Source organism: Mycobacterium sp. NPDC048908, assembly GCF_043197955.1.
Lineage (GTDB): Bacteria > Actinomycetota > Actinomycetes > Mycobacteriales > Mycobacteriaceae > Mycobacterium.
This window is the reverse complement of the sequence record NZ_JBICUE010000005.1, coordinates 227608-285278: the sequence shown is the minus strand read 5'-3', so window position 1 is coordinate 285278 and position 57671 is coordinate 227608. Positions and strand designations below refer to the sequence as shown.

Sequence of the window (57671 nt, the reverse complement as noted above, 5' to 3'; positions counted from 1 at the left end):
TTCCGCCGTTCTCACGTTGGTCATCGGTGCAGTCGGCCTGATCGCCACGTTGATCCTCAACGCGTTCGTCCTCGACGACTACGACGCGTACGGCGAGGTGCCGATCCCTGGATCGAGCAGCCTGCAGTTGCCTTCCGGTGAGGTGACCGTCAGCTTCCACACCAAGGTCGCCGGCAGCCCGTCGAGCGGATTCCCGATACCCGACCTGAAGTTCTCGATCAATCCACCTCAGGGTGTCGAGAAGCCGCAGGTAATCGAAAGTGTCGGTGGCACAACCACGGTCAACAGCGACACGCACGTCCAGGTGTGGCTGATACAGATCCCTCAACAAGGTATTTACGACGTCGTCACCGACGGCAATGTCAATGGTTACATCAGCCCGCGGCTTGCCTTCGGCCACGGCACGTCCTACGGCTGGCTGTCGTGGGTGTTCGGCGGGCTGCTTGCGCTTGGCATCGTCGAACTCGTCGCTGCGCTGTTGTGGTCGACCCGCTCGGCGAAAAAGGCGCGGCCGCTGATTCAGGAGGAGTCGATCCGCCTCGACGAGCCGGCGCCTGCCAGCGGGCCTGGCACAGCGTCGAGTTATGCGCCCAGTGACCGGGGCGTGCGCCTCGAGCAGCTCAGACAGCTTGCCGCCCTGCGCGACTCCGGGGCGTTGACCCAGGACGAGTTCGAAACCGAGAAGCGCCGCATCCTCGACTCCTGACCGCCGCGGCCGTTCGCCAGATAGCCGTTCACCGCACCCGAAGTGCTGGTTCAGTGTTGATTCCGCTGTGCCGACAGGTTGCCAGCAGTACCATCGGCCTCACCGAGAACTCACCTCATGAAGGTGGTCACCATGGCTTGCGCTTCGACGATCATGACTGCGGCGACAGCGCTGGCGGCCTTCGCGGTCGGGACTGCCGCATCCGCCTCGGCGGGCGTGGACGAATACTTGAACTTGCGGGACTTCTATCCGACGCTCAGTGCCGAGCAGTTGCTCAACGAAGGTCAGCGGGTCTGTTCGGTAGCGAAGCAGGGCGTTCCGTCGCCGCAAGCCGTCATCATGGTGACCAATGACCTCGGCATCTCGACAACCGCCGCCTTGGATGTGGTCAGTTCGGCGATCATGAATCTCCAGTGCTGACGCGTTCTGCCTCAGTGGCCGCGGGCCACCCATTCGTCGTAGTGCACGATCTCGTCGCCGATGGTGGTCGAGTCGCCATGGCCGGTATAGACAACGGTGTCGCCGGGTAGCTTGCCGAGTCGCTCCGAAATCGACGACAGGATGGTCGGGAAATCCGAGTAGGACCGGCCCGTCGCACCGGGGCCGCCCTGGAACAGGGTGTCGCCGGAGAACACCGCGTTCAGTTCGGGTGCATGCCAGCAGACCGACCCCGGCGAATGCCCTGGAGTGTGGATCGCGCGCAATTCGTGGCCTGCGACCCGCAGCGTGTCGCCGTCGGCGACGGTCCGAAAGTTCTTGTCCGGATGCGTCATTCGCCACAGCACGTCGTCGGCGGGGTGCAGCAGCACCGGAGCGTCGAGCGCCTCGCCCAGTTCGGGCGCGACGGTCACGTGGTCGTTGTGGCCGTGCGTGCACACCACCGCGACCACGTGCCTGCCGCCGACAGCCCCAACGATCGGGCCCGCGTCGTGGGCGGCGTCGAACACGACCACCTCGTCGTCGTCGCCGACGAGCCAGATGTTGTTGTCGACTTCCCAACTGCCGCCGTCGAGTTCGAACGTGCCGTGGGTGACCACGCGTCCGATGGGTCCGCCGTTCATTTCATCACCACCACGCTGCGCAGCACCTCGCCCGCATGCATCTTGTGAAACGCGTCCTCGACACCGTCGATGCCGATGCGCTCGGAGACGAACCTCTCCAGCGGCAATCTGCCCTGCAGGTACAGCGAGATCAAGGTGGGGAAGTCACGCTCGGGCAGGCAGTCGCCGTACCACGACGACTTCAGCGAACCGCCGCGGGAGAAGAAGTCGATCAGCGGCATCTGCAGCGTCATGTCGGGCGTCGGAACACCTACCAGCACAACGGTTCCCGCGAGATCACGGGCGTAGAACGCCTGCTTCCAGGTCTCCGGCCTGCCGACCGCGTCGATCACCACATCGGCGCCGTAGCCGTCGGTGAGGTCCTGGATCGTGTCGACCGGGTCGAGCTCGCGGGCGTTGATGGTGTGCGTGGCACCGAAGTCGCGGGCCCAGTCCAGCTTGGTGTTGTCGGTGTCCACCGCGATGATCCGCTTGGCGCCTACCAGCGCTGCGCCCGCGATCGCCGCGTCACCCACGCCGCCGCAGCCGATCACCGCCACCGTGTCGTCGCGGCTGACCGCGCCGGTGTTGACCGCCGCGCCGAGCCCGGCCATCACCCCGCAACCCAGCAGGCCCGCGACCGCCGGATCGGCTTCGGGGTCGACCTTGGTGCATTGCAACTCGTGCACGAGCGTCTTGTCGGCGAACGCGCCGATGCCAAGGGCGGCAGTCAGTTCGGTGCCGTCGGTCAGCGTCATCGGTCGGCTGGCGTTGAAGGTGTTGAAGCAGTACCACGGCCTGCCCCGCCTGCAGGCTCGACATTGGCCGCACACCGCGCGCCAGTTCAGGATGACGAAATCGCCCGGCTCGACATGGGTCACCCCTTCGCCGACCGACTCAACGGTGCCCGCCGCCTCGTGCCCGAGAAGGAACGGAAACTCGTCGTTGATGCCGCCCTCGCGATACGTCAGGTCGGTATGGCACACCCCGCAGGCCAGGATGTCGACCACCACATCGCGTGGACCGGGGTCGGGGATCACCACATCCACCAACTCGACCGGATCGCCCTTCTTACGTGAGATCACCCCGCGTACCGTCTGAGTCATGCGTACAACCTAATCCCAACAGTGCAAGGCTGAGAGGGTGACGGTCCTATATCTGTCCCATGGCGCGCCCCCACTCGTCGACGACCAGTTGTGGGTCTCACAGCTGAAACAGTGGGCGACGAAGCTACCGACGCCGACCGCGGTCCTCGTCGTCTCGGCCCACTGGGAGGCGGCGCCGCTCACCATCGGCTCGACCACCACCGAGACCCCGTTGACGTATGACTTCTGGGGCTTCCCCGAGCGTTACTACCAAGTCACCTACGACGCGCCCGGCGCACCCGAACTCGCCGCGCGTGTCGAGGCGCTGATACCTGACGGCGAACCCGTCGCACACGACCCCAACCGCAGGCTCGACCACGGCGCGTACGTGCCGTTGACGGTGATGTACCCCGACGCGACGATCCCTGTGCTGCAGATCTCCATGCCCACCCTTGACCCCGAGCGGCTGTTGCGCCTCGGCGAACGCCTGCGACCGCTGCGCGACGAAGGCGTGCTGATCATCGGCTCCGGCTTCACCACGCACGGCCTGCCGTTTCTGGACGACACGTCGCCCGGCGCCGTCCCGCCGGACTGGTCGACCGAATTCGACGCGTGGGCTCGAGAGCGCTTCGCCGACGGCGACGTCGATGCACTGATCGACTTCCGGCATCGCGCGCCCGGCATGCCGTATGCGCATCCGACCATCGAGCACTTCTCGCCGTTGTTCGTCGCACTTGGGGCGTCAAGCGACCCGGGGCAGGCGCCGAAACAGGTCATCGACGGTTATTGGATGGGCTTGGCGAAACGGTCCATTGAACTTTGTTGACGGTGGCGTGGGCGCGTGCCAAAAACTTGCTGTAGCAAGGTTCTGCACGGTTTTGATCACACCGCGACCCGCAATCTACTCATTTTCGCCGATACCGCGGGCTGCCCAAAGCGCCTAGCGTTTCTGCCATGACGACTGTGAACGAGAACCTCAACGAAACCACCGAGGAATTCGCCGGACGCATGGTCGGGGCGATCGACAGCGCCAGCCTTGCGATCCTGCTGTCGATCGGACACCAGACCAAACTGTTCGACACCCTCGGGGAACTGCCGCCCGCGACCAGCGCGCAGATCGCCGATGCCGCCGGGCTCAACGAACGCTATGTGCGCGAGTGGCTTGGCGGTGTGGCCACCTGCCATGTGGTCGATTACGACCCCGTGGCGCAGACCTACTCCCTTCCGCGTCATCGTGCGGCGGTGTTGACCCGCGCGGCGGGTCCGGACAACCTGTCGCGGGTCGCGCAGTTCATCTCGATGCTCGGCGAGGTCGAGCAGAAGGTCATCGACTGTTTCCACGGCGGCGGTGGGCTGTCGTACAGCGAGTATCCGCGGTTCCACAAGGTGATGGCCGAACAGAGTGGTGAGGTGTTCGACGCGGCGCTCGTCGATGTCATCCTGCCGATGGCCGACGGACTGCCCGAGCGGCTTCGCGAGGGCGTCGATGTGGCCGACATCGGCTGCGGTAGCGGCCACGCCATCAACGTGATGGCGAAGGCATTTCCAGCCAGCCGTTTCACCGGCATCGACTTCTCCGAGGAGGGGATCGCCAACGCTGCCGCGGAGGCCAAGGCGCAAGGGTTGGCCAACGCGTCCTTCCTGCAAGCGGATGTCGCGAAACTCGACGCTACCGAAGCTTACGACGTGATAACCGTTTTCGACGCGATCCACGATCAAGCCGAGCCCGCCAAGGTGCTTGCCAACATCCACCGCGCGTTGCGGCCGGGCGGGGTGCTGCTGATGGTCGACATCAAGGCGTCGAGTCGGCTGGAGGACAACATCGGGGTTCCGCTCCGGGCGTATATGTACACCGTCTCGACGATGCACTGCATGAGCGTGTCGCTCGGCCTCGACGGTGCCGGATTGGGCACCTGCTGGGGCCGCCAACTCGCCACGTCGATGCTTTCCGACGCCGGGTTCGGCGACGTTGCGGTCAACGAGATCGACACCGACCCGATCAACTATTACTACGTTGCGCGGAAGTGACGCGATGCTGCCGCAACTCGGTGGCGGCGGGCTGTTCGTCACCGACGGCGGGCTCGAGACCGACCTGATCTTCCATCACGGCGTCGACCTGCCGCACTTCGCGGCCTTCCCGTTGCTGGACGAACCACGAACTCGAGACCTCCTGCGCCGCTACTACGACGGGTATCTCGCGATCGCGCGGGAGCACGGTGCGGGCTTCATCATCGAAACACCAACGTGGCGCGCCAATCCCGACTGGGCCGCGCTGCTTGACCATTCGGTGGAGGAGTTGGACGCCGTGAACCGCGCCGCGGTTGCCCTCGGCGAAGAGGTGCGGGCAGCCGCGACGGCCGACGGCGTCACGGCGGTGGTGAGCGGGTGCGTCGGGCCGCGTGGCGACGGATACGACCCCGGCACGGCGATGACACCGGAGATGGCCGAGCGTTATCACGCCGCCCAGATCGGGACGTTCGCGGACACCACCGCCGACCAAGTCACCGCGATGACGATCACCAACGCCGATGAGGCGATCGGCATCGTGCGCGCCGCCTCTGCCGCCAACATTCCCGCGGTCATCTCGTTCACCGTCGAGACCGACGGTCGGCTGCCGAGCGGGCAGCCGTTGAACGAGGCGATCGAGCGAGTTGATGCCGAAACCGACTCTGGCGCCGCGTATTTCATGGTCAACTGCGCGCATCCGAGCCACTTCGCCCACGCGCTGGCAGCCGACGGCGCATGGCGGCAACGGCTGGTGGGACTGAGGGCGAACGCATCGGCGAGAAGCCATGCCGAACTCGACGAGGCGACCGCACTCGACGAGGGTGACCCTCTTGACCTCGGCGCACGGCACGCCGCCCTGCGTGAGCGGCTGCCGGGCGTGACCGTCCTCGGCGGCTGCTGCGGCACCGACGCGCGGCACGTGGCAGAGATCGTGTCCGCCTGGCGCGCCAACTAGGCTGCTGCGGGTGTCTGCGCTCGACGCCTTAGCCGACTGGCCGGTCAACGCCGCCGCTGCTGCGGTCATCACCCCGGCCGGGGTCGCGGCCGAACACGGCGACACCGGACGGCGCTTCGCGCTGGCTTCGGTGACCAAACTGCTGGTGGCCCGCGCGGCGCAGATCGCGGTCGAAGAGGGTGTGGTCGACCTCGACGACGATGCCGGGCCGCCGGGGTCCACGGTCCGCCACCTTCTCGCGCATGCGACGGGCTACGCGATGAACTCCGCGGAACTGATCGCCAAGCCGGGCCAGCGCCGGGTCTACTCGAACTACGGGTTTCAAGTGCTCGCCGAGACGATCGCGCAGGCGTCGGGCATCGATTTCGCCGTCTACCTCACGGAGGCGGTGTTCGAACCGCTCGACATGGCGTCCTCCGTGCTGGACGGCGGCGCGCAGGCGGCGGGGTACGGGGTCACGTCCACGGTTGCCGACCTGGCGGCGTTCGCTGCCGATCTGCTACGGCCCAAAACGGTGTCTCCGCAGATGCACGCGGCGGCCACCGAGGTGCAGTTCCCGGGGTTGGCCGGGGTGCTGCCGGGGTTCGGGTCACAACGGCCCAACGACTGGGGACTGGGCTTCGAGATCAGGGACGGCAAGTCGCCGCATTGGACCGGATCGTCGAACTCGAGCAGAACGTACGGGCATTTCGGCCAGTCAGGAACGTTTTTGTGGGTTGATCCTGATGCGGATCTGGCGCTTGTGGTGCTGACAGACCGCGAATTCGGGGACTGGACGTACCCGCTCTGGCCAGCAATCTCTGACGAAGTCCTGAGAGAATTCCGCGCAGACTAGCGCAACAGACGCCTCACAAGGCACAATAGACACGCATGACACAGCTGTAATTCGGATCCGTCAGGTCGTTGGGGAAGACGTCCCTCGTGGAACCGAAGGAGCAGCTGATGCGTGCAGCGAACCAATTCGCCGACGCGGCGACGGGTGTGGTGTACATCCATGCCTCACCCGCGGCGGTATGCCCGCATGTCGAGTGGGCGCTTTCGTCGACCCTTCAGGCAAGGGCGAATCTGAAGTGGACGCCGCAACCGGCCATGCCGGGACAGCTGCGCGCGGTGACCAACTGGATCGGGCCGGTCGGCACCGGCGCGCAGTTGGCCAACGCATTGCGTTCGTGGTCGGTGCTGCGGTTTGAGGTGACAGAAGACCCGAGCGCCGGTGTCGACGGGCACCGCTGGTGCCACACCCCGCAGCTCGGATTGTGGAGTGGCGCGATGAGCGCCAACGGCGACGTGATGGTCGGCGAGATGCGGTTGCGCACGCTGATGGCTTCGGGTGCCGACGTGCTCGCGGCGGAACTGGACACGGTGCTCGGCACCGCATGGGACGAGGCGCTCGAGCCGTACCGCGATGGTGGGGATGCCGCTGAGGTCAGCTGGCTGAGCCGCGGAGTGGGGTAGTGCCTTCGGCGAGCGAGCGGAAGCGGGCACCGTATGCGGCGCTCAGCGCCTAGCGCGCCCGCATCGCCAGACAACCGCAATCGAAGATCACGACGCTCCCGACCTCCCAGCGAATCCAGCCGTGGCGGGCGAAATCGGCGAGTGCTTCGTTGACCGTCTCGCGTGATGCGCCGACCATCTGCGCGATCTCTTCCTGCGTGAGGTTATGCGTCACGCGTACCGCGCCGCCTTCCTGCGTACCGAAGCGCTGCCCCAATTGCAGCAGTTGCTTGGCGACCCGTCCGGGCGCGTCGGTGAAGATCAGGTCGGCGAGGTAGTTGTTGGTGCGGCGCAGTCGGCGCGCCAGGACTCGCAGCCACTGCTCGGCGATCTCGGGTCGGTCGGCGATCCAGGCGCGCAGCGCGTCGCGGCTCATCGACACCGCCCGCATCTCCGTGATGGTGGTGGCGCTCGATGTGCGCGGGCCCGGGTCGAAGATCGACAGTTCACCGAACATGTCGGACGGGCCCTCGATGGTGAGCATGTTCTCGCGGCCGCTCGGGGACCGGCGGCTGATCTTGACCTTGCCCGAGATGATGATGAACAGTCGATCGCCCGGGTCTCCTTCCGCGAACACCGTGTGCCCGCAGGGGAAGTCGACGGGCTGCAGTTGCGTTGTCAGCGCGCGTACTGCGTTGGGCTCGAGCCTGTGGAAAATTCCGGCCCGTGCCAGGATCTTGTCGACGAGGCGTCGGTCGGCATGCGGTTCGGCCCGCTCCCGCCGCGGGTGATACCAAACATCGTCGGATTCACGACGCGGCATGTGATCCATGTTGATTGCTTTCGGGTCAGCAGTCATTCGAGTTCTCCGAATCGTGTGGTCAAGGGTGGTGACACGCTCGTCGGCTACGACGTCGCACCAGCCACAATTGCGGGCCGACGTCCCAGTTGCGTCATCGCTGGCGCCCATCCACGCCTCCGGCTACCTAGAACTTCGGCAGTGGCGGCAGCCGGACCCGTCAGCGGCTCCACTATGCCAAGAAAGTCCAAAAGCCCTGCTAGGTAGTTATTTTCGCGGTAGTCCAATGAGAACTTTTTCAATCTTCATGGTCTCGTTGAGCAGCAGGCCGCCGGTGTCGAGACATTCGCATGCGCGAGTATCGGTGCCAAGCAATGTGTTTCGATGTGGCCGTATAGGTGCCGGATCAGATGGCGGCGGCGTTGAGGATTAGCTCGACTACCTCGGTCGGTCTGGTGGCGAATGAAGCGTGACTAGTGTCGAGCTCGATGATTTCGCGGGCGTGGATACGCTGCGCCATCATCCGCTGGGTCTGCGGTGGGATCATCCGGTCTTGGGCCGATACCTGGTACCAGCTTGGTTTGGTGTTCCACGCCGGCTCCTGGGTGAGATCCCGAAAGCAGCGACGTGCGAGCGGCCTCTGGGTTGTTGCCATGATCAGCGACTCCGTGTTGTCGAGGTCCTGGCAGAAGGCGTCATGAAACGTGTCTTGGCGGTGCCACAGGAATTCCTCGTCGAAGGCGGCGCTGATACTTGCTGAGCCGGGCGCGGGGTCGCTACAGGAAAGAATGCTGGTCAAGCTTTCGCCCTGGGCAGGGGCGAAGGCAGCGAGGTAGACCAGTCCCACAACGTTGGGTGCTCGACCTGCGCCGGTGATCACCGCCCCGCCGTAGGAGTGGCCTACCAGCAGGGTGGAACCTCCCATCCATTCGGCCAGTTTTCGGGTGTTCGCAATGTCGTCGTCCAGCGACGTGAGCGGATTCTGCGCCGCCATCACTCGATGCCCCGCTTCGTACAGCCCCGGGATTATGTGCCGCCAGTGCGAACCGTCGGCGAACGCACCGTGCACGAGAACGATGTTGAGCTTGTCCGTCATGATGCACTTCCTCGAATGAGTACGGAATGCCTCCGAATGGAGATGACCCGTGCTGACCATTGTGCCGCTAGCGGGCCCACGACCCAGCGACGTACGCTTCCAGTCCCTGATAACGCTTTTGCGCCAACGCGTCTTTCGTCGGTCGGCAGGAAGTTTTGGCGATCAAGCTTCCAGGGGCCTCCGCGGTCCGCATTTGAGTGATTCCTGGCCAGAGAAAGGCGGCGCGGAACCGATGGTGGCCGCCAGCATGGATGTCAGACAGCCCAACCGCCACAAGCAGAAAGCGAGTAGTCATGTCAGAAATCATTGCGAGCGTTGAGGTTCCCGAGACAGCGGCGGTCGCAGAATCCACTCGTTTGGTCCAGGAGACGATGAGTCCTCTGCTTTACCACCACTCCCGCCGGGTTTTCTTCTTCGCCCAGATTCACGCTGAACGGCTCGGCGTGGAACCAAATCCCGAGCTGCTGTATCTGGCCGCCATGTTCCACGACACCGGTCTGGTGCGGCCTTTTTCCGATGGCGAACAGCGTTTCGAGGTCGACGGGGCCGATCACGGCCGCAGGTTTTTGCTCGAACGCGGTTTCTCCACCGCGGCCGCCGACACCGTGTGGACGGCGATCGCGCTGCACACCACACCGGGCATTCCGGGGCGAATGGGCCCGGAGATCGCCGCCATCCATTTGGGTGTGATGACCGACGTCCTCGGTCTGGGCCTTGACGATCTCAACGCCGACGAGGTGAACGAAATCCTCGCCGTTCACCCCCGGGGTGATTTCAAGAACGATTTTCTCCGGGCCTACTTCGACGGGTTCAAAAACCGCCCTGAGACGACCGAAGGAACCGTCAACTCCGACGTCGTTGAGCACTTCATCCCCGGCTATCGGCGCATCACCACCGTCGAGCGCATGCTCGGCGCGCCTTGGCCGAGCTGACCACGGAAAGGCATCGGCGACATCGCAATGACCATCGCAATGCACGATGTAGGTAGCTTCACAGCGAGGCGTCGGCTCCGACAGGCTGCCTCATGCCGGGATAGATTCCCGAATGCCGATCGCGTGATTGTCACCACGACTGCGATCGTGCTGACCGCCGCGTCATTGATATGGGCCGCGCCGGCTGCGGCGATAACGCCCCGCGGCACTGGTGGTCCCGGTGATCACATTGCGACAAGCCATATCCGGGAGGGCGAACGCGTTGGCGGCTCGTCACAACGGTGGTGGCATGGCGGCGTGGAGATGGGGCCAGTAGCGACCGATCGCTCTGTCGGCGAGCTCGGAACCGCCGCAGGGCACCGCAATGCCAACCTCGACGCGTGGCTTCCTGGCCGTGATAAGTGCAAGAGGCGCAGGGGGCTTCGAATGCTGCCCCTGTGGTGCACCGACCTTGCCGCCGGCTGGATTGGCAGTACTACCTATCGGACGCAGAATGATCCAGGTAATCGAAGCGGCATCTCGACACCAGCAGCTACCATGCTGCCTCGCGGTGCAATCCGGTACGCACGGCCGCGGCCGTGAAATAACCACTGAGACCGCGAGATTCCGGGCAAGCGAGCTGGAACGTCTTGTTCTGAATGAGTACCCGGCCTGCGGAGCGGCCGGCGACGGTTGGTTGGCTCCCGGGCAGCGGGCATTCGGCCGTGATTTCTCAGTATCCCTTCATCCAAGGCGGCGACCATGACCACTGGGGCGCACCCACCACGGCGAACGCAGAGTTCGGTCGCCGGACTGGACATCCACCTGGATCGCCCCGGCGGCAGGGTGCGCGACGGCGTCATGGAAGCCATTCGTACCGCGATACGTTCCGGGCGACTGCTACCAGGCACTCGGTTGCCCTCAAGCCGCGCACTGGCTGCCGACCTCGGAGTCGCGAGAAACACTGTCGCGCGCGCGTACGCGGAACTCATCGCCGAGGGCTGGTTGACATCACAACATGGCTCGAGCACGTTCGTTTCTTTCCGTGCGGCCGAATTCGTGGGCGCGTTGGCAGCACCCCCTAGGAGACAGGCACCGCGCCGGTTGAACCACGACCTACGGCCCGGCCATCCGGACCTGTCGTCCTTTCCACGGGCTGAGTGGAGTCGAGCGGTCAAGCGCGCGTTGACATCGGCACCGTTCGAGGCGTTCGGCTACGCCGACCCGCATGGCCGACCGGAGCTTCGCCGCGCCCTTGCCCAATATCTCGCTCGCACCCGCGGGGTACGGGCTCGACCGTGCAACATCGTGGTGACCAGCGGGGCCGCCGAAGGCCTGAGTCTCATCGCCGGTGCGTTGGCAGATGCCGGGGTTGCCGCCGTTGGCGTCGAGGAGTTCGGCCTACCCTCGCAGCGGGAGTCGCTGACGAGGGCGGGATTACGTTGCCCACCAATGGCAGTGGACGCCCATGGTGCTGAGGTAGGGGCTCTGGATGACATGACGGAGGTGGGAGGTGTGTTGCTCACGCCTGCCCACCAGTTCCCCCTCGGCGTGTCCTTGCATTCCGACCGCCGCGCAGCGGTCATCGATTGGGCCCGACGAACCAACAGCGTGATCATTGAAGACGACTACGACGGGGAATTCCGCTATGACAAAAGCCCCGTCGGGGCGCTGCACGGTGACGGTCCCGAGCATGTCATTTACATGGGTACCGCGAGCAAGTCACTGGCGCCGGGCCTTCGCATCGGCTGGCTGGTCGTGCCAGAAACACTCGTCGAGGCCGTGGTGCGGCAGAAGGGCGAAACCGAGGCGACATGCGGCTTCGTCGACCAGTTGGCCATGGCCGAATTCATCACCTCAGGCTCCTATGACAGACACATTCGCACCATGCGCGCCAAGTATCGACGCCGACGCGATGAACTTGTTGCCGCGGTTGCCCAATCATCGCCGAGAACCACCCTGAGAGGAACCGCCGCAGGTCTCCATGTGGTGCTTGAGCCTGCCGATGGTGACGAGAGTGCGCTGTTTCGACAGCGTCCATGGCGACGGTTGGGAGTGGAGGCTCTCGACTACTATCGTCACTCCGAAATCAAGTCCGTGCGTGAAGGTTTCGTGATTGGCTACGCTTCACCCTCCCCAAGTGCATGGTCAGCGGCATTGGCAGCTTTGATAGAGGTGTTGCCCTGACCCGTCCGGCAACTGGCCCAACCTGGTCGCGGTCGAATGGCCCACTATGTGAGCGTTACCGCCGTTAGCGTTGAATCATGTTGATCGCAGAGAACCCCAAGATCACCGATCCTTCAGTCACATTGCCCGCAATTCCTGGTGACGAGTTCTTCGACGAAGAACTCGTGGGGAATGCGCTGGAGCTTTTTGGATTCGGTTTGTGCAGGCAGCTTGCAATCTTCCGCCTGCTGCTTGGGCTGGGGATCAGTGCCCACTACCGCATCACCACCTCGCTGCTGGTGGGTGCGATGTTCGTGGTTTGGGGTGCGTGAACCACTGGCCGATAGGAATGCAGATCCACGGGCTCCACTGAGCCAATTGGCCGTTGATCATCGAAGACCGACGCATTGACTCGCTTAGACATCGGGTGGCGAGTCAGCCATCGAACCGATTGAGTATGGCGACGATCGTCGGTCACGTCATGAAGTAAGCAATGCCATCAGGAGAATACATGTTGCCCCTTACGATTCGCCCCTCGGATTCCACGATGCGCCAGTACCGCGACGCTGGGGTGTGGCGTGATTACGGGTCGATCAGCTATCTGCGCCGGTGGCGCGACGAGACGCCGCAGGCCTTGGCAGTCACCGCATTCGGGGCCTCCGATGCACCGGCACGGATCAGCTATGACTCTTATGCGCATCTCGTCGAGCGCTTTGCGGGCGCACTGTACGAACTGGGCGTGCGTCGGGGCCAGGTGGTTGCGATCCAGCTGCCGAACTGGTGGCAGGCGCTGGTGTTGTTCCAGGCCATCGCTCGGCTGGGTGCAGTGCAAGCGCCGTGTATGACCACGATGCGACCCCGTGAGATGGAGCGAATGCTCCAACGGGTGGACGCCAGCGTCTGCATCACCGTGGACCGGTGGGCGGGTTTCGAGCATGCTAAGGCGTTGCGGGAGATGGCTTCCCGACTGCCGACGTTGCGTCACCGGGTTGTCCTCGGGAAGGCCACCAAGGGAGATATCGAGTTCACCTCGTTCTTCGAGGAGACTCCGTGGGAGCAGCGCCACCCAGTGGCACTGGACGATGTCAGCGAGGATACGGACGCTGTCTCAGCAGTGTTTTTCACTTCGGGAACTTCAGGCGAGCCCAAAGCGGCGCTGCACACCGAGAACACGCTGTTTACCACCACCGTCGCCGTCTGCGAGATAATGGGCATCGAGTCTTCGGACGTGTTGTTCAGCCCGCATGCCCTCATGCACATGGCGGCGCAGATGTCGGCCAGATCAGCGATGCAGACCGGCGCCTCGATCGTCCTGCTCGACTCCTGGTCGGGGCCAAGGGGGTTGGAGGTGATGGCCGAGAGCGCCACCACGCGACTGGCGGTTGTCGCACCGGTCTTCATCAATGACTTGATAGCAGCACTGGGGGAGCGGACGGGTTCGCAAGTTCTTCCGGCCTTGCGCACGGTCGCCACCGGCGCCACGACTATCCCGGCACCACTGGCCGCAGCAGTCACAAACACGTTCGGCCTACCGCTGCAGACCACTTGGGCGATGACAGAGATCGGTGTGGCGACGATGACCCGGAGCGACGACCCGCCGGACTGGGCCGCCCACAGCGATGGTAGACCGGTGCTGTCAGTGGAACTGGAACTGCGATCCGACGGCGAGATCAGCCGCGAGCGGCCCGGTGAACTGTTCGTGCGAAGTGGCGGCGTGTGTGTGGCCACGGTAGGACGTGACACGGGCACGGTGGTGGTCATCTCCGAGCATGACGACGGCTGGTATGCCACAGGCGACTTGGCGGTGCCCGACGGGCGCGGAGGTATTCGGTTGATGGGCCGCGCTGGCGACAGGATTGGCGGGGTGTTCATGATACCGGTGGCCGACGTCGAATCTGAGTTGCTACACCATCCCGGCGTTCGAGACGTGGCCCTGGTCGGCTATCCGGACGCGCAGGGAGGTGAGTTGGCCTGTGCCGTCGTCGTTCCCACCGGGATGCCCCGGGTCACCTTGGACGAACTTCGTCGGCATCTCGACGGCCTAGGCATGACGGATTGGTATCTGCCCAGCCGACTCGAGTGTGTCGACGCTCTGCCTCGCAACAGCACCGGGAAGGTCCGCAAGGAGTTGCTGCGGCGCTGGCTGAGGGGCGAAGCCGACCTCAGCGACTAACAGCAACCCGTTTCGCTTTGGGATGACGGTGGTGGAGAGCGAACAGAACACCGTCGCGGGCCCATGCACCGACATGGCACTGGATCGAGATGCCAAGTGACCCTGCACGATTCCCGACAACTGACCCTCGCACATGAGGATCTGAGACCAATAATTGGGTGACAGCCGAGTCAAGAAAGGGGTGTTCAGTCAGCCTATCTGGAGCTCAACAAATTACGGAGATAGCAGTGAACTCCTAACCGATCGACGTTGCAAACTTCCCAACCTAACCAAGGATCGTCTATGCCGAATGACACCCGTGAACAGCGGCTGCAGCACCGTATTTCGCACCTGTATGCCACTGACCAGCAGTTCGCCGACGCTCGACCAAGTGAGTCCGTCGCCCATGCCATTGAAGTGGCCGATGTGCGGCTGCCACAGATCGTCCGGACGGTGCTGGACGGTTACGCCGACCGTCCTGCCCTGGGGCAGCGCGCCGTTGAGTTCGTGACCGACCCGTCCACTGGCCGGACGTCCGCGCAGTTGCTCCCTATTTTCAACACCATCACCTACCGGGAGCTGTCGGACCGTGTGCACAGTGTCGCGGGGGTCTTGACGGAGCATCCGGTGCGGCCCGGCGATCGCGTTGCGATCCTCGGATTCACGAGCGTCGACTACGCCACGCTGGACATGGCGCTGCTGCATCTTGGCGCCGTGTCGGTGCCGCTCCAGACCAGTGCGCCGGTCGCGCAGTTGCGGCCCATCGCCGCCGAGACGGAGCCGGTGGCGATCGCGTCGAGTGTCGATTTCCTCGACGACGCCGTGGAGGTCATGCTGACCGGTCATCTGCCCGAGCGGCTGGTGGTGTTCGACTACCACGCCGAGGACGATGACCACCGCGAGGCCTTGGAAGCGGCAACCGCGCGACTGGCCGATAAACCGGTCGTCATCGAGACGTTGACTGACGTGATCGCCCGCGGCAGTGCGGTGACGGTCCCGCCGCCCTTCGACTCCGGCGACGACTCCAACTTGGCGCTGCTGATCTACACCTCCGGCAGCACCGGAACGCCCAAGGGCGCGATGTATACGGCGAAGGCGGTCGCTAACTCGTGGCGCCGGTCCCACGGGACGGTGTGGAGTGATGGTGGCACGATTCCGTCGATCACCTTGAACTTCATGCCGATGAGCCACATGATGGGCCGGGGCATCCTCTACGCCACGCTGGGTGCCGGCGGCACGGCGTATTTCGTTGCGAAAAGCGATCTTTCGACGCTCTTCGAGGATCTGGCTTTGACCCGCCCGACCCAGCTGAGCTTCGTCCCGAGAATTTGGGACATGGTGTACCAGCACTACCAGAGCGAACTCGAGCGGCGGATCGTCGACGGTGGTGACCGGTGGGCCGTGGAATCCGACGTTCTCGCCGACATGCGCAGAGCCCTGCTTGGCGGGCGGTTCGCGTCAGCGACGACAGCATCGGCGCCCATGTCCGCCGATATGCGGGTGTTCGTGGAGTCGTTGCTCGACCTGCATCTGACAGATGGATACGGCTCCACCGAAGCGGGTGCGGTGTTCGTCGACGGTCAGGTGCAGCGCCCGCCGGTGATCGACTACAAGTTGGTCGATGTGCCGGATCTGGGGTACTTCAGCACCGATCGCCCTTATCCGCGTGGTGAGTTGCTGGTGAAGTCGGAGACGATGTTCCCCGGCTATTACAAGCGGCCCGAGATCACCGCCGAGGTGTTCGACGCCGACGGCTATTACCGCACCGGCGACATCGTCGCCGAACTGGGACCCGACCGGCTGGAATATGTCGACCGCCGCAACAACGTGCTCAAACTGTCGCAGGGCGAGTTCGTCACGGTCGCGAAACTGGAGGCGGTGTTCGGCGACAGCCCGTTGGTGCGACAGATCTTCGTCTACGGCAACAGCGCCCGGTCCTACCTGCTGGCCGTGATCGTGCCGACCGAAGAGGCATTGGCCCGCCACGGGGTGGATGAGCTCAAGGCGTTGATCAGCGAATCGCTGCAAGAGGTGGCTAAAGCCGCGAACCTGCAGTCCTATGAGATTCCACGCGACTTCCTCATCGACACCACACCATTCACGCTCGAGAACGGCATGCTGACCGGCATCCGCAAACTGGCCCGCCCGAAGGTCACCCAGCACTACCGCGATCGACTCGAACAGCTCTACACCGACCTGGCCGACAACCAGGCCACCGAACTGCGGGAGTTGCGCCAGCACGGCGCTGATCGCCCGGTGCTGGAGACGATCAGCCGCGCCGCCGGCGCACTGCTGGGTGCTGCGGCCAGTGAACTGCAGCCCGACGCGCACTTCACCGATCTGGGTGGAGATTCACTGTCGGCGTTGACGTTCGCCAACCTGCTACACGAGATCTTCGACATCGAGGTGCCCGTCGGGGTGATCGTCAGCCCCGCCAACGACCTGGCCGCGCTGGCGGCCTACATCGAGGCCGAACGCCAACCCGGCAGCACGCGCCCGACGTTCGCCTCGGTGCACGGCCGTGACGCCACCGAGGTGCACGCGGCCGATCTGACGCTGGACAAGTTCCTCGACGCCACCACGCTGGCGGCGGCACCGGGACTGCCAGGGCCCAGCAGCGAGGTGCGCACTGTGCTGCTTACGGGCGCCACCGGATTCCTGGGCCGCTATCTGGCGCTGGAATGGCTGGAACGGATGGACCTGGTCGACGGCAAGGTCATCGCCCTGGTGCGCGCCAAAGACGACGCCACCGCCCGGGCCCGGCTAGACCACACCTTCGACAGCGGCGACCCCGACCTGCTGCGCCACTACCGCGAATTGGCCGCCGATCACCTCGAGGTGATCGCCGGCGACAAGGGGGAAGCCAACCTCGGTCTGAGCCCCCAGAGCTGGCAGCGGCTGGCCGACACCGTCGACCTGATCGTCGACCCGGCCGCGTTGGTCAACCACGTGCTGCCCTACAGCCAGCTGTTCGGACCCAACGCAGCGGGCACCGCCGAACTGATCCGCATCGCGCTGACCACAAAACGCAAACCGTTCATCTACGTGTCGACGATCGGTGTGGGGGCGGGCATCGAGGCCGGCCAGTTCACCGAGGACGGCGACGTGCGCGTCTACAGCGCCACCCGCACCATCGACGACACCTACGCCAACGGCTACGGCACCAGCAAGTGGGCCGGCGAGGTGCTGCTGCGCGAGGCCAACGACCTGTGCGGCCTACCCGTCTCGGTGTTCCGCTGCGACATGATCCTTGCCGACACCAGCTATGCCGGTCAGCTCAACGTGCCCGACATGTTCACCCGGCTGATGCTGAGCCTGGTGGCCACCGGAATCGCCCCCGACTCGTTCTACGAGCTCGACGCCGACGGCAACCGGCAGCGGTCGCACTACGACGGGCTGCCGGTCGAGTTCATCGCCGAGGCGATCTGCACGCTGGGGGCGCACGTCACCGAAGGGTTCCAGACCTATCACGTGATGAACCCCTACGACGACGGCATCGGGCTCGACGAGTACGTCGACTGGCTCATCGACGCCGGCTTCCCGGTGCGCCGGGTCGGCGACTACGCCGGCTGGCTGCAGCGCTTCCAGACGGCAATGCGGGCCCTGCCCGAGCCCCAGCGCCAAGCCTCGCTGCTTCCGCTGCTGCACAACTATCAACGGCCCCAACCACCGATCCGCGGGTCGATCGCCCCGACCGACCGGTTCCGCACCGCCGTACAAGAAGCCAAAATCGGTCCCGACAAAGACATTCCGCACGTGACACGCGAAGTCATCATCAAATACATCACCGACCTACAACTACTCGGACTGCTCTGATCGGCCCGAGGATGACGAGTGCCGTCAAGCGCTCGGTCTCGGATCCGATCGCCTCGACGTCAGAGGGAATCGCCATGGCATGCGCTCCAAGAGAAATGGTGCGCCGATGACCACCGCCGACTGCGGTCGGTTTCGTGAACTCGCAGCGACCGAGGCCTCGTTGCGGCGCATTGCGATGCTCGTCGCCAACGGCGCCACCCCGGAAACGGTGTTCGACGCCGTCACCAAGGAAGCCCTTCGCCGCTTCGGCTCCGGAACCGCCCGGATGATTCGCTACGAGATAGACGGAACTGCAACCGTCTTGGCCAACGAAGGTACAGTCGGTCCGCACGTAATTGTGGGTCAAGTGTGGAAGAACTATCCCGAAGCCGGCCTGACGGCGACTATCCGACGCACCGGCGCACCCGCCCGCGTCGACGACTACCGCGACATACCGGGCGGGAAACCGTACGTCGACGAAGGACTGCGCTGCGCCGTCGGTATGCCCATCACCGTCAACGGTCGACTCTGGGGCATGATCGCCGTCGGATCGGCACAGGGCCCATTGCCGTCGTGCACCGAACTCCGCATGATGGAATTCACCGATCTCCTTTCGACCGCCATCGCGACGGCTCACCATCGCGCGGAGCTGATCGCATCGCGCGCACGACTGGTCTCCTCCACAGACGAAGCGCGCCGGCAGATCACTCGCGATTTACACGACGGTGCGCAACAACGTCTCGTCGCACTGGCCCTGCGACTGCGGACCGCGGCTGAGTCGTGCACCGATCTCCAGGCTGCTCGCGACAGTCTGTCCGCCGCCGTCACCGACGCCGTCGAGATCAACAATCAACTTCGGGAAGTCACCCAGGGGATACACCCTGCGGTGCTGTCCGAAGCCGGACTGGGCCCGGCCCTGCGAGCACTCGGACGGCGATCCACTATTCCGGTGGATGTCTGGGTTTCCTTCACCGACCGGTTGCCGACGTCAATCGAAGTCGCTGCCTACTATGTGGTTTCGGAGATGCTCACGAACGCCGCGAAGCACGCTGGGGCGACCGCAGTTCAAATCCGCGCCCACCTCTATGACGACCAGCTACACGTTTCGGTCCGAGACGACGGAATCGGCGGAGCCGATCCCGCAGGCTCCGGCATCATCGGTCTTCGCGACCGCGTGGAAGCTCTGCGCGGAACGTTGGAAGTCACAAGCGCGCCGGGCCAAGGAACCGTCGGCCTTTGTCAGCTCCCGACGACCGTGCCCTCAACGCGACCACCGTGCAGTTGTTTTACCGACTGAGGGTCCACCCTGCGACGGTCGGTTAGTGCCCAACCGCTGGCGGCCGCAGAATCTTCAGCGCGCCCGGCACGGCTGACACCTCGACCGGCAGCGGGCACGCGTATTCGCCGTCGGCGTAGGCATTGATCCCGGGGGAGTCGACGCTCACCGACCGGGCCCTGGCGGTCGTGACGGCCTCCAGGTTGACGTGGGTGCCCTTGAACACGGTGGGGAACAAGCGAATCAGCCGACTGCGCGAGGTGGCGTGCACCATCGTGATGTCGAGTTGGCCGTCGGTGTGGTCGGCGCCGGGGCAGATCAACATGCCGCCGCCGTAGCTCCTGGTATTTCCGAACGCGGCCAGTGTCAGGTCGGCGACGATCGTCTCGCCGTCGTCGAAAGCCAGTCGGAACGGCAGCGGCCGCAATTGCGAGATCTCCGCGACCATCGCGACGTTGTACCGCATCCGGCCATGCGGCCAGCGCATGCGATTGGTCCGATCGCTGACCAGCGAGTCGAAACCTGCCGCCATCACGGTGCCGAACCACTTCTGGGTGCCCGCGTGGTTGTCGATGCGGCCGAGGTCGACGGTCTGTGTCCAGCCGTCGGCGACGATGTCGGCAGCGGCCTCGGGATCGTTTCTGGGAAGGCCGTATTCGCGGGCATGGTCGTTGCCGGTGCCCGCCGGGATGATGCCGAGTGGGACGTCGCCGAGTGCCAGCGACTGCAGCGCCAGCGAGATCACACCGTCGCCGCCGCAGACCACCAGCGCATCGGTGCCGTGCTGCAGCGCTTCGTCGAGCAGTTGACGCGCGTGTTCGGCGTCGCTGCCGACGATTTCGCAAGCGTCGACGCCGCGCTGTTGGAACCGGGCGACCGCGCGTTCAGCCGCGTGCTTGGCGTTCCCGTGGCCCGACATCGGGTTCGTCAAAACGGTGACGCGGCCGATCTGGCGCTGGTTCACGGAATCAGCTTGCCGGGGTTGAGGATTCCGGTCGGGTCGAGCGTGGCCTTGACTGCTCGCAGCACCGCGACGCCGAGGTCGCCGATTTCGTCGCGCATCCACGGCCGGTGATCGGCGCCCACCGCGTGGTGGTGGGTGATCGTGCCGCCGGTGCGCATCATCGCATCCGACGCGGCGGCCTTCGCCTTGCGCCACTGCTCGATCGGATTGCCGCGCTGCCCGGCGACGACGGTGAAGTAGAGGGAGGCGCCCGTCGGATACACATGCGAAATGTGGCACAGCACAAGCGCCGGCGTGCCGGATTCGGCCAGCGACGCCGTCAACGCCTCGGTGACGGCGGCTTTGAGCGCGGGCACATTCGACCAATTGGTCGCCGTCTCGAGGGTTTCGCACAGCGCGCCGGCCGACAGTAGTGAGTCCCGAAGATAGGGGGCGTTGAACCGGCCGTGCTCCCATGCACGCGCGGGCGCCTTGCCAAGCGACGTGCCGCCCTTCGCCTCGAGCAGCGCGCGGGTTTCAACGTGCCTGCTCTCCGTGTGGGCGGCCGAACCCTCGAACACTGTGATCGCCAAGCACCCGCCGGTGATGCTGTCTTCGCCGATGCTCTCGGTGGTGGCCAGGTTGACCCCGGTCTCGGCCTCGTCCGACAGGCGGATCACCGTCGGTCCGGCGCCGGTCTGCACGACGGCCCGCAGCGCGTCGGCCCCGGTGGTGAAATCCGGAAACGACCATGCCTCATACCGCTTCGTCTCGGGCACCGGATGTACCCGCACCCGAACGCGGGTGATGATGCCGAACACCCCTTCCGACCCGATCATCAGTTGCCTCAGGTCGGGCCCTGCCGCGGACTCCGGTGCGCGCCCGAGGTCGAGGACACCGGCGGGGGTGACCGTGCGCAGCCCGCGAACCATGTCGTTGAAGCGACCGTAGCCTGCGGAGTCCTGGCCCGAGGACCGGGTCGCAGCGAATCCACCGATGGTCGCGAACTGGAAGCTCTGCGGGAAATGGCCGAGCGAGTAGCCTCGTTCGCCCAGCAGTCGCTCGGCATCGGGCCCCGTTACGCCCGCACCCAACTCCGCCTCGCCGGAGACCTCGTCGAGGGAGTGCAACTGGTTCAGCCGCCGCAAGTCCAGGGAGATGACGGCCTTGAAGTCGCCACGGATCGGGTCGAGGCCGCCGACCACGCTGGTGCCACCGCCGAACGGGACGATCGCGATGCTGCGGTCGGCGCAGAACCGCAGGATTCCCGCCACCTCGTCCTCAGAGCCGGGCAGCAGCACTGCGTCTGGCGCGTCCTGAACGCCGAAATCTTTGCGGCGCAACAGATCCAGCGTGGATTTGCCGCCTGCTCTGAGCAGGCGGGCGTTGTCGTCGACCTTGCAGTAGTCGGCGCCGACGACCGCCGCCAATCTGTCGAGATCGGCGGGCAACAGCGCAGATGGCCGCAACCGGACCTGCTCCGCGTCGAGTTCTGCGGCGCTGGACTCCTCGACCCCGAGGGCCTGCTTGAGGAGGGAGCGGATGCCCTCTGATAGCGGTTTTGCCCCCGCAGGGTCGCCCCATGCGTTCCACTTCATGGGAGGCAACAGCGCGCTCTGGTGGTCGTGCGGGCGGATCATGCGTTACAGTATTACACATGGTGTCAATCAGTAACGACTCCTCGTCGTCGGCGATGGGCGACCGCATCCTCAATGCGGCGGCCTACTGCGTCGTCGCCTACGGTCTTGAACGAGTGACGCTGGCGGAGATCGCCCGCCGCGCACGGGTCAGCAGACCGACGGTATACCGGCGGTGGCCCGACATCCGCTCCGTGTTGGCGACCCTGCTCACGACGCGCATCGTCGCGGCGCTGGACGCCGTGCCGAGCCGTGGCGTCGGCCGCGCAGCGGTGGTTGAGCGCGTCGTCGGCGTCGGCGTCCACTTGCGCGACGACGAGGTCGTCATGGCGGTCTTCCGGAAGGCGCCCGAACTGACCATGGTCTACCTGACGGAGCGGCTGGGCACCAGCCAGCAGATCCTGATCGACACGCTGGCCGCCGACATCAAGCTGGCGCAGGAAGAGGGCAGTGTGCGACCCGGTGAGCCGCGTCAGCTGGCGGCGATGTGTCTGCTGGTCGCCCGCTCGACGATGCAGTCGGGCGCGATCGTTGCGCCCATCCTCGACGCGGATGCGCTCGATGTCGAACTCGCCCACTGTCTGAACGGATACCTGAGACCATGACCGGCTCGACCGCACTCAACGAGACCCGTCGCGCGGCCGAAATCGCGGCGCTCGCCGACGGTGAGCCGCTCGACGTGATCGTGATCGGCGGCGGTATCACTGGCACCGGCATCGCGCTCGACGCAGCGACCCGCGGTTTGCGCGTCGCGCTGGTGGAGAAGCACGATCTGGCGTTCGGCACCAGCCGGTGGAGCTCCAAGCTGGTGCACGGTGGGCTGCGCTACCTCGCCACCGGCAATGTCGGGATCGCGCGCCGCAGCGCGATCGAACGCGGAATCCTGCTGACCCGTAACGCGCCGCACCTTGTCAGGGCGATGCCGCAGCTGGTTCCGCTGCTGCCCGAAATGAACACGGCGTCAAGGGCTTTGGTGCGATTCGGGTTCGCGGCAGGGGACGGGCTGCGGAAGCTGGCAGGCACGCCGTCATCGACGTTGCCGCGCTCGCGTCGGATCGGCGCGGCCAAGGCGATCGAACTGGCGCCCACTGTGCGCAGGGACGGGTTGACCGGTGCTCTGCTGGCCTACGACGGCCAACTCATCGACGATGCCCGGCTTGTCACCGCGGTGGCAAGGACGGCGGCGCAGCACGGCGCGCGCATCCTGACGCGGCTGGCGGCGTCGAATGCGACGGGCACCTCGGTGACGCTGACCGATCAACGCTCCGGTGAATCTTTCGACGTCACCGCGCACGCGGTGATCAATGCCAGCGGCGTGTGGGCCGGGGAGGTCGACACCTCGATTCGGCTGCGGCCCAGCCGAGGAACCCACCTCGTGTTCGACGCCAAGACATTCGGCAATCCCGTTGCAGCGCTGACTATTCCGATTCCCGGGGAAATCAACAGGTTCGTTTTCGCGATGCCGGAGCAGCTCGGCCGGGTGTACCTCGGGCTGACCGACGAAGATGCGCCGGGCCCGATTCCCGACGTGCCCGAGCCGACATCGGAGGAGATCACCTTTCTTCTCGACACGGTCAACTCCGCGCTGGACGTCGCGCTCCGACGCGACGACGTCATCGGGGCGTATGCCGGGCTGCGGCCGCTGATCGACGCGGGAGCAGGCCGCACGGCCGATGTGTCGCGGGAGCACGCCGTGGTCGAGTCACCGTCGGGCGTGATCAGCGTGATCGGCGGCAAGCTCACCGAATACCGCTTCATGGCCGAGGATGTGCTCGACCGCGCGATCACCTGGCGTGGGCTGGCCGCCACCGCTTGCCGGACCCGGAATCTGCCACTGGTGGGTGCGCCATCGAATCCCGTTGCCACGCTGCGCTCCCCAGTGGAGCCACCTGGGTCGCTGCTCGCCCGCTACGGCGCGGAAGCGCCGAACGTGATCGCCTCGGCCAGTTGTGAGCGGCCGACGGAACCGGTGGCTGAGGGAATCGACGTCACTCGCGCGGAATTCGAGTATGCGATCACCCACGAAGGCGCGATGACGGTCGACGACATCTTGGACCGTCGCACCCGCATCGGGCTGGTGGCGTCGGATCGTGCCCGTGCCGCGGAGGCCGCTGAAGAATTGCTGACCCAACAGGCATAACCCCGTCATCGATTGGGCAACCACGTATCCATGGAACGAATGACGGAGGCCACAGCCGCTGGTCCAACGCTGAAGAAAGCCCTCAACCAACGCCAACTGCGGATGATCGCGATCGGCGGCGTGATCGGGGCTGGGCTGTTCGTCGGGTCTGGCGTCGTCATCGCGGACACCGGGCCGGGCGCATTCATCACCTACGCGCTGGCAGGCGTCCTGATCATCATGGTCATGCGGATGCTGGCCGAGATGGCGGTGGCCCATCCATCGACCGGATCGTTCGCCGACTACTCACGCGATGCGCTCGGCCATTGGGCGGGTTTCTCGGTCGGCTGGCTGTACTGGTACTTCTGGGTGATCGTCGTCGGATTCGAGGCGATCGCAGGCGCGAAAATCGTGCAGTACTGGATCGATGTCCCGCTGTGGCTGATCGCGTTGGTCTTCATGATCCTGATGACCACGACCAACCTTTTCTCCGTGAAGAGCTACGGCGAGTTCGAGTTCTGGTTCGCCGGCATCAAGGTGGCCGCAATCCTCGTGTTCATCGCTGTCGGAGCACTTTTCGTCTTCGGTCTGTGGCCGAACAAGTCAGCCGATGTCTCCAATCTGACGGCGCATGGCGGGTTCATGCCGATGGGCTTCGGCGCGATCACCGTCGGCATCGTAACGGTGATCTTCTCGATGGTCGGCGCCGAGATCGTCACCATCGCCGCTGCGGAATCGTCGGACCCGGAACGCGCCGTCGCCAAGGCGGCCAACTCGGTGATCATGCGCATCCTGATCTTCTATGTCGGCGCCACGTTGCTGCTCGTCATGATCCTGCCCTGGAACGACCAAGGCCTCGCAGGCTCGCCGTTCGTCGCCGCGTTCACCAAGATGGGGATTCCCTACGCCGACCACATCATGAACGCGGTGGTGTTGACCGCCGTGCTGAGCTGCCTGAACTCGGGGATGTACACGGCCTCCCGCATGTTGTTCGTCCTGGCGGCTCGGCGCGAGGCACCGGCCCAACTGGTGCGGGTCACCCGGCGCGGGGTGCCTGCGACGGCGATTCTGGCCTCGTCGGTGGTGGGTTTTCTCTGCGTCATCGCCGCGGCGGTATCGCCGGACACGATCTTCGCGTTCCTGCTGAACTCCAGCGGTGCCATCATCCTGTTCGTCTATCTGCTCATCGCGATCTCGCAGATCGTGCTGCGGTACCGCGCATCGGACGCCGGGCTGAAGGTCAAGATGTGGCTGTTCCCGGTGCTGTCGATCGTCACAGCCGTGGCGATTCTGGCGATTCTGGTGCAGATGTTCCTCGATAAGACGCTGCGCTCGCAGTTGGTGCTGAGCCTGTTGTCCTGGGCGGTGGTGCTGGTGCTGTACTTCACCAACAAGTGGTTCATCAACCGAAAGCCGGAGGCGGAGCAAGCCGTTGGCGCAAAGCCACATCGGGTCCTCGTGCTGGCCAATGAAACCGTTAACTCCACGGAGCTGCTCGACGAGTTGCGGCGTATCGGCGCGGACAAGGACGCCACCTACTTCGTCCAGGTGCCTCTCAGCCCAATCGAAACGGGGACGGCGGCCACCCACGGCCCGCTCGACGTGTGGGAGGCCACGAAGCAGGCGGCCCAAGCCCGGCTCGACCACACGCTGGCCACGCTGCGCGCTGAGCACCTCGAAGCCGACGGCGCACTGGGTGATCAACGACCGCTACGCGCCCTCGCGGAGGGGGCCGACGCGTTTCACCCGGATCAGATCGTGATTGCGACGCTGCCGCCCGAGTATTCGGTCTGGCACCGCTTCGATGTCGTCGACCGCGCCCGCGCCGAGCACAAGATACCGGTGACCCACGTGGTCGCCACGCCCGTATCCGCGGGGCGCACCTAGCCTGCGCCAGTGCCGAAAAGCAAGCCCAACAAGTAGGTGACAGCGGCAGCGCCGTAGCCGATCATGAGCTGTCGCAGCGCCCTGCGCACCGGGGGACCACCCGACAGCAGGCCGACGATGACTCCCGTCGCCAACAAGGCGACTCCGACCAGAACGGCCGCCACCACCACTGCGACGTAACCTTCAAGACCGAACAAGTACGGCAACACGGGGATCAATGCCCCTGACGCGAAGAAGCCGAAACTGGAGACCGCCGCACGCATCCCGGTGCCGACCGCTTCATGCCGGTCGGCACCGGGCCCGGCCAGCCGTTGGTCCCCGCCGATCGGAAGGTTCTGCAGCACTTTGGCGGCGTGGCTGTTCGCTTCCTCGACAGTCATTCCCCGCGCCCGGTAGACCAGCGCCAGTTCGTTGGCGTTCACATCCAGTTCGGGTAGCGCGGCGCCGGCTTCCGGGCTGGGTGTCGAGGCGTCCAGCAATTCGCGCTGCGAATTCACCGACACGTACTCGCCAGCACCCATCGACAGCGCGCCTGCCAGCAGTCCGGCAAGACCGGTGACCAGCACCGTGTGGTTGGCGACGCCCGTCGCGCTGATGCCGAGCACGAGCGCAAGATTGCTGACCAGTCCGTCGTTGGCGCCGAACACGGCCGCGCGGAAACTGCCCGACAACTGGTTGCGGCCGCGGGTCGCCAGTGCCCGCACGACTTCCAGGTGGATGCGCTCGTCGGCGGCCATCGTCGGGGTGGCGTCAACGTCGGTGGCGTAGGTGGAGCGGTCCTCGGCTCGCTGCGCGAGGGCCAACACGAACACCGAGCCGAAGTGTCTGGCGAGGAACCCGAGCAGCCGGGTGCGCAGGTCCGCGCGTCGAGGTTTACCGACCTGATCGCCGAGCAGATTCAGCCAGTGAGTCTCGTGCCGCCGTTCCGCTTCGGCAAGGCTGAGGAGGATTTCGCGTTCCTCGCCCGTCCGGCGCTGAGCCAGGCTGCGGTAAACCGCCGCCTCCGCGCGCTCGTTGGCCAGGTGCTGTCGCCAGCGTTGCAGATCGGAGTCCATGACGCGATCATCAATCGATCTGGCCGCCGGCGCGGACCTACAGCGGAATGTTCTTGTGCCTGCCGCGGCGCTGCGGGGCCTCGGCCAGCGCCTGGGTCAGCTTGCTGCGGGTGTGCGCCGGGTCGATTTTCTCGTCGACGACGCCGATCTCGATGGCGGAATCCACGCCACCGGCGATCCGTTCGTGCTCGGCGGCAAGCTGCTCGTGCAGCGCCTCACGCTCGTCGTCGGGCGCGGCGGCCAACTTCTTCTTGTGCAGAATGCCGACCGCGGCCTTGGCACCCATCACGGCCACCTCGGCATCGGGCCATGCGAACACCTTCGTCGCGTTGAGCGACCGTGAGTTCATCGCGATGTAGGCACCGCCGTAGATCTTGCGGGTGACAAGGGTGACCCGGGGAACGGTGCACTCACCGAAAGCGTGCAGGAGCTTGGCGCCGCGGCGCACCACCCCGCCCCACTCCTGATCGACACCCGGCAGGTAACCCGGCACGTCGACGATGACCACCAGCGGGATGCCGAACGCATCGCACAGCCGCACGAAACGTGCTGCCTTCTCGGCGCTTTCGGAGTTCAGGCAGCCGCCGAGGCGCAACGGATTGTTCGCGATGACGCCGACGGAGCGACCGGACAGCCGACCAAGGCCCACCACGATCGACGGCGCCCACTTGGCCTGGAATTCTTCGAAAGGCGCGTCGGCATCCAGCAACGCCTCGACGATCGGGTGCACGTCGTAGGCGCGTCGCGCGGAATTCGGCAGCAGGGCATGCAGGTCGGTGTCGCCCGACTCGGCCTTGGTGCGGTCGAAATGGCCTTGCTGGCAGAACAATCCGACCAGGCGGCGACCGCGCTCGTATGCGTCCAGCTCGTTGTCGGCGACGATGTGGCACACCCCGGACTTCTTGTGGTGGGTGTCCGGTCCGCCGAGCGACGTCATGTCGACGTCCTCGCCGGTGACGCTGCGGACGATGTCGGGACCGGTGACGAACACGCGGCCCTCGGGCGCCATCACCACCACGTCGGTCAGCGCAGGGCCGTAGGCCGCGCCGCCGGCCGCGAAGCCGACCACCACCGAGATCTGGGGGACGTAACCGGATGCGCGGATCATGGCCTCGAACATCAAACCGACCGCGTGCAGCGCCTTGACACCCTCGGCGAGCCGCGCGCCACCGGAGTGCCAGATCCCCACGATGGGGCTCTGTTCCTCGATCGCGGTGTCGTACGCGTCGACGATGTGCCTGCAACCCTCGACGCCCATCGCCCCGCCCATGACGGTGCCGTCGGTGCAGAACGCGATGGTGCGCACGCCGTTGACGGTGCCTGCCGCGGCCAGCACGCCCGAACGGTCCCGCTCGTGCAGCAGTTCGACGCTGTTGTCGTCGAAGAAGGTGCTCAGGCGCAACAGGGGATCACGCGGGTCCAGCGACTCGCTGGTTGCCTCCGGGGCCATGATGGTCATCGAAGTCTCCTGTGTGTCAGTACTTCCCGAAGGCGAGCGCCACGTTGTGCCCACCGAATCCGAATGAGTTGTTCACTGCGTACTGGTAATTACCCGGTCGCGGACCGCCGTGTACGACGTCCAGGTCGATCTCCGGGTCGAGATTTTTCAGGTTCAGCGTCGGCGGGATCACCCCGTTGCGCAACGCCAGAACGGTCAGGATGGATTCGACCGCGCCGACCGCACCAACCGAGTGGCCGAGTGCCGACTTCGGTGCGTACACGGCGGGTTTGTGGCCACCCATCGCATTGTTGATCGCACGCGATTCGGCCACGTCGCCGACCGAGGTCCCGGTCGCGTGCGCGTTGACGTGGTCGATGTCGGTGGGCTGCAAGCCCGCGAGCTGGATGGCACGCGTCATCGCGTAACCGGCCTGCTCACCGTTGGGATCGGGGGCCACCATGTGGTACCCGTCCGAGGTGACGCTGGCGCCCATCAGTCGCGCGAGGATGTTCGCGCCGCGCGCCTTGGCGTGCTCTTCGGTCTCGATGACCATCAACGCTCCGGCCTCGCCGAACACAAACCCGTTGCGGTCCTTGTCGAACGGACGGCATGCGCCGGCGGGGTCATCGTTGGTGGTGGACAACACAATTCGCATCTGAGCGAATCCCGCGATCGGCACGGCCTCGATCTTCGATTCCACGCCACCGCAGATCGCGATGTCCGCCTCGCCCAGCACGATCTGCTGCCACGCGTGGGCGATGCCTTCCGAACCCGACGCACAAGCCGAAACCGGTGTGATGACACCGGCTTTGGCGGCGCGTTCCAAACCGACGGCGGCTGCGGGCGAGTTGGGCATGTACTTCTGCACCGCGAGCGGCGACACCGCCCGCATGCCCTTTGCGCGCATGTCGTCGTACGCGAAGACCAACTCCTCGGCCGAGCCGAGGCCCGTGCCGATGGACACCATCAACCGACGCGAATCGACCTCTGGTGCACCGGCGTTCTGCCAGACCCGCCGCCCGAGGACGGTGGACATCTTCTGCAGGTACGACAGCCGCCGCAACTCCACGCGGGAGAGCTCGGAGTCGAAGTCCTCGAGAAGATGGCCACCGATCCGGACGGGAAGGTTGTACTGCTCGACGAACGGATCCTCGAGTTTGCGGATACCGCTCTGCCCGTCGAGCAGCTTCTGCCACGTGCCGTCGGCGTCGGTTGCCAGGGCCGTCGTCATCGCGATACCTGTGACAACGACGTCGGGGAAACCGTTCCCCGTCGTTAGCTGTGTGCGTCCTGCCATTACAGCCCCGAAGGTTCCTCTCGCTTAGTAACGACCAAACGCCAAAGCGACATTGTGACCGCCGAAGCCGAACGAATTGTTGATGGCGTACTCGTATTCGCCATACCGAGGCTCGCCCGCAACGATATCGAGATCGATCTCGGGATCGGGGGTCTCGTAGTTCAGCGTCGGCGGGATCACCCCGTCGCGCAGCGTCAGAACCGTCAACACCGACTCCAGCGCACCGACCGCTCCGATGGAGTGACCGAGCGCCGACTTCGGCGCATAGACCGCGGCGTGTTCCACACCGGCGACCCGGATGGCGTTGGCCTCGGCCGTGTCACCGATCGGGGTAGCGGTCGCGTGAGCATTGACGTGGCTGATGTCCTTGGGGTCCAGCCCTGCGGTCTCGATCGCACGCTTCATCGCGTGACCGGCGCGCACCCCGTCGGCGGCCGGAGCCACCATGTGGAACGCGTCGGACGTGATGCCCGCACCCATGAGCCGTGCCAGCGGCTTGGCGCCACGGGCCTTGGCATGTTCCTCGGTCTCGATGATCATCATGGCGCCGGCCTCGCCGAACACGAACCCGTCGCGGTTCTTGTCGAACGGGCGGGAAGCGCCTTCTGGATCGTCGTTGCGGGTCGACATCGCACGCATCATCGAGAACGTTGCGATCGGCAACGCCTCGATGCCGCCCTCGACACCACCGACGACGGCGAAGTCCGCGTCGCCCATGACGATCTGACGCCACCCGTGGGCGATGGCCTCCGAACCCGACGAGCAGGCCGACACCGGGGTTATGACGCCGGCACGGGCACCGAGTTGAAGGCCCACCACCGCTGCCGCCCCGTTGGGCATGATCATCTGAACGGCCAGCGGGGACACCTTGCGCGGCCCGCCCTCGTTCATCGCGTCGTAGGTTTCGACGATCTTCTCGCCACCACCCAGTCCGGTGCCGAGGACCACCGCGAAGCGGTCGGGGTCGACCTCGGGACTGCCCGCGGTCTCCCAGAGTTGTCCCGCAAGAAGCTTGGCCATCCGCTGGACATACGACATCCGGCGCATGTCCAACCTGCCCATGTGATCGTCGACGGGGTCCTTCAAATGGCCGCCGATGCGAACGGGCAGATCCCACTTGGTGACGAACTCGTCCTCGAGTACGTGGATGCCGCTCTCACCGGCCAACAAACCCTTCCACGTGCTCTCGATGTCTCCAGAGATCGAGGTGGTTGCCGTAACGGCGGTCACCACAACACTGGGGAAACCGCCGTTAGCAGTGGAAGGCTTGGTCACTTGGTCTCCGCGATCTGCGCCCGGATGGCCGCCGCGGCCTCGGGGTTCTCTTCCTCAAGCTTCTGGATGTAGGCGACAACGTCACCGACGGTGCGCAGGCCGGCGAGGTCCTCGTCCGGAATCTTCACGCCGTACTTGTCCTCGGTCTGCACGGCGATCTCGACCATCGACAGCGAGTCGATGTCCAGGTCGTCGACGAAGCTCTTCTCAGGGGTGACCTCGGAGGGCTCGATGCCGGTGACCTCTTCGATGATCTCGGCGATGCCGGCGATGATTTCTTCCTGGGTGGTGGCCACAATGGCTCCTTCTAATTGGTTGTTACTGCTGGTTATTCGGACTGGGTCGATCTTTATGTGGTTGTACTGGTCAGGCCCCAGCGAGCCCGTCCAGATCAGCGGGGGACTTGACGGCGTGCGTCGGCACCCCCCGAAGTTCGCGTTTGGCGATGCCTGCCAACGTCCCCGCTGGCGGGAACTCGACGATCGCCGACACATCGTTCTGACGCATAGTTTCGGTGCATAAATCCCACCGCACCGGACGAGTCAGCTGTGAAACCAACTTGGCCATGGCGTCGGCTGCCGAAGCGACCGGCTGACCGTCGGCGTTCGAAAGGAGTGTCGCGGTCGGCTCGGCGGCTGTTACGCCCTCGGCCGCACTGCGATACCCATCGGTGGCCGAGGCCATGTAGTGCGTGTGGAAGGCGCCCGCGGTGGCCAACTGGCGGACCCGGGCCTTCGCGGGCGGATCTTCGGCGAGCTTGTCGAGCGCGGACAGCGCCCCTGCGGCCACGATCTGCCCTGCCGCGTTGCGGTTGGCGGGAACGAGGTCGAGCGCCTCGAGCCGGGCCAGTACCTCGGCCTCATCGCCGCCGAGCACCGCGGACATTCCCGTCGGCTCCAGCGCGCAGGCCTTGGCCATCTCCGCACCCCGGGTGGCGGCCAGCTTGACGGCATCATCGGCGGAGATGACACCGGCGATCGCGTAGGCAGCGATTTCGCCAACCGAGTGACCGGCCACGATGGTGTCCTTGTCGGAGAACAGCCCCCGCCGGGTGACTTCCTCGTGGGCCAGCAGCGTCGCCGCCACCACCAGCGGCTGGGTCACCGCCGTATCGGTGATTTCCTCAGCGGTGGCGGTGGTGCCGAGGCGGGCTAGGTCCAGTCCGGCGATCTCCGACCACGCGGCGAGGCGCTCGGCCGCACCGGGAAGCTCGAGCCAGGGGGCGAGCATGCCGGGAGTCTGGGAGCCCTGTCCGGGCGCAAGCAAGGCAAGCGCAGTTTTTTGAGGCACGGATTAAGAAAACACTGTGAAGACGGTTTCGGGCGGTGTAAGAGATTATGAACCTCGTCTTATGTTTTTGTAGACCTTCCACAAAACGGCATGTGATGCGACTCCATCGATACCGCTCCGCAACGTTTCCGCTTCGCTCACCGGATGGCGGCGTGCGCCTGCCGGCCATCTCTTGGGGCGTTTGACGTGCTGGGGTGGTACGGCTGGCGGCCGAGCCTGCCCACCGTGGCCGCCACCCGCAGCACGTACGCGTCCCGCGGAAGAGTGGGATCGCGACCCGTGAAGTCGGCTATACGTTTGAGCCGGTAGCGGACGGTATTTGGATGAACGAACAATTTGCGGGCGCAGGCCTCGATCGCGCCCCCTGAGTCCAGATATGCGTCGAGGGTGTCGGTGAGGGCCGGGCCGGCGTCGGCGAGCGGCCTCATCACCTCCGTTTCGAGCGCCGCGATCGCCGTCGCGTCGCCCAGAAGCGCCCGTTCAGGCAGCAACTCCCGGGCCGACACCGGCCGTGGCGCGCCGCTCCAGCCTGCGACGGCGTTCATTCCGGCGATGGCCTCGGTGGCGCTGATATGAGCGGCACCGAGCGTGGGCGCCGTCGGTCCGATCACCACCGGCCCGTCGGCGAAGACGCCGAGTAATTCTGCGAGGAACTTCTCTGTGGGCGCGAGCACACCGGAGACGATGGCCACCAGCCAGGTCCCGTGCACGTCCGACAGCGCGGCGCGGCCGTTGCGCTCGACGACATCGTGGACGTCGTCGCTGGTGAGGTCGATCCGGTCGGGTTGGGGTAACCCGACGATCACTGTGGCGGGTGCGGTGGCGTCCCAGTTCAGAGCGGCCGCCTGGGACTGCAACTCCGGTCCGGTGTGCCCGCGGACCACGGCGTCGACGACGTTGGCCTCCATCCGGGTGTCCCATGCGCCGCGTGCCTCGGCCTGGTCGGCGTATGCGGTGGCGGCGGCGAACGCCAAATCGCGGCTGTAGCGCAGGATTCCGGCCGTCAGCGCGGTCAACTGTTCCTCCGAGCGCGCCAGCAGCGGCACGACCTCCTCGAAGAACTCCATGGTGATGCGCACCATCTCGACCGACTGACGCAGCGCGATGCGGCGTCGCAGATCCTGCGGCACCACCTCGAACGCCTGCGCCGTGTAGCTGACGTTGCTCTGCGGGTTGCGCATCCACTCGACGAAGTTCACCACCGCGGCCTGCACCACCAATTGCACGCTTGCCCGCTGCGACGCCTCGAGGTCGGCGAAGAAGGGCAGTCGCTCCTCCATCGCGCGCACCGCTTCGGTGGCCAACCGGCCGGAGTACTGCTTCAACCGGCGCAGCACCGGCTCCGGCACGGTCTGGAGCACCTCGAGCGTGGACTTCGGGGGGATGAACCGGTTGTCAACCATCCCCAAAGGTTACGCGACGGTTCTGGAGGAATCCTCCAAGTCCGGGGCTCTCGGGGCTCCGGTCGCCGAAACTACGGTTTCTGATGGAAATCGTCCGATAGTCGTCATATTGCGTAGTCTCGCCATTCCGACGGGAACCGCTAGCCGCTCGCTCGCACCTAATCAAATGTGGACGATCTGATCGTGGGCAGCGAAGCGCTGGCGGCAGGGCTGGTGACGCGTCAGGAGCTGCGCACCCAATTCGTCAAGCTGCACCACAACGTCTACGTCCGGAAGGGCGTCGAGTTGTCTGCGGCCGACCGGGCGAGGGCGGCATGGTTGTGGTCGCATCGCGAGGCGACGCTCATCGGGCACTCCGCGGCCGCGATGCACGGCACCAAGTATCTGCCCGACAACGCACCGGCCGAACTGGCCCGAATTCGGCAGCCCGCGCCACCCGGGATCGTCGTGTTCACCGGTTCCATCGCCGACGACGAGACCTGCTTGTGGCAGAGCATCAACTGCACGACGCCCGCGCGCACCGCCTACGACATCGGCAGACGCGTCCGCGGCGATGCCGCGATCATCCGAATCGACGCCCTGCTCAACGCGACGCGCTGCAAGGTCGAAGAGGTTCAGCAGATCGCCGCACGCTATCCCGGTGCTCGTCACATACGTCGGCTACATGCCGCGTTGGATCTTGCCGATGGCGGCGCGGAATCACCCAAGGAAACAGAGCTGCGTCTGCTGCTTGTGCGCGACGGGCTCCCTCGGCCCGTTACCCAGATCGAGGTCGGCCGCCGGCGGATCGATATGGGTTGGCCCGACATCTTGGTCGGCGTGGAATACGACGGCGAACAGCACTGGAGGAATCCCGACGACTACGCCGACGACATCGAACGTCTGGAATTCCTTGCAGCGCAAGGCTGGATCATCGTGCGCGTCAGCTCACGACAGCTGCGGTACGACCGGCCGGGGATTCTGAGGCGGGTACGCGGCGCGGGAGATCGGCGAGGCTACGGTTTCTGATGGGTTCTGCGCCGAATTCCGTCAGAAACCGTAGCCTCGCCGAGACTGAGCCGTGATCAGGCGCTGCCGGTGTCCTTGTACGAGACGCCTGCAGCCATCACGTCGTCGATCTTGTACTTGCGCGCCGCCTCGACGGCCACCGATTCGTCGATGTTGCCGTCGCGGGCAAGGCCCTCGAGCACCCCGACGACCACCGATTCGGCGTCGGTGTTGAAATACCGCCGCGCCGCAGGGCGAGTGTCGGAGAACCCGAAGCCGTCGGTACCCAGCGTGATGTACGTGCCGGGTACCCACGGCCTGATCTGCTCGGGCACAGCGCGCATCCAATCCGACACCGCCACCACCGGGCCCGCGGCGTCGGCGAGCGCCGTCGTGACGAACGGTGTGCCCGCGGGCCGCTCGGGATGGCGCAGCCTTTCCTTTTCTATCTGCACCCCGTCGCGGTTGAGTTCACCCCAACTGGTCACCGACCATACGTCCGCGGCGACGTCCCACTCCTCGGCGAGCAGATCGGCCGCGCGCAGCGCCTCGGGCATTGCGACGCCGGAAGCCAGGATCTGCGCGATATGGGTCCGCGCTTCGGGTGCCTTGCGGTAGCGGTAGATGCCGCGCAGCAGCGCTTCGATGTCGAGCCCTTCCGGTTCGGGGGGCTGTACGTACGGCTCGTTGTAGATGGTGATGTAGAAGTAGACGTTCTCCGGGTTCTCGCCGTACATCCGGTGCAAGCCGCTCTCCACGATGTAGGCGATCTCGTAGGCGAACGCCGGGTCGTAGGCCACCACCGCCGGATTGGTCGAGGCAAGCAGCAGCGAATGACCGTCGGCGTGCTGCAGACCCTCACCGGTCAGGGTGGTCCGTCCGGCGGTGGCACCCAACACAAAGCCGCGCGCCATCTGATCGGCCGCCGCCCACAAGCCGTCGCCGGTGCGCTGGAAGCCGAACATCGAATAGAAGATGTAGATGGGGATCATCGGCTCGTTGTGCGTCGCATAGGACGTGCCGACGGCGGTGAAGGAGGCTGTCGAGCCCGCTTCGTTGATGCCCTCGTGCAGGATCTGGCCGATTTCGCTTTCTTTGTACGCCAACATCAATTCGGCATCAACGCTGGTGTAGAGCTGGCCATTGCGGTTGTAGATCTTCAGGTTCGGGAACCACGAGTCCATGCCGAAGGTCCGCGCCTCGTCAGGGATGATCGGGACGATGCGCGGGCCAATTTCCTTGTCCCGCAACAGTTCTTTGAATGTGCGCACCATGGCCATGGTGGTGGCGACCTCTTGCGCGCCGGAGCCCTTCTTCAGCGCCTTGTATGTATCGCGGCCGGGCAGCGTGAGCGTCTTCGACTTCGTGCGCCGCTCCGGGAGGAACCCACCCAAGGCCCGCCGTCGTTCGAGCATGTAGCGAATCTCAGGTGCCTCCGGACCGGGGTGGTAGTACGGCGGCAGGTATGGATTCTTCTCGATCTCCTCGTCACTGACTGGAATGCGAATCGCATCGCGGAAGAACTTGAGGTCTTCTATCGCAAGCTTTTTCATCTGGTGAGTGGCGTTGCGGCCCTGGAAGTGAGCGCCCAACGAGTAGCCCTTGATGGTCTTGGCCAAGATCACCGTCGGTTGACCCTTGTGTTCGATGGCCGCCCGGTAGGCCGCGTACACCTTGCGGTAGTCGTGTCCGCCGCGCTTGAGGTTCCAGATCTCGCTGTCCGACATCTTCTCGACCAGCGCCTTGGTGCGCGGGTCGCGGCCGAAGAAGTGGTCGCGCACGTACGCACCGTCGTTGGCCTTGTACGTCTGGTAGTCGCCGTCAGGCGTCGTGTTCATCAAGTTGACCAACGCGCCGTCGCGGTCGGCGTGCAGAAGCGCATCCCACTCGCGGCCCCACACCACCTTGATCACGTTCCAGCCCGCGCCGCGGAAGAACGACTCCAACTCTTGGATGATCTTTCCGTTGCCGCGCACCGGACCGTCGAGGCGCTGCAGGTTGCAGTTGATCACGAAGGTCAGGTTGTCCAGCGCCTCGTTGGCGGCCACCTGGATCAGTCCACGGCTCTCCGGTTCGTCCATCTCGCCGTCGCCGAGAAAAGCCCACACGTGTTGGTCGGAGGTGTCCTTCAGCCCGCGGTCGTGCAGGTAGTGATTGAACCGAGCCTGGAAGATCGCGTTCATCGGGCCCAGGCCCATCGACACCGTGGGGAATTCCCAGAAGTCCGGCATCAGCCGCGGGTGGGGGTAGGACGGCAGCCCGCCTCCCGGGTGGCTGTGCTCCTGCCGGAAACCATCCAGTTGCTCGGCGGTCAGCCGACCCTCCAGGAACGCGCGCGCGTAGACGCCGGGTGAGGCGTGCCCCTGGATGAAGATCTGATCGCCACCACCTGGGTGCGACTTGCCGCGGAAGAAGTGGTTGAAGCCGACTTCGTATAGCGCCGCAGACGACGCATATGTGGAAATATGGCCTCCCACACCAACTCCCGGGCGCTGGGCGCGGTGCACCATGATGGCGGCGTTCCACCGAATCCATGCCCGGTAGCGGCGCTCGACGTCCTCGTCGCCGGGAAACCACGGCTCGAGCTCAGTCGGGATGGTGTTCACATAGTCGGTCGACGTCAGTGCCGGGATGGCAACTCGCTGTTCGCGGGAGCGCTCCAGCAACCGCAACATCAGGTAGCGCGCCCGAGCGGGCCCGGACCGCTCCAGCAACTCGTCGAACGATTCCAGCCATTCGCCGGTCTCATCAGGGTCGATATCGGGCAGATACGACGCCACGCCTTCACGAATGATCCGCACCCGGTCGGGTTCCGCTGTGGTGCTGGAGTTTTGAGCCAGGTCTTGGCGCACGAACTCGGTGGTCAACTTCCGCTCCTTATCAGGCGGTGTGGGTGCTACGCGATCGGCGTAGCTGCCTTTTATCTTTGTCCCATCGTGCCCCACTTGCACCGTCGGGGGTGTGGACTGCAATGAACCCGCGATCGCGGGTCCAAACCGGTAACGTCTGCACCCGTGCTGATCGCTGGGGTGTCCCGCAACCGGCTGCGGGTCGCTGCCCTGGTGGTGGGCATTCTGGCTGGAATCGCGATGGTCATCGTGGGTTGCACCAGCGTCACCCAGGGCTCGCCGGAGATCGACCGCGCCGATGCGCCGGTGTATCGAGCGTCGGTCTCGGCGTCCATCGAGGAGTCGGCGGCGAGTTCGAGCGCCCGCGAATCGGAACGACAGTCCTCGCTCACCACGCAGGCGATCCACACCTCGTGTGAGGCGCTCAGTTCGTCGAGCGTCGACGCGATCACCGCGGTGAACAACTACGTCGACGCCTTCAACCGGAACGCCGCCGACGCGGCGGCCAAAGCGCAACCGGCCATCGATGCGCTCAACCACAGCGCCGATGTCGTGGCGGGCAGCGTCTCCGACACGCTGGCGCCGAACCTGCGTGATTCGCTCAATGCCTGGGTGGACGCGGCAAGGGGGCTCGCGGCCGCCATCGCGGGCAATTACGGGCCGGACGAATTCAACGCGGCGATCACCAAGCTCAACGACACGAAGACCACCGCGCTGAACCTTTGCGACGCGGCATATCGATGAACCTGCCGCCAGTGGTCGGTCTTCGGCCCTCGGCGTGCGACGATAGGGCTTGAGACATCGCCGGGCGCAACGTGCGCTCGAGCTGGCTGAAGGAGGACCGACCGTGGTCGCGGCGGACGACGCCCCGAACTACGCCCGCAGACTGGGCATCCAACAAGATCAGGTTGTGCAGGAGTTGGGCTGGGACTCCGACGTCGATGACGACATCCGGGCCGACATCGAAGAGGCGTGCGGCGCTGAGTTGCTCGACGAGGACGCCGACGAAGTCATCGACGTGGTCCTGCTGTGGTGGCGCGACGGCGACGGTGACCTCGTCGACAACCTGATGGACGCCATCACCCCGCTGGCCGATGACGGCGTCATCTGGGTGGTGACCCCGAAGACGGGCAAGCCGGGTCATGTCCAACCTGCCGAGATCGCCGAATCGGCGCCAACAGCGGGGCTGATGCAGACGTCGTCGGCCAACCTCGGCGACTGGATCGCGAGCAGGCTGGTGCAGCCGAAGTCGAAGGCGGCGGGCCGGCGATGAGTGCTCGCGCGAAGAGCAGAGTGCGAAGGTAGTGCTTGGTGACGGTTCCGACGCGCCGGACTTCACGCTCAAGAACCAGAACGGGCAGCCAGTCACGTTGAGCAGCTTCCGCGGCGACAAGAATGTGCTGCTGGTGTTCTTTCCGCTTGCGTTCACCGCGATCTGCCAGGGCGAGCTCGACGAGATCCGCGACCACCTGCCGGACTACCAGAACGACGACACCGCCACACTGGCGATCTCGGTGGGCCCGCCGCCCACCCACAAAGTGTGGGCGACGCAGAGCGGCTTCAGTTTCCCTGTGCTGGCCGACTTTTGGCCGCACGGCTCGGTGGCCCAGTCCTACGGTGTGTTCAACGACGCCACCGGCTTCGCCAACCGTGGCACGTTTGTGGTCGACCGCGCGGGCGTGATCCGGTTCGCGGAGATGAAACAGCCGGGGGAGCCGCGCGATCAGGGGATATGGAGGGCCGCACTGGCAGCGCTGCAATCGGGTTGATGGATTTCCGCCTGCAGGTCCTCGACCTGTAGCCTGCCCGGCAAGGGGCGCGTAGCTCAGTGGTAGAGCTCTGGTTTTACACACCAGCGGTCGGCGGTTCGATACCGTCCGCGCCCACCAAAGTTATTGCAGGTCAACGGCCCTAATCCTCGGCGGCTGACGACGGTGCCAAGTGCCTGCGGGGTGCCCAGTGTCCCAGCGAGGGCCAGCGGTGCCCTGGCGAATCTTGAATCGCCCCGAATCTAGCTCGATGTCTGCCCACGCGAGCCCGAGTGCTTTCCTCGCCTAGGTCCCATCGCCGGAGCGACAACCCATAGCGCATAGTGACGATGGTGTTGGGCTGAGCGTAGGTATTGCTTCGCTTCTTCGTGCCTGAAACCACGCCACATTCCTGCTCAGCAGTTCCTCGTCCACGGCATCCCGGCAGGGCGGGTCGTAACACTCTCAGAATGCGCCGCTCTTTGTATCGCCACTGTCGGCGAGTGGTTCACCGTGCGTCGCGTTAGCGCGGCCAGCGCCCCAGTAGGCTTTATGGGTGATATCTGATGGGGCGAGGCCGAGTTTTTCAAGTTCGCGGCGCCACAACTGGACGCGGCTTGCTTCTCCCGACACATACGCATGGCCGGCGCCAGCCTTGGGCAGCGCGACAACGGGCCCCCGTCCGGCCAACGTGGGTCGAGTAAGCCATGTCCATTCGGTGCCCGACCTAGCGCCGGCGCCGAGGTGCTGCCACTCATCGTGTTCGTCGACTTCGACGAACACGCTCGCGGCTTGATCGGTGGCGGCGAGCATCGCACGGATTCCAGGCAGTGAGGTTTCGTCCCCGATGAGGATCATCCAGTCGGCCGGGCTGACAAGGAACTTTCCGCGCGGTCCAATGCCGCTCACAGTGTCGCCTGGGTGGAGCGCCTGCGCCCACAAGCTTCCGATACCTGGGCCATGCACGTAGACGTCTAGGTAGACCGTGTCGTCATCCTGACCCGCGATCGTATAGCGCCGCCGGATGTCGCGCCCTCCCTCGCGGGCGACCAGCAGCGTAATATCCTGCGCTGGTTGCCATTTCATCGTCTCAAGACCGTCCGCCGACATCCACAGCCGAAGCATTCGCGGAGCAATCCACGCATTGTCGATCACAGTGAAATTCCAACGCGAAGAACCGCGCGCCTTGGCCAGCAACTGCTCATCATCGAGGTCCCCCGCGGCGCGGCTAGGCACGCGTCGCGCCAACACTCGACGCTCGTCGGCCACCTCAGTAGCCCCACCGTCCCCAGACGAAGCTGGAACAGACACGAAGTTATTCTGCATCAACGCGCGGCCCAAGAGCGGCAATCGAGCGTACCTGTGCGCCGAATCTCCTCAAGTGAATCTGCGTTTAAGTCAATATGCGCTGCCGTTGCGCGTAGACTCTGCGATTCTCGGGTGTAACTGGAGCACAGAGAGGGGAAAAGCGTTGCGGAATGCTCGAATTCGATTCGGTATAGAGGTAGCGGCGGCAGCGCTTGCCGCTGGGTTGGCAGTACTGACCCTTATCAGTCGAGAGTGGATCGAACTATTGTTCGGCGTCGATCCCGATAAGGGCAGCGGAGCGCTTGAATGGGCAATCGTTGTCGCCCTTTTCGTCGCTTCCGCCGCGCTGGCATTAATCGCGACATGGGACAGGAAGCGCCACATCGCCACGGTTGGCTGAGCACGTGACCACCTCTGCGGTGGGTCGTGAGTGTCACGATGTCAGAAAGCAGCAAGCTTGGTCAGCGACCACCCTTTGCGAATAGTCTGCGCGTTTAGCCACTCGTTACCTGGGTGGTTCTGGGTCCATACTCGCGGCTCATGGAATCGCTGAGGTGGGGGATGGGAGAGTGTGTCAGCACCGATTGCGCCGACACACCGGGGTCGTCAGGCCACTTACACCGGTATCGTGACAGTCCCGCACTGCCGGCATGGTGCGTCAGGGCAGACTTGCCGCGTTGAGATAGTGCACTACTTCCAACCCACGCTCGGCAGTCCGGGGATGTCAAAGGTGTTCAGGTGAACTGGGGATTGCGATATAGTCCTCGAACGCTCACCGAAGTGTGGCGCGTGAACGGATTGCGCGGCTATTTCTAAGTCATTCCAGGCCGCGACAGTGAGCGCAATGCCATGCGATCGTCAGCGAAGGCGCAGTTGTAGGCGAAAGAGGGTGGCATCCATGGTCGCCAAGAAATCAACGGGCAAGAAAACCCCGCCAAAAAAGGCCGTGAAGGCCGCCGCCAAGGAGACTCCCGTCGCCCGCAAGGCGGCATCAGCCAAGAAGGCTGCACTTCCGAAGGAGGCCCCAGCGGCCCCGAAGAAGGTGGCGCGCCGGCCGAGGTTGGGCAATCCGGACGCCGACCCGGCGAAGATCCATCGCGACTACGTGGAACGTTATATCGGTGGAGGCGGGGAGCCGACAGAGGGTGCGTACGCCGACGGCCTGCAGAGGGCGTACGCCGACGGCCTGCGGCAGTGGCGAAATCTACCAGGCGCCGTCAGCTTTTCGGCAAGCGTTATCGAGCAGCCGGATTCGGGATCGGGCGAGCCAGACCCCGATCAGGACCAATGAACCCAAGGCGGGCATATCTGAGACCCCGGCCCAGCTTGTGCGGACTTGGGTGAGGAGTGTTGGCGTGGCCGCTGACCTCCAACGTCTGGCGCTCACCGTACCCGGCTGGCCGTCGGGACAGTTTTACAACGCGCAGGTGCTGGCCAAGGCGCGGGGTTCGTCGCGTCGGGACCTTGCTGTGGTCGACATCGGTTAGATCGCACCGCGACTGCTTCGGCCGACAATGTCGGCAGCCGGAATTGACAAGATGGAACCGGTAGTTGCCCAAGATTTGCGCGGCAAGTAACGCGCGCAAAAGGCCGCGACATCCGTCGGTGCACAATTGCTGGGCAGAGCCAGCGAGCAGCGGTTGGTTTGCCCCGAATAGTCCGGGTCGTGACCGAGCACGCCGAAACCGCAAAGCCGAGCATTGTCTAACTGGCAAAAATTGTTGGGCTCGATGGATCGTGAAAAGCGCATGGTCGACGCGTTCTCCATGGGTATTATCCGGGTATGTTGACCGACGAATTTGGTCAGGCGCTGTCAGTATGGGGAAGCTCTGCCTATTTCAAAGCCGCGCAAGCGAATCCGAGATATGACCCTTCTACCGTTCGCTGTTTGCAGTGGCGCGGACGGCACACTTGCTCGACAGCGTTTAATCGTCGCCACTCGCTGAACCTTCCGAGGCGGGAGGAAAGTCATGGCGCGAAAGAACACTAGCCAACGCGCGAACGGTGAGAAATTCACGAGATCAGGCAGAGCGCGCCGGCCGAGGTTGGGCAACCCGGACGCCGACCCTGCGAAGATCCATCGCGACTACGTGAAACGTTATATCGGCGGAGGCGGGGCGCCGACCGAGGGCCCGCGACAAGGGCGAAATCTACCTGGCAGCTTCCCGGCAAGGGTTATCGAGCAGCCGGAATCGGGATCCGGCGAGCCACATTGCGATCAGGGCCAATGAACTAAAGCGCTACACCCATAAGGAGGAGCGATGGCTCTTGCTGGAACAGTCTGGCGGCCGATCGGGCCGAGTCCGCTCACGCAGTCAGGCCGCCAAGACAATGGGCTAGTCACGGCGGTCGCGGTGAACCCGAACAACGGCAACGTCGTCTACATCGGCACAGCGGGTGGAGGCGTTTGGCGGACACCTGACGGCGGCGCCAATTGGGTGCCAATCTTTGATCGTCAGACGTCCCTCGGCATTGGAGAGCCGAGTGCGCTTGCAATCGATCCCAACGACACCAGCACGATTTATATGGGCACCAGTGGCCGAGTGGGCCGGCAAATCTCGGCTGGGCTGTTCAAGTCGACCGACGGCGGCGCCAGCTGTGTACGTCTGGGCTCCGGCTATCCGGTCGGTAACAACGGCAACGCCAGTCAGTTCACTCGTCAGTGGATCAACGTCATTCTCGTTGATCCAGCCAACTCCCAGACCTTGTACCTGGCATCGACAACGGGTGTCTTCCGTTCGACTGATGGGGGCTTGAACTGGACGTTCGGGGCTGGCGCTGCCGGAGATGCGCGCTCCCTGGTGCTCGATCCGACGTCGTCGGCGGCGGCCCGTGTTCTGTACACGGGCATCAGCGGGCGGGGGGTGTTCCGCAGTACCGATGGCGGCCTCAATTGGAATGCAATCCTTGACACCGCAACCGCTCCGGTCGCCGCTGCCCTCGCCGCCACGCCGGGTGCGGGGATCGGGAAGGTCATCGTCGATCTCGCTCCGCCGACGTCGCCGCCGAACGCGAACGGCATCCAGGTGATTTATGTGGCGCTGGAAGGAAGAGGCGGCTCGCCCACCGCGGCTCCGGACCCGCTTGGACTGTTTCTGTCGACGGATCGAGGCGCGAATTGGACCCAGCAGGTGCCAGCGTCAGCAGCGACCGCCATGCCGGCCAATACGCAGGGCGGCTACAGCTTCCACATGGCTGTCGATCCAGGCTCGCCGGGCGACGGCGCGAATGACATCGTCTATGTCGGCACGGTCGGTCAGGGTCGGTCCACGGATGCGGGTCGCAACTTCAACGCGCTCACCGGCTTGCACGCCGACACTCATACATGGGCTTTCTTCCGCCCACCCGGCGGCGGGGTTTCAACGGTCTACTGCGGGAACGACGGCGGAATTTATCGGTCCGCTAACGGCACGAACTGGACGGCGCTCAATTCCGGTGGCTTTCAGTCGGCGCTGTTTTACAACCTCGCGGTGAGGCCGGATGCGACAGCCAGCGTGACGCTCGGATCGCTGCAGGATAACGGGCTATTGACGACGGCCGGGGTGGCGAGCCCTGCATGGAATAGTCCGCAAGGCGGTGACGGATGGGACATCGCCTACGACGGCGTCACAGCTGGACGCGCCTACGGTACCAGCGGTTTCTGGTCCCCTGCCCCCTGTACCCGGGTGTGGCGGTCCGACGACGACGGCGCCAGCTGGCCCACCGAAATCACACCGTGGGGCACGACCAGCGACGCCGGCTGCTACCTCGCCTGGATCACGACCGACCCAAGTGCCGCCGGGACCGTCTATGTCAGCGGCAATCAGAACATGTGGCAGTCCCAGAACGCCGGCGGCGCATGGCGAAATCTAGGAGCGTTCCCGGGCGTGCCCGCGGTCGCGCCGACCAACGGCAACAATGTGGTGATAGCGTCAGGCACACAAGTCTGGGTAACGACGAATGCCTTGGCAGCCACGGTCGGCGCGCCGAACGGCGTCACGTTCACCAATATCACCCGAAACCTGCCGAACCGCAACGTTTTGCGAGCAGCGTTCGATCCGATCGACCCTTCCGTTATCTATGTCGTGCTCGGTGGCTTCAACACACTCGGCCAGACCGGTCACATTTTCCGCACCACCGTCGGCGGTACGGCGTGGGAGGACCTGTCGCCCGACCTCGACGTGCCATTCGGAGCGATCGCCCTCGACGGCTCGGACACCCCGACAACCATCTATGTCGGCACCGACCTCGGCGTGCTCCGGTCCGTTGATGACGGAGCCAGCTGGACGGTTCTCGATGACATCCACTTGCCCCGCGCGTCGGTCACCGAACTCGTGCTTTCACGGCAAGGTGGGATTTTGCGCGCCGCCACCTACGGTCGCGGTGTCTTCGAGTTCCGTAATGCAGCCGGACCAGCGATCACGGTGAACCTCGAACAGGGCCTGGACTTCGGCACGGTGTGCGAAGAGGGCAACTCGCTTACTGTCCAGGTGTTCAACGTGGGCGGTGCCGACCTGGTGATCACGAGCGTGCGGCGCTTGATGGGGTCGACCGGTATCACCGTATCGCCGCTTCCCGCCACGCCGGTCATCATTCGGCCCGGCGAGGAGCTCGACTTCACCGTTCGGTTCCTCCCGACCACGCCGGGTATCTCCGAGATGGCGACCATCCGGATCGACAGCAATGACCCGGGCGCACCAGTTGTCGATCTCACGGCGACAGGCACCGGTGGCGTGCCTTCCCTTCAAATCGCAGTCCCGGATACCGGGCAATTCGGCAACGTCTGCCTGGGCTCGTTCGTGGACCGCAGCTTTGCACTGAACAACCGCGGGCCCTGCGACTTGCAGATTCTTTCAATCACCTCGTCTACGCCAGACTTCGTTCCCCCGGGGGTCTTGTCCTACCCCCTTGTCGTGGAAGCCGGTGATTCCATCGAGCTGCCGATTCGCTTCCAACCAAATCAGTTCGGACCCGTGTCGTCGACAATCACCGTCCACAGCAACGACCCGACCGGGCCCATAACCGTGGTCGTATCAGGTACAGCACCGCCGCCAGTCCTGGCGATGGTCGTCCCCGACAACGGCGACTTCGGTGAGGTCCGCCTGGGCAGGTTCACCGACCGCGACCTCGTCATCAACAACAGTGGACCATGCGAACTGAGCATCACCGGCATCGTGTCATCGGCTCCGATCTTCGTCATACCCCAGGTGGTCAGCTTCCCCCTCACCGTCGACGGCGGCGACTCCATCGCGGTCCCGATCCGATTCCAACCCACCAACCGAGGATCCGCGAGTGCCACGCTGACGATCGTCAGCAACGACCCGAACAGCCCAGCCGTTGTCAATGTAAGCGGTACCGCGTGGCCGCCCTTGCCAGTAGCAGGAACCACCCTCGAGGGCTTCCGGCTCAGCACCGACAGTCAGCACGTCTTCTTCGTCGGGACCGACAAATACGTCCATGAGCTCGACATTGCGGCTGGCGGGATTTGGAACGACAACGATCTGACTACCCTGGCCGGTGCCGTGCCACCCATCCCCACCAGCGCGCTGGCCGGCTTCCCGCTGAGCACTGACACCAAGCACGTCTTCTTCATCGGCACCGACGGCTGCGTCTATGAGCTCTACTTCACCGCCGGAACTAGCTGGGTTTACAACGACCTGACCTCACTAGCCCGCGCCGTGCCACCCATCGCTAACAGCGCCCTGGCTGGCCACCGGCTCAACGACAACAGCAAGCACGTCTTCTTCATCGGCACCGACAACCATGTCCACGAGCTTTTCATCGCTGGCGGCGGCCGCTGGGCCGACAACGACCTGACCGTCCTGGCCGGCGCCACACCACCGAAGTACACCAGCGCTCTCACCAGTTACCGGCTCAGCGACGATAGTCAGCACGTCTTTTTCATTGGGACCGACAATCATGTGCACGAGCTCTTCATCAATGGCGGGAGCTGGGCTGATAACGACCTGACTGCCCTGGCCGGCGCGGTGCCACCCACCCCCACTAGCGCTCTGACCGGCTACCCGCTCAGCGACGATAGTCAGCACGTCTTTTTCATTGGGACCGACAATCATGTGCACGAGCTCTTCATCAATGGCGGGAGCTGGGCTGATAACGACCTGACTGCCCTGGCCGGCGCGGTGCCACCCACCCCCACTAGCGCCCTGACCGGCTACCCGCTCAGCAACAACAGTCAGCACGTCTTTTTCATCGGCACCGACAGCCACGTCCACGAGCTCGACATCAACGGCGGGAGCTGGGGCGACAACGACCTGACCACCCTGGCCGGCGCCGTGCCACCCACCCCTGCCAGCGCCCTGACCGGCTATCGGCTCAGCGACAACAGCAAGCACGTCTTCTTCATCGGCACCGACGACCATGTCCACGAGCTCTATTTCCACAGCGGCGCGGACTGGGTTGACAACGACCTCACGGCGCTAACGTAAAAGGAACTTCTCAGCGCCGCTTCTAGCGTCTTCGTGTTAGTGACTTTCATAGCTGTTCACCATGACGACATCCGGCTCTGTGGGGGCGGACGGAAGCGTTTGCAGGATGGTAGCCGCAGTTATCGATTGGGTCAGAAGGCGAACGGGTGGTCACAGTGCACGTCGTTACCTGTGGGCCGCCAGAAGCCGGGATCTCTAGTGACCGGCATTCGGCTTCTCAACCGCGATAGTTCTCCAGTCATTTCGTTCTGGTTCCGAGATATAGGAGTCGGCAGGCGGATCGACCATGGCGTCCCCCGACTCGGAGATTTCCGCGTCGATAGGAACATCTGCGACGCGGTAGCTTCCTTGGGAGAAGAGGACGCCTTCGGCCTTACGGCGCCGCACTAGGCCGGGTAGCGGTCTACCGCCAGAGTTGACCCACCTCATGAGCTCGGATGGCACGGCGTTGTATTCGCCTTGGTTGAGCCGGCGCAGCAGTGTAGATCCGCCGAAGGCGCCAGCACCGACGTTGAAAACAAAACTGACCAGCGCATCAAACTGATATTGAGTTAGTACGACCTGAACTCGTTGGTTTACGGCGCGCTGCGCGACATCAGCATCTCCCGCCAGCAGCTTCAACCCTTGCTCTTGAGAGATCCCTTTCTTGAAGTCCTCTGGTTCGTTGCCATTACACCGACCGTGGTGCACGAGGTGTCCGTAGCCAATCGTGCAATGACCACCGGGATCGTTGTAGAGGCGAGGACTGAAACCTTCGAAGCCTGCTATGAACCGCACGCCCGCATCACTCAGGGTTTGGTCAGACCTTGCTGTTGGCATCTCGCTGGCGCCTCTCTGTGTAGAGGAACGGGTTGTAGTTCGGGCGAGCGTGTCCGGGAAGTGACGTGTCTTAAGTGCCGGTGTCTGTCGAAAAGCTTGCCGAGATCACTCTTGCCGCTGACGGCATCGCGCCGTTCGGAGTATCAGCGATGAAGATTGGCGACAAACTGTTGCACGTTGTACGGATTATGCGTCGTGGTATTCCATTGACTAACCAGAATGATTGCCTGGTCCAGGGTGGACCCCGGAACAATGTAGCCACCGTAGTTCTGCGGAACTGTTTGTTGCGTCGCAACGACCGTAACTGGTGTCCACGGCGCCAACACTTGCGTCACATCGTCGGCCACTCGAACCTCGACATTCCCTGTGCTCCAATTGAATCCGGACAACACCGCCTTGCCTTCGATCAAGCGCAGACTCAACTCGCCCCAGATGTCATCGCTGAGCGGTGTCGGGTCCACATCCCAACCCCAATCTGGCCCATCGCCAATGATTCCCCAGGCGTGCCACGAGTTCCGGTCAGTGAAGTTCGCCGCCGGGCACCGATAAAGCCATACCCTGTGATCGCGGGCGAACCCGTCGGCGACTACATACACCCAACCGTCCGGCGCGTGGTAGCCACTGATCTGCGTTTGGTTGAAGTCCTGCCAACCGGCATCCCTCACAGACCCTGGAACGGTGGGCCAACCTCCGCCGTTGGGGTCGATTCGTACCAAGCGCGTATCCAGCGGATGGAGGTCGGCCACCCTTGCCACAAACGCATAGTCGACCCCGAAGACCTGGACGGTACCCGCCGGCAATTGGCTACCGCCTGGAACGTGAGGCCACGTCTCGGCGTAGAGGGTGCCATTGCCGCCGAATGAGCGGTCGAACTGAATCCTGCCGCTTAGGGTGCCCGGCCGGACATGAAGGCCCATCGATGGGCTCCACGCTCCCTGGAAGGCGCCGTTTCCCGCGAACGTGTCGCCAGCTAGGGCGACAAGACCGCTAGGTGATATCTCGCATAGGTCAGTGGCGCCTGCACCCAACGCCCCTGTGGGAGAGCCGGTTCCGGCAATCGGCCCTAAATTTATGGCGTCGCCTCGGTTGGGCTGAGGCAGCGCTAGCAGCTCCCATGCGGGTATCGCTAGTGGCCGGTTGGCTTCGCCGGAACGTCGTCGTGCCGTCTTCTTCGTTGCGGCGCGTTGTGTTTTTTTCTTTGTTGCGGCACGTTGTGTCGTCTTATTCGTTGCAGCTGCGCGCCCCGCCCGGGCAACCTTCTTGGCTTGCTTTTCTGGCATGTGATCCCCCGTCCACCGATGCAACGCGGCAAGTAGACGCAATGTACTGGACGAATTCTCTGTCGGAGGTCGACTCGCACAATCGGGCAGACCGATCAGTCATATCGCGGTATTTAGAGCCGGCCAAGGGGTCGCCGGGCATCGCTGCGGGCAAGGCGCGAGGTGGTTGATGGGATCGCTGCGACGAGCCGTCTCATTAACAACGTGCGTGGGCCGAGAGCCTAGAAAGTCCAGCTGGATTCTGGGCTCAGGACAAAGCCGTGCCGTTGGGCGGTGTCGTCGCCGTAGTTTTGGCCGAATTTCCTGGGTACGAGGCACGTGACCTTGGAATCTCTTGCACCGCAGGTAATCTGGTCGTCACCCATCAAGTTGCCTCCGGCGCCCAAGATCACCTTCTCGACCGACGCCAAGGGCTTCCCGTTCAATTTGTCTCTATCGGGAGGCTTGTTCTGGTCGAAGGATGCTTTGTAGTCCCCTGCATAGACCTGGTTTGCGGGATGATCGCACCCCGAGGTGATATGACCCCGGCGCATACCGAGATCCGAGCTATTCCGAAGCGCGGCGGACCCGGCAGCGTCGCCAAGACGCGGGCTGCGTTGCAGGTCGGGGACGATTCCATGAAGTACGCGAATCCCTGTCCGACCGTTGGTTGTCCGAAGCCGGCAACCGACACGTACCGGCGTCGGTCCCGCTTCCTATCGGGCACGGACACCATGAATGCAGTGGTGGACACATAGAACATATGTGCACTTTGTCCGCTTCCTTTACACACCAGCGGTCGGCGGTTCGATACCGTCCGCGCCCACCCGTGAAGCTGCGGCTAAAGCCCGCAGTGGAGAAACACATGGTGGTGTTATCGCGATAAGACCACATGGTGGGTTGTTACGGATTTTCTAGGCGTGTTTTCCGCCTGGCAGCCGCCGCCCCGCTCGCCACGGGATTGGTGATTGCCCCGGCGGTGGTGCCTGTTTCGACAGGGGCGCTGATTGCGTCGGCATGGGCGGATTGCCCCGATGCCGAAGTGGTTTTCGCTCGCGGGCGGCTGGAACCGCCCGGTCTCGGCGCAGTCGGCGATGCCCTCGTCAATTCGCTGCGCTCCCAGACGAGTAGGTCGGTCGGGGTGTACGGGGTGAATTGGCCCGCCGACATAGCTGTTTCCCCCGGCGCCAACGACATTCGGGCCCACGTGCAATCGATGGCGGCAAGCTGCCCAAACACCCGCATCGTTGTCGGCGGCTATTCTCTGGGTGCTTCGGCGGCTGATCTGGCGGTGAGGAGCATGCCGCCGAGCCTCGACCGGTACATCGCAGCAGTCGCTTTGTTCGGTAACGGCGCCAGGCGACTCGGCCCCGCCCCAGCCTTCGCCGGTAAGACGATCGACCAGTGCGCGGACGGCGATCCAATTTGTGGGAGAGGCTTCAACTGGGACTCGCATCTACAGCCCTCATACCTTGGCTCCGGGCTGGTGGATCAGGCCGCCGGCTTCATCGCAGGCAAGCTGTAAGCTCGCGTCGCATCCGCATGCCTTTCCGTGAGCAAAGTTCTGTTAGTTGCCGGCTTGTCGTCTTAACGACTGACATTCCAAACGGCACTCGAACAGCCAACGGTGGGGTCAAACCTCTCCTAACGTCGCTGGTGGTGGGAGAAGCTATGCAAATCCTGGATCTTCTGGCTACACTTCGTTAGCTGGCGCACATCGCCCGGCCCACACGCGTCCACAGAGGGGGAGCCATGAAGAAGTCTCTGATCGTAGCCGGGTTAATTGGTGCCGCAGCGGTGGTGACCGCCGCGCCTGCCGGGGCCGACACACCTGGCAGCTCAGTGAGTTGCTCGCCGATGCCGCTGTGCCAGATCAACGGGTCGCTGAGTGAGTGGCAACAGAATGTCACCGGGTACTTCACGCAGGGGCCGGTGATCTTCGCGGGTAGCGTCGCGGACTTCGCCGTGAACGGGCCGCAGACGTTCCAGGGCAGCGTCAAGAAGTTCGTCACAGAAGGACCCAAGACCTTCCAGCGCACCCTGTTGAACCCGGGCAGCGAAACCTACAACCCGGACCCGAGGCCCCCGGCCGACTCGGGCGAGTAGCAGTACTGGGCATACGCCACCGCCAGGGCTTTCGGGCCCTGGCGTTCTCGTCTGTCGGCTAGGCCGGCGGCGCGAAGAACTCCAGCGCATTGCCGTCGGGATCGCGGAAGCTGACGCCCGACCCATAGTGCTCGTCCACGATTCCACCGTGTTCGATGCCCAGTCCGTTGAGCCGATCGACCCAGCCCTCCAATTCGGCGCGCGACGCGCAGCCGAACCCGACATGGTCGAGGCCCGCCCGGAATTCGCTGAACCGTCCGTCTTCGATACCCCGATCGTGCTGATGGACACCGAATAACGTGCCGTTGTCGAATGCCCACACCAGATGCCGGAAGCCGGCGTCGGTGTGCTCATCGAGCAGCGGGTCGGCACCGATCAGCGATCGATACCAGGGTCCGCTCACGTCGAGGTCGCGCACAGTGAGCGCCACGTGGTTGAGGGCCGGGAACGGCATGGGAACTCCTCTGTTCGTTTCGCGCAGAACGTTGTAGACAACGCCGCCGGGCGGCACCCGGTTCAATGTGATCATCGATCCTTCGGCGGAACAAGGCGACGGCTTCGCGGTTTGTTGCCGTTTGCCTGAGCGGAACGCATCCATGATCGCGGCTGTCCAGCAAATACATTTCCGCATGCTTTACGCGCTGAATAGTTTCGTCAACTAAAGGCCCGCATCTTTGCCGAGGTTGCTAATCGACGCTGACGCAGTCCACTGAATCCGTCCCGAAATGGCCATAGCTGCTGGTACGCGGCAAAAAGATTTTGCAATGGGGATTAGAACAGTCGGTTGCTGGGAATCGAACTGTTGTATCGATGAGCCTGGTGCGGGGACCGGGTAAAGGGTGAATCACGAAATGGGGATACTGGTGCGGCAAAGGAAGCGAGAGGGTCAGCTGCGGCGGCCCGCTATCAAGATCGGTATTGCGGTGACGGCCTCGGCGGTGTTGTCCGCAGGGGCCGCGAGTCTGTTGATGGCCGGAGGTTCCGGTCCGGTGGTGTTGCCATACGCCACGATGGCGGCGATCAACACGTCCAATACGACGGTCGGGTTCGCCGACTCCGACATCATCGGCATGTCGCAGGCGGACATCGATCGGACTCTCGACGAGATGCAGGCCATGGGTGTGCAGAACGTCAGGATTCTGATTCCGTGGAACGGAGTCGAATTGGCGAACGACTTCTTCTACTGGAACAAGGTCGACGCTCTGGTCAACTCCGCGTACGAGCGCAACATGGGCATTCTCGGGGTGCTGAACTCGACGCCCGCGTGGGCCACCGAGCCTGGCCAGCCGGCACCGGCCAGCCCGCCCGCCGATCCGGCGGAGTACGCCGAATTCGTTGGCGCAGTGGCGGAACGGTACGCCGGCAAGGTGTCGGCCTACGAAGTGTGGAACGAGCCCAATGCCACCACTTTCTGGTATCCGTCGCCGGATCCAGCGGAGTACACGCAATTGCTGCAGGCGGCCTTCCCAGCGATCAAGGAGGCCGACCCGGACGCCACCGTCATCGGCGGTGTAGTCGGTTGGGTGACCGACTACCCGGGCCTCGCGATCAGCCCGGCCAAGTACGTCGAGGGCATGTACGACGCAGGCGCGCAGGGCTATTTCGATGCGCTGTCATATCACCCCTACCAGTACCAGGTGCCGTTCGGGCAGGGCAGGCCCTACGGCCCGGCTTCTCCGATCAACCAGTTGGACCTGATGCACCAGGAGATGGTGGCCAACGGCGACGCGGACAAGCAGATATGGGCGACCGAGTACGGTCAACCGACGTCGCAGGGCGGCGAGGCGAAACAGGCACAGTTCATCTCGAACTTCCTGAACACCTGGAGCAGCGTCGATTACACCGGTCCGTCGTTCATCTACACCACGCGTGACCGCGCCACGGGAAGCACCAACGATCAGGACACCCTTGGCGTGCTGCGCACCGACTGGACTCGCAAGCCCGCGGCCGACGTGATCCAGCAGTGGACGGCGACGCATCCGCAGTCGTCGCCGAGCACAGTGGCTCCGGTGGCCGCGACCGAGGTGCCCCAAAGCACGCTGACTGCACCGACAGCCACCAACGAAACATCAACTGCGCCAACGGTTACGGTGGCCACCGAACCTACGGCTACCGCCACGGCGGAACCTACGGCAACCGCCACGGCGGAGCCTACGTCCAGGTCGAGTACAACGACCTCGACGTCGACGGGCAGCACGACGTCGACAAGCACGACAAGCTCGACAGATTCGACAAGCAGTTCCACGCACTCCACGGGTACGTCGAGTTCGTCGACGGGCAGCACGACGGGCTCCACCGGTACCTCCGATACGTCCGGGTCCTCGACCGGCGGGTCGTCAAGCTCGACTGGGTGATTCGCAAAGGGCGTTCGGCAGGCGGGTCAGATGACTCGCCTGCCGAGGCGCGCTCGGGCCCGCATGTTGCGCAGGTAAAGCTGATAGGTGAACAGCCAGAAGTCGCGCGGGATGACGCGGTTGGCGACGCGTAGACCGATCAACAGCACGTCGAACAAGCGCTGTTGCTCCCGTGTTCACCGCAATTGCATCTGCGTTCGGAATTCCGGAGGCAGGAACCCGGTCGTCGCGAAGAGGTTCAGCGGCCCGATCAACTGGCGAAGCGGTGTCGGGAGAAATTCTGTCGCCGCGACACCGTATAGATGCTCGCGGACGGGCGGGTCGATGCGCAGATCCGCCAGCGAGCGTTTCCAGTACGCGTCGAGCGCGGCCCGGTCGGCCGGCCACATGTCCTCGCGGACCTGCAGCATTGTGCCCAACTTCTTGGCGTCCTGATACACCGCGTCGGCCGCGTCCTCGGTCAGTGGCCCGTAGAGGGCGACCCACAGTTGCAGGCGCGGGTCGAAAGCGTTGTAGCGCACTGGACTGGTGGCGCTCGACCGTATTCGGGTGTGCACCTTGTCGATCTCCCTGCGCACCAGCGCACGGTCGGCATCGGTGCCCACGGTGGCAGCCGCGAGGTAGTAACCGGTGGTGCGTGCCCGCTTCAACGATGCTTGTAGACGTTGCCGCTGTCGACCGGGCTCTCCAGAACGCCGTGCCCGACACCGGGTGAGGCCAATTGCATGATGACGTTCGCTGCGGGCAGCAGCACCGCAGCCGGATTGAGCAGGTCCGCAACCCGGGTCGGACGCCGGGGTGGGACCAGCCTCATGAGAACGAGTAGACCGCTTGTGAGACGCTCCCGGGGTGTTTGTGCGGGCGTGTCAGGGGCGCGTCGCGGGGATCGCCGCCGGCTACCTCGCCGACGCGCTGTTCGGCGATCCTCGTCGCGGTCATCCGGTCGCGCTGTTCGGTGACGCGGCAGCGGCTTTGGAACAGTGCACCTACGCCGATTCCCGGCGCGCCGGCGCAATACACGTCGGAATTCTGCTCGAGGCACTCGGTGTGTTCGGTGTCGCGCTCGAGCGTGGTGCGCGCCGCGGTGGCCTAGCGCCGACAGCGGCGGCCACTGCGGCGGCCACGTTCGTCGCCCTCGGCGGGACCTCGTTGGCCCGCACCGGGCGTCAGATGGCGGGCTTGCTTGACAGGGGCGACGTCGAAGGTGCCAGGCGCCTGCTGCCCTCGTTGTGCGGTCGCGACCCCGCCGCGTTGGATCCAGCCGGGCTGGCGCGGGCGGCGCTGGAATCCATCGCCGAGAACACCTCCGACGCACACGTGGCGCCCGTTCTCTGGGCTGCGATCGGCGGGGTACCCGGGGTGCTCGTGTACCGCGGCGCGAACACGCTCGACGCGATGATCGGCAACAAATCGCCCCGGTACATCCGATTCGGTTGGGCCGCAGCGCGTTTCGATGACGCAGCGAACTTTTTCGCGGCCCGCCTGACCGGTGGGCTGGTGGCGCTGTGCGCTCCGTTTGTCGGCGGTTCTGCCGCCGGGGCGCTGCGGGCCTGGCGCCGCGACGCGGCCCGCCACCCCAGCCCCAACGCGGGTGTGGTGGAGGCCGCGTTCGCTGGTGCGCTTGGCGTGCGATTAGGCGGACCGACGCAATACGCGCACGCACTGGAGATCAGACCGACGTTGGGTGACGGCCGGACCCCCGACGTCGCGGACCTGGCGCGGGCGGTGCGGTTGTCGCAGATGGTGCAGGCCGTCGCGGCGGCGGCAGGTCTCAGCGTCGCCTGCCGTATCGGTCGGCGAGCTTCTGCTCGACGGTGAGTGGAGCGTCGCTGTCAGTGGCCGACGCGGCGGCCTTCTCCCGTCGGCGCTGCTGGATCTCGGCATAGATGAAGTAGCCCAACAGAATCGGCGCGATGATGCCGAACGCGATCCATTGGATGCCGTACGACAGGAAGGGGCCCGCGTCGAGTTGCGGCAACGCGATCACGCCGAGCCCTCCTGGCTGGTTGTCGACCAATTGCACATACGACCCGGTCAGCGGCGTACGAACCAGCTCCGAAATCTGCGCTGTGTTGATCGAATACACCTGCTGTGCGTCGTCCTCGCGGAATGGATCCTTACCCTGCACCGTGGGTTCCGAGTCACGCAGCCGCGCGGTGATCGTCACGGTTCCGGTGGGCGCAGGCGCGATCGGCGGCACCTTCGAGCCCTGCTCGGGCCGCACATATCCGCGGTCGACCAAAACCACCGGTCCGCCGTCGACCGCGAACGGGGTGAGCACCTCGAACGCGGGATCGCCGTCGATGACGCGTAGTCGGGCCAGCACCTGCTGATCGGACAAGTAGTGTCCTGTCGCCGTCACCCGGCGCCACTGAGCATCCGGCGCCGATGAATCCTGATGCGGGAGATACGTTTTGAGTGGTACCGGATCGGCCGTCAGCGACTGCGAGATCTGGTTGTTCTCCCGCGATGTTTTGGTGTTCTTGCCCAGCTGCCACGGCGCCAGCACCGTAAAGCACAGGTAGGCGAACGCGATCACCACGACGAACAGCGCCAGCCACGCAGGCCGCAGCAGGAAGCTCCAGCGCCTGACCATCAGCTTGCCATTCCCCGGCCGGCCAACTGTTCGTCCACCCAGCGGTGCAGCCCTGGCAGAGCCGCCTCGATCACCGCGAAGGTGTCTTCGAAGTCGTCGTGCGTGCCGTAGTAAGGATCTTCGACGTCGAGGGCGTGCGCCCCGGATCGCGGATCGAACGACCGCAGCATCCGGATCTTGTTGGCGGGCACGCCCATCTCCTGCAGCATTCGGACATGGTTGCGGCCGAGTGCAATGACCAGATCCGCCGAAAGGTGGTCGTCATCGATCTGTACTGCCCGATGCGCGGTCGGATATCCGTGTTCGCGAAGCACATGTGACGCGCGCCGGTCGGCGGGATCGCCGGCATGCCAACCGCCGGTGCCCGCGCTGGTGACTCTGACCGCGTCGGACAGGCCGCGCTGGTGGATCTGATGGGCGAACATCTTCTCCGCCATCGGCGACCGGCAGATGTTGCCGGAGCAGATGAACGTGATGTGCAGCGGCTCAGACACCCAACACCTCACGAAGATCGTCGACGGTGGAAACGTGAGCCAAGGCGCTGGGGGCGTCGGGATCATCGAAGTCGGCACGGCCGTACCCCCAGCCGACCACGACCGTGTCGATTCCGTGTTCGGCCGCTCCCTCCACATCGTGGGACCGGTCGCCGATCATCAGCACCCGGTCGGGCAGCGGGTGCAACTGGGCGAGCGCATGGGCGACGACATCGGACTTGGTGGCACGACCCCCGTCCACGCTTGCCCCAGCGATGACCTCGAAGTGCCCGTCGAGGCCGAAGTGCGCCAGGATGCGCCTTGCCGTCGGCTCCGCCTTCGACGTGGCCACCGCCAACCGCACCCCGGCCGCGCGTAGATCCGCAAGCAGGTCGGCGACTCCGTCGAACAGTCTGTTCATCGCCCAACCGTGGGTGCTGTAGTCCGCCCGGTATGCGGCGATCGCGGCGTCCGTATCGTCGCCGAGCCCCATTTCGCGCAGCGTGTGATGCATCGGCGGGCCGACGATGCGGCTGGCCAGATCGCCATCGGGCACCGGGGCGCCGACCTCGCCCAGCGCGCGTTTGAAGCTGGACACGATGCCCTCCGCCGAGTCGGTCAGAGTGCCGTCGAGGTCGAAGAGCACCAACTGCGGACGGGCCGCGACGGTACTGCGCAGGGCTTCTGTCACCACTCCATTGTCGCCGACGTCTAATGTCGTGCTGTGGCCAGTCATTCTCGTGCCGCTGCGCGCTACCACGGCGACCAGGCCGCAATGCCCGGCATGCTGGACTTCGCAGTCAACGTGCGCGCCGCTGAGCCGCCGTCGTGGCTGGTCGACCGGTTGTCGGCGCGGTTGGCCGACCTCGGCCGGTACCCAACGGCCGTCGACGAGCGCCGCGCCGTGTACGCCGTCGCCGGCAGACACGGCCGCGTCGCCGACGAGGTCGTCCCGCTGGCAGGAGCCGCCGAGGGTTT

Annotated in this window: 50 protein-coding genes, 1 tRNA gene and 1 pseudogene (2 of these 52 only partly in view); 30 read left to right on the top strand and 22 right to left on the bottom strand. The window is 64.7% G+C overall.

The genetic code is table 11. From position 1 onward, the window contains the following. Together ACGFK1_RS16235 and ACGFK1_RS16230 are read left to right on the top strand one after the other, a co-directional pair. Positions 1–706: the 3' portion of an SHOCT domain-containing protein gene (locus ACGFK1_RS16235; protein WP_393430827.1), read on the top strand. 35 nt of this gene lie to the left of the window's left edge; the window shows 706 of its 741 coding nt (coding positions 36–741); its start codon lies off the left edge, out of view; its stop codon occupies positions 704–706. A 132-nt stretch (positions 707–838) separates the two neighbouring features. After that, positions 839–1126: a hypothetical protein gene (locus ACGFK1_RS16230; protein WP_393430824.1), complete on the top strand. Its 288-nt coding sequence runs from the start codon at positions 839–841 to the stop codon at positions 1124–1126. An 11-nt stretch (positions 1127–1137) separates the two neighbouring features. Here ACGFK1_RS16230 and ACGFK1_RS16225 read toward each other — a convergent pair whose 3' ends face one another. Together ACGFK1_RS16225 and ACGFK1_RS16220 are read right to left on the bottom strand one after the other, a co-directional pair. Beyond that, entirely contained in the window at positions 1138–1767 is a 630-nt protein-coding gene (locus ACGFK1_RS16225) for an MBL fold metallo-hydrolase (protein ID WP_393430822.1), read from the bottom strand. Then, positions 1764–2852, bottom strand: a complete 1089-nt coding sequence (locus tag ACGFK1_RS16220; RefSeq protein ID WP_393430819.1) for an S-(hydroxymethyl)mycothiol dehydrogenase — start codon at positions 2850–2852, stop codon at positions 1764–1766. The genes ACGFK1_RS16225 and ACGFK1_RS16220 overlap by 4 nt, the downstream gene beginning before the upstream one ends. A gap of 37 nt (positions 2853–2889) precedes the next feature. On the opposite strand from ACGFK1_RS16220, the gene ACGFK1_RS16215 reads away from it, so the two are divergent. The 5 genes from ACGFK1_RS16215 (at position 2890) to ACGFK1_RS16195 (ending at position 7248) form a co-directional block, all read left to right on the top strand. Further along, positions 2890–3657, top strand: a complete 768-nt coding sequence (locus tag ACGFK1_RS16215) for a dioxygenase (RefSeq protein WP_393430816.1) — start codon at positions 2890–2892, stop codon at positions 3655–3657. A gap of 128 nt (positions 3658–3785) precedes the next feature. Further along, positions 3786–4859 (top strand): class I SAM-dependent methyltransferase, encoded by a 1074-nt coding sequence (locus ACGFK1_RS16210; protein ID WP_393430813.1) that lies wholly within the window; start codon positions 3786–3788, stop codon positions 4857–4859. Further along, positions 4846–5793, top strand: a complete 948-nt coding sequence (locus tag ACGFK1_RS16205; protein WP_393430810.1) for a homocysteine S-methyltransferase family protein — start codon at positions 4846–4848, stop codon at positions 5791–5793. Before ACGFK1_RS16210 ends, ACGFK1_RS16205 begins: the two co-directional genes overlap by 14 nt. 10 nt (positions 5794–5803) lie before the next feature. Next, a complete protein-coding gene (locus ACGFK1_RS16200) occupies positions 5804–6628 on the top strand; it encodes a serine hydrolase domain-containing protein (protein ID WP_393430807.1) in 825 nt (274 codons plus the stop codon). A gap of 107 nt (positions 6629–6735) precedes the next feature. Continuing rightward, complete coding sequence (locus ACGFK1_RS16195) at positions 6736–7248, top strand: DUF3145 domain-containing protein (RefSeq protein ID WP_393430804.1); 513 nt, start codon at positions 6736–6738, stop codon at positions 7246–7248. A 49-nt stretch (positions 7249–7297) separates the two neighbouring features. Here the strand turns inward: ACGFK1_RS16195 and ACGFK1_RS16190 are convergent, their stop codons facing one another. Next, positions 7298–8050: a Crp/Fnr family transcriptional regulator gene (locus ACGFK1_RS16190; protein ID WP_393430801.1), complete on the bottom strand. Its 753-nt coding sequence runs from the start codon at positions 8048–8050 to the stop codon at positions 7298–7300. A 382-nt stretch (positions 8051–8432) separates the two neighbouring features. After that, the gene (locus tag ACGFK1_RS16185; RefSeq protein ID WP_393430798.1) at positions 8433–9122 is read right to left on the bottom strand and encodes an alpha/beta hydrolase; all 690 of its coding nucleotides are present in this window, start codon (positions 9120–9122) and stop codon (positions 8433–8435) included. 293 nt (positions 9123–9415) lie between these two features. Between ACGFK1_RS16185 and ACGFK1_RS16180 the strand changes: the two genes are divergently transcribed. The 6 genes from ACGFK1_RS16180 to ACGFK1_RS16155 all read left to right on the top strand — a co-directional run bounded on the left by ACGFK1_RS16180 (position 9416) and on the right by ACGFK1_RS16155 (position 19443). After that, positions 9416–10054 (top strand): HD domain-containing protein, encoded by a 639-nt coding sequence (locus ACGFK1_RS16180; protein ID WP_393431258.1) that lies wholly within the window; start codon positions 9416–9418, stop codon positions 10052–10054. Between the two features lie 741 nt (positions 10055–10795). After that, positions 10796–12220, top strand: a complete 1425-nt coding sequence (locus tag ACGFK1_RS16175) for a PLP-dependent aminotransferase family protein (RefSeq protein ID WP_393430795.1) — start codon at positions 10796–10798, stop codon at positions 12218–12220. Positions 12221–12297: 77 nt separating this feature from the next. Further along, positions 12298–12531: a hypothetical protein gene (locus ACGFK1_RS16170; RefSeq protein WP_393430792.1), complete on the top strand. Its 234-nt coding sequence runs from the start codon at positions 12298–12300 to the stop codon at positions 12529–12531. Positions 12532–12710: 179 nt separating this feature from the next. After that, entirely contained in the window at positions 12711–14372 is a 1662-nt protein-coding gene (locus ACGFK1_RS16165) for an AMP-binding protein (protein ID WP_393430789.1), read from the top strand. Between the two features lie 282 nt (positions 14373–14654). Further along, the gene (gene car, locus ACGFK1_RS16160) at positions 14655–18167 is read left to right on the top strand and encodes a carboxylic acid reductase (RefSeq protein WP_393430786.1); all 3513 of its coding nucleotides are present in this window, start codon (positions 14655–14657) and stop codon (positions 18165–18167) included. A gap of 106 nt (positions 18168–18273) precedes the next feature. Beyond that, entirely contained in the window at positions 18274–19443 is a 1170-nt protein-coding gene (locus ACGFK1_RS16155) for a GAF domain-containing sensor histidine kinase (RefSeq protein ID WP_393430783.1), read from the top strand. Between the two features lie 22 nt (positions 19444–19465). On the opposite strand, the gene ACGFK1_RS16150 is transcribed toward ACGFK1_RS16155, so the two are convergent. Both ACGFK1_RS16150 and ACGFK1_RS16145 read right to left on the bottom strand, forming a co-directional pair. After that, positions 19466–20386, bottom strand: a complete 921-nt coding sequence (locus ACGFK1_RS16150) for a diacylglycerol kinase (RefSeq protein WP_393430780.1) — start codon at positions 20384–20386, stop codon at positions 19466–19468. Next, the gene (locus ACGFK1_RS16145) at positions 20383–21963 is read right to left on the bottom strand and encodes an FAD-binding oxidoreductase (RefSeq protein WP_393431255.1); all 1581 of its coding nucleotides are present in this window, start codon (positions 21961–21963) and stop codon (positions 20383–20385) included. The genes ACGFK1_RS16150 and ACGFK1_RS16145 overlap by 4 nt, the downstream gene beginning before the upstream one ends. A gap of 59 nt (positions 21964–22022) precedes the next feature. Here ACGFK1_RS16145 and ACGFK1_RS16140 point away from each other — a divergent pair, with 59 nt between their 5' ends. The 3 genes from ACGFK1_RS16140 to ACGFK1_RS16130 are packed head-to-tail and all read left to right on the top strand — an operon-like array spanning position 22023 to position 26008. Continuing rightward, the gene (locus ACGFK1_RS16140) at positions 22023–22607 is read left to right on the top strand and encodes a TetR/AcrR family transcriptional regulator (protein WP_393430777.1); all 585 of its coding nucleotides are present in this window, start codon (positions 22023–22025) and stop codon (positions 22605–22607) included. Further along, positions 22604–24142, top strand: coding sequence for a glycerol-3-phosphate dehydrogenase/oxidase (locus tag ACGFK1_RS16135; RefSeq protein ID WP_393430774.1), 1539 nt, complete (start codon positions 22604–22606; stop codon positions 24140–24142). Before ACGFK1_RS16140 ends, ACGFK1_RS16135 begins: the two co-directional genes overlap by 4 nt. 39 nt (positions 24143–24181) lie before the next feature. Beyond that, positions 24182–26008: an amino acid permease gene (locus ACGFK1_RS16130; protein WP_393430771.1), complete on the top strand. Its 1827-nt coding sequence runs from the start codon at positions 24182–24184 to the stop codon at positions 26006–26008. Here the strand turns inward: ACGFK1_RS16130 and ACGFK1_RS16125 are convergent. The 7 genes from ACGFK1_RS16125 to ACGFK1_RS16095 form a co-directional block, all read right to left on the bottom strand. Further along, positions 26005–27063: a VIT1/CCC1 family protein gene (locus tag ACGFK1_RS16125; RefSeq protein ID WP_393430768.1), complete on the bottom strand. Its 1059-nt coding sequence runs from the start codon at positions 27061–27063 to the stop codon at positions 26005–26007. The two genes, ACGFK1_RS16130 and ACGFK1_RS16125, sit on opposite strands and share 4 nt — an antisense overlap. Before the next feature lie 37 nt (positions 27064–27100). Next, positions 27101–28522: an acyl-CoA carboxylase subunit beta gene (locus ACGFK1_RS16120; RefSeq protein ID WP_393430765.1), complete on the bottom strand. Its 1422-nt coding sequence runs from the start codon at positions 28520–28522 to the stop codon at positions 27101–27103. Positions 28523–28538: 16 nt separating this feature from the next. After that, positions 28539–29801 carry a 3-oxoacyl-ACP synthase KasB gene (kasB, locus tag ACGFK1_RS16115; RefSeq protein ID WP_393430762.1) on the bottom strand — a complete coding sequence of 421 codons (1263 nt, stop codon included), beginning with the start codon at positions 29799–29801 and terminating at the stop codon, positions 28539–28541. Positions 29802–29825: 24 nt separating this feature from the next. Further along, positions 29826–31076, bottom strand: coding sequence for a 3-oxoacyl-ACP synthase KasA (gene kasA, locus ACGFK1_RS16110; protein WP_393430759.1), 1251 nt, complete (start codon positions 31074–31076; stop codon positions 29826–29828). Beyond that, complete coding sequence (acpM, locus tag ACGFK1_RS16105; protein WP_015307814.1) at positions 31073–31372, bottom strand: meromycolate extension acyl carrier protein AcpM; 300 nt, start codon at positions 31370–31372, stop codon at positions 31073–31075. The genes kasA and acpM overlap by 4 nt, the downstream gene beginning before the upstream one ends. A gap of 70 nt (positions 31373–31442) precedes the next feature. Further along, positions 31443–32366, bottom strand: coding sequence for an ACP S-malonyltransferase (locus ACGFK1_RS16100; RefSeq protein ID WP_393430756.1), 924 nt, complete (start codon positions 32364–32366; stop codon positions 31443–31445). Positions 32367–32503: 137 nt separating this feature from the next. Beyond that, the gene (locus tag ACGFK1_RS16095) at positions 32504–33769 is read right to left on the bottom strand and encodes a PucR family transcriptional regulator (RefSeq protein WP_393430753.1); all 1266 of its coding nucleotides are present in this window, start codon (positions 33767–33769) and stop codon (positions 32504–32506) included. Between the two features lie 168 nt (positions 33770–33937). Between ACGFK1_RS16095 and ACGFK1_RS16090 the strand changes: the two genes are divergently transcribed. After that, positions 33938–34777 (top strand): hypothetical protein, encoded by an 840-nt coding sequence (locus tag ACGFK1_RS16090; protein ID WP_393430750.1) that lies wholly within the window; start codon positions 33938–33940, stop codon positions 34775–34777. 56 nt (positions 34778–34833) lie between these two features. Here ACGFK1_RS16090 and aceE read toward each other — a convergent pair whose 3' ends face one another. Continuing rightward, the gene (gene aceE, locus ACGFK1_RS16085) at positions 34834–37623 is read right to left on the bottom strand and encodes a pyruvate dehydrogenase (acetyl-transferring), homodimeric type (RefSeq protein ID WP_393430747.1); all 2790 of its coding nucleotides are present in this window, start codon (positions 37621–37623) and stop codon (positions 34834–34836) included. Positions 37624–37845: 222 nt separating this feature from the next. Between aceE and ACGFK1_RS16080 the strand changes: the two genes are divergently transcribed. The 4 genes from ACGFK1_RS16080 to ACGFK1_RS16065 all read left to right on the top strand — a co-directional run bounded on the left by ACGFK1_RS16080 (position 37846) and on the right by ACGFK1_RS16065 (position 39494). Beyond that, positions 37846–38349: a hypothetical protein gene (locus ACGFK1_RS16080; RefSeq protein ID WP_393431252.1), complete on the top strand. Its 504-nt coding sequence runs from the start codon at positions 37846–37848 to the stop codon at positions 38347–38349. Positions 38350–38452: 103 nt separating this feature from the next. Further along, positions 38453–38878 (top strand): DUF3052 domain-containing protein, encoded by a 426-nt coding sequence (locus ACGFK1_RS16075; protein ID WP_393430744.1) that lies wholly within the window; start codon positions 38453–38455, stop codon positions 38876–38878. A 31-nt stretch (positions 38879–38909) separates the two neighbouring features. Continuing rightward, complete coding sequence (locus tag ACGFK1_RS16070) at positions 38910–39374, top strand: peroxiredoxin (RefSeq protein ID WP_393430741.1); 465 nt, start codon at positions 38910–38912, stop codon at positions 39372–39374. Positions 39375–39419: 45 nt separating this feature from the next. Further along, positions 39420–39494, top strand: a tRNA-Val gene (locus tag ACGFK1_RS16065). A gap of 324 nt (positions 39495–39818) precedes the next feature. Here ACGFK1_RS16065 and ACGFK1_RS16060 read toward each other — a convergent pair. Continuing rightward, a complete protein-coding gene (locus ACGFK1_RS16060) occupies positions 39819–40622 on the bottom strand; it encodes a siderophore-interacting protein (RefSeq protein WP_393430738.1) in 804 nt (267 codons plus the stop codon). A gap of 112 nt (positions 40623–40734) precedes the next feature. On the opposite strand from ACGFK1_RS16060, the gene ACGFK1_RS16055 reads away from it, so the two are divergent. From ACGFK1_RS16055 to ACGFK1_RS16040, 4 genes are all read left to right on the top strand, one after another. Continuing rightward, positions 40735–41061: a hypothetical protein gene (locus ACGFK1_RS16055; RefSeq protein ID WP_393430735.1), complete on the top strand. Its 327-nt coding sequence runs from the start codon at positions 40735–40737 to the stop codon at positions 41059–41061. 498 nt (positions 41062–41559) lie between these two features. Further along, positions 41560–41952 carry a hypothetical protein gene (locus ACGFK1_RS16050; protein ID WP_393430733.1) on the top strand — a complete coding sequence of 131 codons (393 nt, stop codon included), beginning with the start codon at positions 41560–41562 and terminating at the stop codon, positions 41950–41952. A 64-nt stretch (positions 41953–42016) separates the two neighbouring features. After that, positions 42017–42148: a hypothetical protein gene (locus ACGFK1_RS16045; RefSeq protein ID WP_393430730.1), complete on the top strand. Its 132-nt coding sequence runs from the start codon at positions 42017–42019 to the stop codon at positions 42146–42148. Positions 42149–42922: 774 nt separating this feature from the next. Next, on the top strand, positions 42923–47086 hold the full coding sequence (locus ACGFK1_RS16040; RefSeq protein ID WP_393430727.1) for a choice-of-anchor D domain-containing protein: 4164 nt from the start codon (positions 42923–42925) through the stop codon (positions 47084–47086). Positions 47087–47281: 195 nt separating this feature from the next. On the opposite strand, the gene ACGFK1_RS16035 is transcribed toward ACGFK1_RS16040, so the two are convergent. Beyond that, entirely contained in the window at positions 47282–47905 is a 624-nt protein-coding gene (locus ACGFK1_RS16035) for a lysozyme (RefSeq protein ID WP_393430724.1), read from the bottom strand. A 143-nt stretch (positions 47906–48048) separates the two neighbouring features. After that, positions 48049–49185, bottom strand: a complete 1137-nt coding sequence (locus ACGFK1_RS16030; RefSeq protein WP_393430722.1) for a DUF4185 domain-containing protein — start codon at positions 49183–49185, stop codon at positions 48049–48051. 871 nt (positions 49186–50056) lie between these two features. Here ACGFK1_RS16030 and ACGFK1_RS16025 point away from each other — a divergent pair. Continuing rightward, a complete protein-coding gene (locus ACGFK1_RS16025) occupies positions 50057–50689 on the top strand; it encodes a cutinase family protein (RefSeq protein ID WP_393430719.1) in 633 nt (210 codons plus the stop codon). 227 nt (positions 50690–50916) lie between these two features. Next, on the top strand, positions 50917–51270 hold the full coding sequence (locus ACGFK1_RS16020) for a hypothetical protein (RefSeq protein ID WP_393430716.1): 354 nt from the start codon (positions 50917–50919) through the stop codon (positions 51268–51270). Positions 51271–51328: 58 nt separating this feature from the next. On the opposite strand, the gene ACGFK1_RS16015 is transcribed toward ACGFK1_RS16020, so the two are convergent. Further along, the gene (locus ACGFK1_RS16015; RefSeq protein WP_393431249.1) at positions 51329–51724 is read right to left on the bottom strand and encodes a VOC family protein; all 396 of its coding nucleotides are present in this window, start codon (positions 51722–51724) and stop codon (positions 51329–51331) included. Between the two features lie 409 nt (positions 51725–52133). Between ACGFK1_RS16015 and ACGFK1_RS16010 the strand changes: the two genes are divergently transcribed. Then, the gene (locus ACGFK1_RS16010) at positions 52134–53624 is read left to right on the top strand and encodes a cellulase family glycosylhydrolase (protein WP_393430713.1); all 1491 of its coding nucleotides are present in this window, start codon (positions 52134–52136) and stop codon (positions 53622–53624) included. 26 nt (positions 53625–53650) lie between these two features. Here the strand turns inward: ACGFK1_RS16010 and ACGFK1_RS16005 are convergent. Next, positions 53651–54438 (bottom strand): annotated as a pseudogene (locus ACGFK1_RS16005) (oxygenase MpaB family protein). 35 nt (positions 54439–54473) lie between these two features. Here ACGFK1_RS16005 and ACGFK1_RS16000 point away from each other — a divergent pair. Continuing rightward, on the top strand, positions 54474–55442 hold the full coding sequence (locus tag ACGFK1_RS16000) for a cobalamin biosynthesis protein (protein WP_393430710.1): 969 nt from the start codon (positions 54474–54476) through the stop codon (positions 55440–55442). On the opposite strand, the gene ACGFK1_RS15995 is transcribed toward ACGFK1_RS16000, so the two are convergent. Genes ACGFK1_RS15995 through ACGFK1_RS15985 form a run of 3 tightly spaced genes read right to left on the bottom strand, consistent with a single transcriptional unit; the run spans position 55396 to position 57384 of the window. After that, positions 55396–56220, bottom strand: coding sequence for an SURF1 family protein (locus ACGFK1_RS15995; protein WP_393430707.1), 825 nt, complete (start codon positions 56218–56220; stop codon positions 55396–55398). The genes ACGFK1_RS16000 and ACGFK1_RS15995 overlap by 47 nt on opposite strands. Next, on the bottom strand, positions 56220–56714 hold the full coding sequence (locus ACGFK1_RS15990; protein WP_393430704.1) for a low molecular weight protein-tyrosine-phosphatase: 495 nt from the start codon (positions 56712–56714) through the stop codon (positions 56220–56222). Before ACGFK1_RS15990 ends, ACGFK1_RS15995 begins: the two co-directional genes overlap by 1 nt. Continuing rightward, entirely contained in the window at positions 56707–57384 is a 678-nt protein-coding gene (locus ACGFK1_RS15985) for an HAD-IA family hydrolase (protein WP_393430701.1), read from the bottom strand. Before ACGFK1_RS15985 ends, ACGFK1_RS15990 begins: the two co-directional genes overlap by 8 nt. An 84-nt stretch (positions 57385–57468) precedes the next feature. On the opposite strand from ACGFK1_RS15985, the gene cobC reads away from it, so the two are divergent. Continuing rightward, a protein-coding gene (gene cobC, locus ACGFK1_RS15980; protein ID WP_393431246.1) for an Rv2231c family pyridoxal phosphate-dependent protein CobC crosses the window boundary here: on the top strand, positions 57469–57671 show its start. Its footprint extends 769 nt past the window's final position; 203 of the gene's 972 nt are visible here — the first part of the coding sequence; it begins with the start codon at positions 57469–57471; its stop codon lies off the right edge, out of view.

What these genes read in the sequence shown, in the direction of transcription:
- ACGFK1_RS16030 (WP_393430722.1), bottom strand. Translation starts at nt 49,185, where the DNA reads ATGCCAGAAAAGCAAGCCAAGAAGGTTGCCCGGGCGGGGCGCGCAGCT.
- ACGFK1_RS16025 (WP_393430719.1), top strand. Translation starts at nt 50,057, where the DNA reads ATGGTGGGTTGTTACGGATTTTCTAGGCGTGTTTTCCGCCTGGCAGCC.
- ACGFK1_RS16120 (WP_393430765.1), bottom strand. Translation starts at nt 28,522, where the DNA reads ATGACCATCATGGCCCCGGAGGCAACCAGCGAGTCGCTGGACCCGCGT.
- ACGFK1_RS16140 (WP_393430777.1), top strand. Translation starts at nt 22,023, where the DNA reads ATGGTGTCAATCAGTAACGACTCCTCGTCGTCGGCGATGGGCGACCGC.
- kasB (WP_393430762.1), bottom strand. Translation starts at nt 29,801, where the DNA reads ATGGCAGGACGCACACAGCTAACGACGGGGAACGGTTTCCCCGACGTC.
- ACGFK1_RS16195 (WP_393430804.1), top strand. Translation starts at nt 6,736, where the DNA reads ATGCGTGCAGCGAACCAATTCGCCGACGCGGCGACGGGTGTGGTGTAC.
- ACGFK1_RS16180 (WP_393431258.1), top strand. Translation starts at nt 9,416, where the DNA reads ATGTCAGAAATCATTGCGAGCGTTGAGGTTCCCGAGACAGCGGCGGTC.
- ACGFK1_RS16230 (WP_393430824.1), top strand. Translation starts at nt 839, where the DNA reads ATGGCTTGCGCTTCGACGATCATGACTGCGGCGACAGCGCTGGCGGCC.
- ACGFK1_RS16125 (WP_393430768.1), bottom strand. Translation starts at nt 27,063, where the DNA reads ATGGACTCCGATCTGCAACGCTGGCGACAGCACCTGGCCAACGAGCGC.
- ACGFK1_RS16020 (WP_393430716.1), top strand. Translation starts at nt 50,917, where the DNA reads ATGAAGAAGTCTCTGATCGTAGCCGGGTTAATTGGTGCCGCAGCGGTG.
- ACGFK1_RS16185 (WP_393430798.1), bottom strand. Translation starts at nt 9,122, where the DNA reads ATGACGGACAAGCTCAACATCGTTCTCGTGCACGGTGCGTTCGCCGAC.
- ACGFK1_RS16135 (WP_393430774.1), top strand. Translation starts at nt 22,604, where the DNA reads ATGACCGGCTCGACCGCACTCAACGAGACCCGTCGCGCGGCCGAAATC.
- ACGFK1_RS16210 (WP_393430813.1), top strand. Translation starts at nt 3,786, where the DNA reads ATGACGACTGTGAACGAGAACCTCAACGAAACCACCGAGGAATTCGCC.
- ACGFK1_RS16035 (WP_393430724.1), bottom strand. Translation starts at nt 47,905, where the DNA reads ATGCCAACAGCAAGGTCTGACCAAACCCTGAGTGATGCGGGCGTGCGG.
- ACGFK1_RS16145 (WP_393431255.1), bottom strand. Translation starts at nt 21,963, where the DNA reads ATGAAGTGGAACGCATGGGGCGACCCTGCGGGGGCAAAACCGCTATCA.
- ACGFK1_RS16170 (WP_393430792.1), top strand. Translation starts at nt 12,298, where the DNA reads ATGTTGATCGCAGAGAACCCCAAGATCACCGATCCTTCAGTCACATTG.
- ACGFK1_RS16155 (WP_393430783.1), top strand. Translation starts at nt 18,274, where the DNA reads ATGACCACCGCCGACTGCGGTCGGTTTCGTGAACTCGCAGCGACCGAG.
- ACGFK1_RS16165 (WP_393430789.1), top strand. Translation starts at nt 12,711, where the DNA reads ATGTTGCCCCTTACGATTCGCCCCTCGGATTCCACGATGCGCCAGTAC.
- ACGFK1_RS16015 (WP_393431249.1), bottom strand. Translation starts at nt 51,724, where the DNA reads ATGCCGTTCCCGGCCCTCAACCACGTGGCGCTCACTGTGCGCGACCTC.
- ACGFK1_RS16095 (WP_393430753.1), bottom strand. Translation starts at nt 33,769, where the DNA reads ATGGTTGACAACCGGTTCATCCCCCCGAAGTCCACGCTCGAGGTGCTC.
- ACGFK1_RS16190 (WP_393430801.1), bottom strand. Translation starts at nt 8,050, where the DNA reads ATGCCGCGTCGTGAATCCGACGATGTTTGGTATCACCCGCGGCGGGAG.
- ACGFK1_RS16225 (WP_393430822.1), bottom strand. Translation starts at nt 1,767, where the DNA reads ATGAACGGCGGACCCATCGGACGCGTGGTCACCCACGGCACGTTCGAA.
- ACGFK1_RS16040 (WP_393430727.1), top strand. Translation starts at nt 42,923, where the DNA reads ATGGCTCTTGCTGGAACAGTCTGGCGGCCGATCGGGCCGAGTCCGCTC.
- ACGFK1_RS16220 (WP_393430819.1), bottom strand. Translation starts at nt 2,852, where the DNA reads ATGACTCAGACGGTACGCGGGGTGATCTCACGTAAGAAGGGCGATCCG.
- ACGFK1_RS16080 (WP_393431252.1), top strand. Translation starts at nt 37,846, where the DNA reads ATGGTCATCGTGGGTTGCACCAGCGTCACCCAGGGCTCGCCGGAGATC.
- ACGFK1_RS16130 (WP_393430771.1), top strand. Translation starts at nt 24,182, where the DNA reads ATGACGGAGGCCACAGCCGCTGGTCCAACGCTGAAGAAAGCCCTCAAC.
- ACGFK1_RS15995 (WP_393430707.1), bottom strand. Translation starts at nt 56,220, where the DNA reads ATGGTCAGGCGCTGGAGCTTCCTGCTGCGGCCTGCGTGGCTGGCGCTG.
- ACGFK1_RS16050 (WP_393430733.1), top strand. Translation starts at nt 41,560, where the DNA reads ATGGTCGCCAAGAAATCAACGGGCAAGAAAACCCCGCCAAAAAAGGCC.
- car (WP_393430786.1), top strand. Translation starts at nt 14,655, where the DNA reads ATGCCGAATGACACCCGTGAACAGCGGCTGCAGCACCGTATTTCGCAC.
- ACGFK1_RS16175 (WP_393430795.1), top strand. Translation starts at nt 10,796, where the DNA reads ATGACCACTGGGGCGCACCCACCACGGCGAACGCAGAGTTCGGTCGCC.